This is a genomic window from Pseudomonas sp. LS1212, from assembly GCF_024741815.1.
Lineage (GTDB): Bacteria > Pseudomonadota > Gammaproteobacteria > Pseudomonadales > Pseudomonadaceae > Aquipseudomonas.
In genome coordinates, this window is the sequence record NZ_CP102951.1 from 4958911 (window position 1) to 5015375 (window position 56465).

At 62.0% G+C, this 56465-nt stretch carries 54 protein-coding genes and 1 pseudogene (2 of these 55 only partly in view); 25 read left to right on the forward strand and 30 right to left on the reverse strand.

Annotation, left to right across the window (positions count from 1 at the left end; all coding sequences use genetic code 11):
• Together NVV94_RS23105 and quiC are read right to left on the reverse strand one after the other, a co-directional pair.
• Window positions 1–21, reverse strand: the beginning of a protein-coding gene (locus NVV94_RS23105; RefSeq protein ID WP_258444647.1) for a TetR/AcrR family transcriptional regulator. 648 nt of this gene lie to the left of the window's left edge; only the first 21 of its 669 coding nucleotides appear in the window; it begins with the start codon at window positions 19–21; its stop codon lies off the left edge, out of view.
• A 108-nt stretch (window positions 22–129) separates the two neighbouring features.
• Window positions 130–2040 carry a 3-dehydroshikimate dehydratase QuiC gene (gene quiC, locus NVV94_RS23110; RefSeq protein ID WP_258444648.1) on the reverse strand — a complete coding sequence of 637 codons (1911 nt, stop codon included), beginning with the start codon at window positions 2038–2040 and terminating at the stop codon, window positions 130–132.
• Between the two features lie 623 nt (window positions 2041–2663).
• On the opposite strand from quiC, the gene NVV94_RS23115 reads away from it, so the two are divergent.
• Window positions 2664–4001 carry an MFS transporter gene (locus tag NVV94_RS23115; protein ID WP_258444649.1) on the forward strand — a complete coding sequence of 446 codons (1338 nt, stop codon included), beginning with the start codon at window positions 2664–2666 and terminating at the stop codon, window positions 3999–4001.
• Window positions 4002–4133: 132 nt separating this feature from the next.
• Here the strand turns inward: NVV94_RS23115 and NVV94_RS23120 are convergent, their stop codons facing one another.
• The 4 genes from NVV94_RS23120 to NVV94_RS23135 form a co-directional block, all read right to left on the reverse strand.
• Window positions 4134–5021: a DMT family transporter gene (locus tag NVV94_RS23120; protein ID WP_258444650.1), complete on the reverse strand. Its 888-nt coding sequence runs from the start codon at window positions 5019–5021 to the stop codon at window positions 4134–4136.
• A gap of 22 nt (window positions 5022–5043) precedes the next feature.
• Window positions 5044–5859, reverse strand: a complete 816-nt coding sequence (locus NVV94_RS23125; RefSeq protein ID WP_258444651.1) for a sugar phosphate isomerase/epimerase — start codon at window positions 5857–5859, stop codon at window positions 5044–5046.
• 42 nt (window positions 5860–5901) lie between these two features.
• Entirely contained in the window at window positions 5902–6951 is a 1050-nt protein-coding gene (locus NVV94_RS23130) for a Gfo/Idh/MocA family protein (RefSeq protein WP_258444652.1), read from the reverse strand.
• A gap of 263 nt (window positions 6952–7214) precedes the next feature.
• Window positions 7215–7991 (reverse strand): IclR family transcriptional regulator, encoded by a 777-nt coding sequence (locus NVV94_RS23135; protein ID WP_258444653.1) that lies wholly within the window; start codon window positions 7989–7991, stop codon window positions 7215–7217.
• A 181-nt stretch (window positions 7992–8172) separates the two neighbouring features.
• Between NVV94_RS23135 and NVV94_RS23140 the strand changes: the two genes are divergently transcribed.
• Window positions 8173–9903: an FAD-dependent oxidoreductase gene (locus tag NVV94_RS23140; RefSeq protein WP_258444654.1), complete on the forward strand. Its 1731-nt coding sequence runs from the start codon at window positions 8173–8175 to the stop codon at window positions 9901–9903.
• A gap of 96 nt (window positions 9904–9999) precedes the next feature.
• On the opposite strand, the gene pcaG is transcribed toward NVV94_RS23140, so the two are convergent.
• Entirely contained in the window at window positions 10000–10605 is a 606-nt protein-coding gene (gene pcaG, locus NVV94_RS23145) for a protocatechuate 3,4-dioxygenase subunit alpha (RefSeq protein WP_258444655.1), read from the reverse strand.
• 12 nt (window positions 10606–10617) lie between these two features.
• Window positions 10618–11337 (reverse strand): protocatechuate 3,4-dioxygenase subunit beta, encoded by a 720-nt coding sequence (gene pcaH, locus NVV94_RS23150; protein WP_258444656.1) that lies wholly within the window; start codon window positions 11335–11337, stop codon window positions 10618–10620.
• A gap of 234 nt (window positions 11338–11571) precedes the next feature.
• On the opposite strand from pcaH, the gene NVV94_RS23155 reads away from it, so the two are divergent.
• A complete protein-coding gene (locus NVV94_RS23155) occupies window positions 11572–12453 on the forward strand; it encodes a neutral zinc metallopeptidase (protein ID WP_258444657.1) in 882 nt (293 codons plus the stop codon).
• Here NVV94_RS23155 and NVV94_RS23160 read toward each other — a convergent pair.
• The 3 genes from NVV94_RS23160 to NVV94_RS23170 form a co-directional block, all read right to left on the reverse strand.
• A complete protein-coding gene (locus NVV94_RS23160; RefSeq protein ID WP_258444658.1) occupies window positions 12450–13046 on the reverse strand; it encodes an HAD family hydrolase in 597 nt (198 codons plus the stop codon). The two genes, NVV94_RS23155 and NVV94_RS23160, sit on opposite strands and share 4 nt — an antisense overlap.
• A complete protein-coding gene (gene tesB / locus NVV94_RS23165) occupies window positions 13043–13912 on the reverse strand; it encodes an acyl-CoA thioesterase II (protein WP_258444659.1) in 870 nt (289 codons plus the stop codon). The genes NVV94_RS23160 and tesB overlap by 4 nt, the downstream gene beginning before the upstream one ends.
• A 119-nt stretch (window positions 13913–14031) precedes the next feature.
• Window positions 14032–14601: a GNAT family N-acetyltransferase gene (locus NVV94_RS23170; protein ID WP_258444660.1), complete on the reverse strand. Its 570-nt coding sequence runs from the start codon at window positions 14599–14601 to the stop codon at window positions 14032–14034.
• 98 nt (window positions 14602–14699) lie between these two features.
• Here NVV94_RS23170 and NVV94_RS23175 point away from each other — a divergent pair, with 98 nt between their 5' ends.
• Together NVV94_RS23175 and NVV94_RS23180 are read left to right on the forward strand one after the other, a co-directional pair.
• Complete coding sequence (locus tag NVV94_RS23175; RefSeq protein ID WP_258444661.1) at window positions 14700–15611, forward strand: histone deacetylase; 912 nt, start codon at window positions 14700–14702, stop codon at window positions 15609–15611.
• Between the two features lie 163 nt (window positions 15612–15774).
• Window positions 15775–17010 (forward strand): TIGR03862 family flavoprotein, encoded by a 1236-nt coding sequence (locus NVV94_RS23180; RefSeq protein WP_258444662.1) that lies wholly within the window; start codon window positions 15775–15777, stop codon window positions 17008–17010.
• 133 nt (window positions 17011–17143) lie between these two features.
• On the opposite strand, the gene NVV94_RS23185 is transcribed toward NVV94_RS23180, so the two are convergent.
• The 5 genes and pseudogenes from NVV94_RS23185 to NVV94_RS23205 form a co-directional block, all read right to left on the reverse strand.
• Window positions 17144–18475, reverse strand: coding sequence for a DEAD/DEAH box helicase (locus tag NVV94_RS23185; protein WP_258444663.1), 1332 nt, complete (start codon window positions 18473–18475; stop codon window positions 17144–17146).
• A 54-nt stretch (window positions 18476–18529) separates the two neighbouring features.
• Window positions 18530–18757, reverse strand: a pseudogene (locus NVV94_RS23190) (EamA family transporter); the annotation flags it as partial.
• 135 nt (window positions 18758–18892) lie between these two features.
• Window positions 18893–19501: a PolC-type DNA polymerase III gene (locus tag NVV94_RS23195; protein ID WP_258444664.1), complete on the reverse strand. Its 609-nt coding sequence runs from the start codon at window positions 19499–19501 to the stop codon at window positions 18893–18895.
• A 24-nt stretch (window positions 19502–19525) separates the two neighbouring features.
• Entirely contained in the window at window positions 19526–20005 is a 480-nt protein-coding gene (locus NVV94_RS23200; RefSeq protein WP_258444665.1) for an NYN domain-containing protein, read from the reverse strand.
• A 136-nt stretch (window positions 20006–20141) separates the two neighbouring features.
• The gene (locus NVV94_RS23205; protein WP_258444666.1) at window positions 20142–20879 is read right to left on the reverse strand and encodes a DUF2076 domain-containing protein; all 738 of its coding nucleotides are present in this window, start codon (window positions 20877–20879) and stop codon (window positions 20142–20144) included.
• A gap of 195 nt (window positions 20880–21074) precedes the next feature.
• Between NVV94_RS23205 and NVV94_RS23210 the strand changes: the two genes are divergently transcribed.
• A complete protein-coding gene (locus NVV94_RS23210; RefSeq protein WP_258444667.1) occupies window positions 21075–21746 on the forward strand; it encodes a YciC family protein in 672 nt (223 codons plus the stop codon).
• A 61-nt stretch (window positions 21747–21807) separates the two neighbouring features.
• Complete coding sequence (locus tag NVV94_RS23215) at window positions 21808–22893, forward strand: endonuclease/exonuclease/phosphatase family protein (protein ID WP_258444668.1); 1086 nt, start codon at window positions 21808–21810, stop codon at window positions 22891–22893.
• A 3-nt stretch (window positions 22894–22896) separates the two neighbouring features.
• On the opposite strand, the gene hrpB is transcribed toward NVV94_RS23215, so the two are convergent.
• Window positions 22897–25422 carry an ATP-dependent helicase HrpB gene (gene hrpB / locus NVV94_RS23220; protein WP_258444669.1) on the reverse strand — a complete coding sequence of 842 codons (2526 nt, stop codon included), beginning with the start codon at window positions 25420–25422 and terminating at the stop codon, window positions 22897–22899.
• Between the two features lie 118 nt (window positions 25423–25540).
• On the opposite strand from hrpB, the gene NVV94_RS23225 reads away from it, so the two are divergent.
• Both NVV94_RS23225 and NVV94_RS23230 read left to right on the forward strand, forming a co-directional pair.
• Window positions 25541–25960, forward strand: coding sequence for a polyribonucleotide nucleotidyltransferase (locus NVV94_RS23225; RefSeq protein ID WP_258444670.1), 420 nt, complete (start codon window positions 25541–25543; stop codon window positions 25958–25960).
• Between the two features lie 24 nt (window positions 25961–25984).
• Window positions 25985–26866 (forward strand): cation diffusion facilitator family transporter, encoded by an 882-nt coding sequence (locus NVV94_RS23230; protein ID WP_258444671.1) that lies wholly within the window; start codon window positions 25985–25987, stop codon window positions 26864–26866.
• A 113-nt stretch (window positions 26867–26979) separates the two neighbouring features.
• Here NVV94_RS23230 and NVV94_RS23235 read toward each other — a convergent pair whose 3' ends face one another.
• Window positions 26980–27498, reverse strand: a complete 519-nt coding sequence (locus tag NVV94_RS23235) for a hypothetical protein (RefSeq protein ID WP_258444672.1) — start codon at window positions 27496–27498, stop codon at window positions 26980–26982.
• Between the two features lie 414 nt (window positions 27499–27912).
• Here NVV94_RS23235 and NVV94_RS23240 point away from each other — a divergent pair, with 414 nt between their 5' ends.
• Entirely contained in the window at window positions 27913–28392 is a 480-nt protein-coding gene (locus NVV94_RS23240; protein ID WP_258444673.1) for an Lrp/AsnC family transcriptional regulator, read from the forward strand.
• Between the two features lie 70 nt (window positions 28393–28462).
• Window positions 28463–28666, forward strand: coding sequence for a DUF2788 domain-containing protein (locus NVV94_RS23245; protein ID WP_258444674.1), 204 nt, complete (start codon window positions 28463–28465; stop codon window positions 28664–28666).
• On the opposite strand, the gene NVV94_RS23250 is transcribed toward NVV94_RS23245, so the two are convergent.
• From NVV94_RS23250 to NVV94_RS23265, 4 genes are all read right to left on the reverse strand, one after another.
• A complete protein-coding gene (locus tag NVV94_RS23250; RefSeq protein WP_258447796.1) occupies window positions 28663–29229 on the reverse strand; it encodes a pseudouridine synthase in 567 nt (188 codons plus the stop codon). The genes NVV94_RS23245 and NVV94_RS23250 overlap by 4 nt on opposite strands.
• 140 nt (window positions 29230–29369) lie before the next feature.
• A complete protein-coding gene (amn, locus tag NVV94_RS23255; RefSeq protein ID WP_258447797.1) occupies window positions 29370–30869 on the reverse strand; it encodes an AMP nucleosidase in 1500 nt (499 codons plus the stop codon).
• 52 nt (window positions 30870–30921) lie between these two features.
• Window positions 30922–32565 carry an acyl-CoA dehydrogenase family protein gene (locus tag NVV94_RS23260; RefSeq protein ID WP_258444675.1) on the reverse strand — a complete coding sequence of 548 codons (1644 nt, stop codon included), beginning with the start codon at window positions 32563–32565 and terminating at the stop codon, window positions 30922–30924.
• A gap of 91 nt (window positions 32566–32656) precedes the next feature.
• A complete protein-coding gene (locus NVV94_RS23265; RefSeq protein ID WP_258444676.1) occupies window positions 32657–35044 on the reverse strand; it encodes a hybrid sensor histidine kinase/response regulator in 2388 nt (795 codons plus the stop codon).
• Window positions 35045–35308: 264 nt separating this feature from the next.
• Here NVV94_RS23265 and NVV94_RS23270 point away from each other — a divergent pair, with 264 nt between their 5' ends.
• The 4 genes from NVV94_RS23270 to NVV94_RS23285 all read left to right on the forward strand — a co-directional run bounded on the left by NVV94_RS23270 (window position 35309) and on the right by NVV94_RS23285 (window position 38911).
• Entirely contained in the window at window positions 35309–36106 is a 798-nt protein-coding gene (locus NVV94_RS23270) for a hydroxymethylpyrimidine/phosphomethylpyrimidine kinase (protein WP_258444677.1), read from the forward strand.
• Window positions 36107–36135: 29 nt separating this feature from the next.
• A complete protein-coding gene (gene thiE / locus NVV94_RS23275; RefSeq protein ID WP_258447798.1) occupies window positions 36136–36768 on the forward strand; it encodes a thiamine phosphate synthase in 633 nt (210 codons plus the stop codon).
• A 17-nt stretch (window positions 36769–36785) separates the two neighbouring features.
• Window positions 36786–38069, forward strand: a complete 1284-nt coding sequence (gene hemL / locus NVV94_RS23280) for a glutamate-1-semialdehyde 2,1-aminomutase (protein WP_258444678.1) — start codon at window positions 36786–36788, stop codon at window positions 38067–38069.
• A 293-nt stretch (window positions 38070–38362) separates the two neighbouring features.
• A complete protein-coding gene (locus NVV94_RS23285) occupies window positions 38363–38911 on the forward strand; it encodes a tetratricopeptide repeat protein (RefSeq protein ID WP_258444679.1) in 549 nt (182 codons plus the stop codon).
• Between the two features lie 6 nt (window positions 38912–38917).
• On the opposite strand, the gene NVV94_RS23290 is transcribed toward NVV94_RS23285, so the two are convergent.
• Window positions 38918–39244 (reverse strand): DUF1820 family protein, encoded by a 327-nt coding sequence (locus NVV94_RS23290; protein ID WP_166570920.1) that lies wholly within the window; start codon window positions 39242–39244, stop codon window positions 38918–38920.
• A gap of 131 nt (window positions 39245–39375) precedes the next feature.
• Here NVV94_RS23290 and miaB point away from each other — a divergent pair, with 131 nt between their 5' ends.
• The 5 genes from miaB (at window position 39376) to lnt (ending at window position 44704) form a co-directional block, all read left to right on the forward strand.
• Entirely contained in the window at window positions 39376–40704 is a 1329-nt protein-coding gene (gene miaB, locus NVV94_RS23295) for a tRNA (N6-isopentenyl adenosine(37)-C2)-methylthiotransferase MiaB (protein WP_258444680.1), read from the forward strand.
• A gap of 125 nt (window positions 40705–40829) precedes the next feature.
• Window positions 40830–41834 carry a PhoH family protein gene (locus NVV94_RS23300; protein ID WP_258444681.1) on the forward strand — a complete coding sequence of 335 codons (1005 nt, stop codon included), beginning with the start codon at window positions 40830–40832 and terminating at the stop codon, window positions 41832–41834.
• Window positions 41827–42321, forward strand: coding sequence for an rRNA maturation RNase YbeY (ybeY, locus tag NVV94_RS23305; RefSeq protein ID WP_258444682.1), 495 nt, complete (start codon window positions 41827–41829; stop codon window positions 42319–42321). The genes NVV94_RS23300 and ybeY overlap by 8 nt, the downstream gene beginning before the upstream one ends.
• 5 nt (window positions 42322–42326) lie before the next feature.
• Window positions 42327–43166 (forward strand): HlyC/CorC family transporter, encoded by an 840-nt coding sequence (locus NVV94_RS23310; protein ID WP_258444683.1) that lies wholly within the window; start codon window positions 42327–42329, stop codon window positions 43164–43166.
• A 20-nt stretch (window positions 43167–43186) separates the two neighbouring features.
• Complete coding sequence (lnt, locus tag NVV94_RS23315) at window positions 43187–44704, forward strand: apolipoprotein N-acyltransferase (RefSeq protein WP_258444684.1); 1518 nt, start codon at window positions 43187–43189, stop codon at window positions 44702–44704.
• A gap of 2 nt (window positions 44705–44706) precedes the next feature.
• Here lnt and NVV94_RS23320 read toward each other — a convergent pair whose 3' ends face one another.
• Entirely contained in the window at window positions 44707–45471 is a 765-nt protein-coding gene (locus NVV94_RS23320; RefSeq protein WP_258444685.1) for a YdcF family protein, read from the reverse strand.
• 127 nt (window positions 45472–45598) lie between these two features.
• Window positions 45599–45916 carry a hypothetical protein gene (locus tag NVV94_RS23325; protein ID WP_258444686.1) on the reverse strand — a complete coding sequence of 106 codons (318 nt, stop codon included), beginning with the start codon at window positions 45914–45916 and terminating at the stop codon, window positions 45599–45601.
• A gap of 247 nt (window positions 45917–46163) precedes the next feature.
• Here NVV94_RS23325 and leuS point away from each other — a divergent pair, with 247 nt between their 5' ends.
• The 5 genes from leuS to NVV94_RS23350 all read left to right on the forward strand — a co-directional run bounded on the left by leuS (window position 46164) and on the right by NVV94_RS23350 (window position 52228).
• Entirely contained in the window at window positions 46164–48770 is a 2607-nt protein-coding gene (gene leuS / locus NVV94_RS23330) for a leucine--tRNA ligase (RefSeq protein WP_258444687.1), read from the forward strand.
• 75 nt (window positions 48771–48845) lie between these two features.
• Window positions 48846–49451 carry an LPS assembly lipoprotein LptE gene (gene lptE / locus NVV94_RS23335; protein WP_258444688.1) on the forward strand — a complete coding sequence of 202 codons (606 nt, stop codon included), beginning with the start codon at window positions 48846–48848 and terminating at the stop codon, window positions 49449–49451.
• A gap of 38 nt (window positions 49452–49489) precedes the next feature.
• Window positions 49490–50527, forward strand: coding sequence for a DNA polymerase III subunit delta (gene holA, locus NVV94_RS23340; protein WP_258444689.1), 1038 nt, complete (start codon window positions 49490–49492; stop codon window positions 50525–50527).
• A gap of 160 nt (window positions 50528–50687) precedes the next feature.
• On the forward strand, window positions 50688–50852 hold the full coding sequence (arfA, locus tag NVV94_RS23345; protein ID WP_258444690.1) for an alternative ribosome rescue factor ArfA: 165 nt from the start codon (window positions 50688–50690) through the stop codon (window positions 50850–50852).
• A 62-nt stretch (window positions 50853–50914) separates the two neighbouring features.
• The gene (locus NVV94_RS23350) at window positions 50915–52228 is read left to right on the forward strand and encodes a lytic murein transglycosylase (protein ID WP_258444691.1); all 1314 of its coding nucleotides are present in this window, start codon (window positions 50915–50917) and stop codon (window positions 52226–52228) included.
• 75 nt (window positions 52229–52303) lie between these two features.
• On the opposite strand, the gene lipA is transcribed toward NVV94_RS23350, so the two are convergent.
• The 5 genes from lipA to NVV94_RS23375 all read right to left on the reverse strand — a co-directional run.
• Window positions 52304–53338, reverse strand: a complete 1035-nt coding sequence (lipA, locus tag NVV94_RS23355; protein WP_258444693.1) for a lipoyl synthase — start codon at window positions 53336–53338, stop codon at window positions 52304–52306.
• 2 nt (window positions 53339–53340) lie between these two features.
• The gene (gene lipB, locus NVV94_RS23360) at window positions 53341–53985 is read right to left on the reverse strand and encodes a lipoyl(octanoyl) transferase LipB (protein ID WP_258444694.1); all 645 of its coding nucleotides are present in this window, start codon (window positions 53983–53985) and stop codon (window positions 53341–53343) included.
• Window positions 53985–54260 carry a DUF493 domain-containing protein gene (locus NVV94_RS23365; protein ID WP_258444695.1) on the reverse strand — a complete coding sequence of 92 codons (276 nt, stop codon included), beginning with the start codon at window positions 54258–54260 and terminating at the stop codon, window positions 53985–53987. Before NVV94_RS23365 ends, lipB begins: the two co-directional genes overlap by 1 nt.
• Before the next feature lie 76 nt (window positions 54261–54336).
• Window positions 54337–55497, reverse strand: coding sequence for a D-alanyl-D-alanine carboxypeptidase family protein (locus NVV94_RS23370; protein WP_258444696.1), 1161 nt, complete (start codon window positions 55495–55497; stop codon window positions 54337–54339).
• Between the two features lie 112 nt (window positions 55498–55609).
• Window positions 55610–56465 carry the 3' portion of a septal ring lytic transglycosylase RlpA family protein gene (locus tag NVV94_RS23375; protein ID WP_258444697.1) on the reverse strand. It continues 146 nt past the right edge of the window, so 856 of the gene's 1002 nt are visible here — the last part of the coding sequence; its start codon lies off the right edge, out of view; it ends in the stop codon at window positions 55610–55612.

Genomic DNA, 56465 nt, shown 5'->3' on the forward strand with positions numbered 1-56465 from the left:
GAGTGCTGGAGTTGTCGTCATACTGGACTCACGGCCATCGATAATCAGCGGCAATTATGGGCCCGATGGCGTAGCGAAGGAAGCCTGGAGCAAGATAAGCCCCAGGCGCCTCGATTTCCATGCAGATCCCTACAGTTTCGCGTGACGCAGGCCACCGCTACGGGCCTTGGCCATGGCCGCCAGGCGCACTGCAACGTTGGCCGCACCGTAGCCGGCATAGCCATTGCGCCGTTGCAGCACTTCAAAGAAGAAGCGCTCTTCGAAGGCCTCGGTATAGACGTGGAACAACTCGCCGCCCTGGGCATCACGGTCGTACAGCACATTGTAATAGGCCAGCTCGCTGAGAAACTCATCGTCGAAATCAAAGCGGGCCGCCAGATCGTCGTAATAGTTCAGCGGAATATCGAGCAAGGCCAGACCCGCCTCCTTGGCCTGCTTGACGGCAGTAAAGATGTCGTCGCAGTCGAAGGCGATGTGGTGCACCCCCGAACCGCGGTAACTGGACAAGGCATGGGAGATCGCCGTGTTGCGGTTCTCCGAGATGTTCAGCGGCAAGCGGATCGAGCTGCAGCGACTGCGCAGGGCGCGACTCTTGACCAGGCCATAAGGGTCCGGCAGCACCACTTCGTCGTCGGCCTTGAAATCCAGCAGGCTCTTGTAGAACAGCACCCAACTGTCGAGGCTGTCGGGAGGCAGCGCCATGGCCATGTGGTCGATACGCTTGAGGCCGACCGGGCTTGCCGGCAACTGTGCCAGGCTGAAGTCGGTGTCATAGATGGTCCGGCCTTCGGCATCCTGATCCACAAGGTAGATCAGGCTGCCATCGGGTGCGCGCACCGCCGCCAACTCACGCTCGTTGGGCCCGACCAGGCCACGGTACGGTTGGCCATGGTAAGCCACCGCCCGCTCCAGCGCCTGGGCACTGTCCTTGACCCGGATCGCCGTCGCACACAGCGACGGGCCGTGGGCTTCGAAGAAGTTGTGGGCAAAAGAATAGGGTTCGGAATTGAGGATCAGGTTGATATCGCCCTGGCGCAGCAGGCTGACGCTCTTGGAGCGGTGTTGCCCGGCCTTGACGAAACCCAGGCGCTCCAGCCAGGCGCCGAGCTTGGCACCCAACGATTCATCCACGGCGAACTCGAGGAACTCGACACCGTCGTAACTGCTGGCCGCAGGTGGCGCGAACAGGTTGCCCAGCAGCGTCGCAGGTTGGGCCCGCTGCTCGAGCAGTTGCCGGGTCTTTTCCTCCAGGTACAGCAAGGAGCGCAGGCCGTCAGCGGCATTGGCCCGTGGCGGCGCGGCGCGGAACCCGTCGTTGAAGATTTCCAGCGACAGCGGGCCGTTGTAACCGGTCTCGATGATCGGCGCGAGAAAGCCCGGCAGATCGAATTCGCCCTGGCCCGGGAAGCAGCGGAAATGCCGGCTCCACTCCAGCACATCCATGGCCAGGATCGGCGCGTCAGCCATCTGCACGAAGAAAATCTTGTCGCCGGGGATCTCGCGGATCGCGCTGGGGTCACCCTTGAGCGACAAGGTATGGAAGCTGTCCAGGATCATCCCGAGATGGGGATGGTCGGCTTGCCGGACGATGTCCCAGACCTGCTGATAGGTATTGACGTGCCGGCCCCAGGCCAGTGCTTCGTAACCGATCCGCAACCCACGAGCACCGGCGCGCTCGGCCAGCAGATGGAGATCGTCGACGAGGATCTGGCGCTCTCCCAGCGAGTCGGCGGCCACGTTGCTGCACACCAGCACCAGGTCGGTACCAAGCTCCTGCATCAGGTCGAATTTGCGTTCGGCGCGTTCCAGGTTGCGCGACAGACGGTCACGCGGGCAGCCCTCGAAATCACGAAACGGCTGGAACAGCGTGATTGCGATGCCGAGGTCGGCGCACATCTGGCGGATCTCGCGCGGGCTTCCATCGTAGTAGAGAAGGTCGTTTTCGAAGATCTCGACACCGTCGAAACCCGCGGCGGCAATGGCTTCGAGTTTTTCCGGCAGAGTACCGCTCAACGAGACGGTGGCAATCGAACGCTGCATGTCATGGCTCCAGTAGGCGTAGGCGCAGCCCAGGTAGGAGGATTATTGGTGGGGTGATTCTATACCTCAACTCAAAGCGTACGAACTAGTTAGTTTTGTGTGCGATTATCGACCAGAATACCATTCAGCGAATTGACGCTTTTTCGATCAATGCGCAACATCTTCACCCACAGGGCATTCGCTCAAAGGGCCACAAGCCCCGCGAAAAATGCCAGGACCGAAACTGCTGTAACCCAGCGTCACCAAACCCAGGCACCACCATAAACATAAAAATTCGGGTAAACGCTCATGCATACATTCAACGCTTCGCCTCCCTGCTCGCTCCCCTTGCGTGCGTCCGCCATGCGCACTTGCATCCCCCATCGACGCCTACTGGGCCAAATGGCATTGCACCGCTGAACACGTAGGGTTCACGTCGTCTTCCAGGCCTTGGCCGGAAACGACGATTCCCGGTCAGCGAACCAATCCCTGCCTCTTTCTGAATTGCCGTATCCGCCTGCACGATGCAGCGTGGTCAGTCAGTTCCTGCACCCGCAAATGTGCAGAAAGGGTTTGGCTCCAGACCAGTCGAAGTCCGATAGCTGGGTCGATTCCAGCGTCATGAAACGGATGGCCACAATAAAATGATCCATACTCAAAGCTCCTCCCAGGCGCCGAACATGGTTAACCCTCACGCCGGTATCGGAGACCAGATCCGTGGTGCCATGGCGGTCGGCAAGACCCGTTGGGCAATGCTCGCCCTGGTGTTCTTCGCCACGACCCTGAACTACATCGACCGCGCCGCCCTTGGCGTGATGCAGCCGATCCTCGCCAAGGAGTTGAGCTGGACGGCGATGGATTACGCCAACATCAACTTCTGGTTCCAGGTCGGCTACGCGATCGGCTTCGTACTGCAAGGCCGGCTGATCGACCGGGTCGGGGTCAAGCGCGTGTTCTTCTGCGCCGTACTGCTCTGGAGCCTGGCCACCGGTGCCCACGGCCTGGCAACTTCGGCGGTCGGCTTCATGGTTTGCCGGTTCATTCTGGGCCTGACCGAAGCGGCCAACTACCCGGCTTGCATCAAGACCACCCGGCTGTGGTTCCCCGCTGGCGAACGCGCTGTCGCAACCGGCATCTTCAACGCCGGGACCAACGTCGGTGCCATGCTCACGCCAATGCTGCTGCCGCTGATTCTTACTGTCTGGGGCTGGCAGGCCGCGTTTGTCGCCATGGGCTGCCTGGGCCTGATCTGGGTAACTTTTTGGGGCTTGAAGTACTTCAACCCCGAAGACCACCCGAGCGTGAACAAGGCCGAGCTGGACTACATCCAGAAAGAAGTCGAGCCAGAGCAAACCCGCGTACCTTTCTCGCGCATACTGCGCATGCGCGGCACCTGGGCCTTCGCCCTGGCCTACTCGATCACGGCGCCCGTGTTCTGGTTCTACCTGTACTGGCTGCCGCCGTTCCTGAACCAGCAATACAACCTGGGCATCAACGTGACCCAGATGGGTATCCCGCTGATCATCATCTACCTGAGCGCCGACTTCGGCAGCGTCGGCGGCGGCATCCTCTCCTCGTTCCTGATTGGCCGCGGCATGGCGCCGGTCAAGGCACGCCTGTTGTCGATGCTGTTGTTCGCTGCCACCATCGTCAGTGTCATCTTCGCCGCGGGCGCCAGCAGCCTGTGGGTCGCGGTACTGGCAATCTCCCTGGCCATCGCTGCGCACCAGGCCTGGACTGCAAACATCTGGAGCCTGGTGATGGACTACACGCCCAAGCACCTGATGAGCACGGTGTTCGGCTTCGGCGGCATGTGCGCCGCCATCGGCGGGATGTTCATGACCCAGGTGGTCGGCTACATCCTGACCACCACCAACAACAACTACACGCTGTTATTCACCATGATCCCGGCCATGTACTTCATTGCCCTGTTGTGGATGTACTTCATGGCGCCACGCAAGGTTCCGCGTATCGAGGATTGATCTCTGATTGCGAGCGCTACGCGCTCGAGCTGGTGCGCCATTGCGACAGCCTGCGGCAGCGGCTACACCGATCGAGTAAAGCCGATCTCATGTAGCCGCTGCCGCATGGCTGCGCTAAGGGCCGTAGGACCTTCATTCAATGCGGCTGCGTTGTAACCAGACTGCCGCCAGCCCACTGAGGCAGATCACCGCAATACCGATCTGCGTGGTGAGATCCGGGGCATGGGAAAAGAGCAAGAAGCCCAACAGCCCGGCGAAGACAATCTGGCAATAGCCGAACGGCGCCAACAAGGCCGGTGGTGCATGCCGGAAGGCCTGGGTCAGGAACAGGTGCGCCAGCATGCCGCAAGCGCCCAGCGCCAGCATCAACGCCCCATGGAACAAACTCGGCACCTGCCAGAAGAACGGCACCAGCGCACTCATCACCACGGTATTGAACAACCCGGCGAAAAAGTTACTGGTGGTCGGACTGTCGACCTCACTCAGCTTGCGGGTGAGGATCTGATAGAAACAAAAACACAGCGCGGAGCCGAACGGCAACAACACCGCAGGTGTGAATAATTCGCCGCCCGGATGCACGATCACCACCACTCCGACAAAACCCGTCAACACCGCCAGCCATTGCCCTCGCGTGACCTGTTCGCCCAACAGGGGCACCGACAACGCCGTCACCAGCAAGGGGGCAAGGAAGTTGACCGCCGTCGCTTCGGCCAGCGGGATGAACTGCAAGCCGCTGATGAACAACAGGCTGGTGCCGAGCAGGCACAGGGCGCGCAAGGCCTGCAGCAGAGGCTTTCGAGTGCGCAGAACACGCAGGCCCGATTGCGGCAGGAAGATCCCCATCATCAACAGGGTGTGCGCCACATAACGGGCCCAGACCACCATCATGACGGGATAGAAACCCGTGAGGTATTTCGACAGCGCATCGTGACTGGAGAACAGGAAGGTCGCGGCCACGACCAACACAATGCCCTTGAACGGTTGGCTGACACCGGCGAGCGATGTGCTGGAAGTGGTCATCGGTAACTCTGAGCAGAAGGGATTAGAGATGGGTCAACAGCGCCCAGGTCTTGTCGATGGCCAGTTGTGCACGCTCCAGGGCGCTGACACCCTGCTCGAGCAAGCCCAGGGTTGGGATTTCCAGGCTCAATGGCAAGTCGGCCGGCAGGTTGCGCAACAGCCCCAGCAAATCGCAATCGCCGTCACCGGGGAAGCGCCGCTCATTGCGGGCCTGGCGAAGGATTTCATCCATGTCATCCGGACGCGGGCCGGCCACGTCGCACAATTGCACGTAGTGCGTGCGTGACGCGGGCAATCGGCGCAAATCTTCCAGGCGCGATCCCGAACGATTGAAATGGAAGGCATCGACCAACACGCAGCCATTCTCTCGCCCGGCGTTTTCGACGATACGCATGGCCTGCACCAGGTCCCTGGCGTCAGTCCAGGGCATGAACTCCAGGTGCGGGTGCAAGCCGTACTGCGCAGACAGATCGCACAAGGCCGCGAAGTTTTCTGTCAGGCGTTGTTCATCAGGATCGTTTCCAGCCACCAGCAACTCGCTCGCGCCAAACTCGGCACCGACCGCCAGGATCGCTGCGAAATCGCTGACGCGCGTTTCCGGCTTCAGCCGCAGGATCTCGACGTCAAATACCTGGATGCCGGTGTCGCGCAAGCGGGCGACCGTCTGGCGTCGCAGGTCGGCATCGCTGACCAGCGGGAAATGCTTTTCCTGAGGAGTTGCCGGCTCCAGGCGCAACCCCACATGGCTATAGCCGGCGCGAGCGGCCACCTCGACCATTTCCGGGGGCGACAGCTCCAGCACGGTCAGGGCTGCCAGGGATATGATGCGTTGGCTCATGAATGTTCCTTCAGCGGCCTTGCGGCCGCTTGTCATGGGTTATCAGATGGTTTGCGGTGCACAGGCGCGACCGCTGGCGGCGGCATCGCGAATGGCCTCGATCAACGCCAGGGTGCGCGCCGCGTCGGCGGCACTGACCAGCGGCTCTGCCTGGCCGCGGGCGACCTCGATGAAGTGCAGCAACTGCAGGCGCAAGGCCTCATCGGCACTGAACGACTCCTGCACCTGCAGCAATGGGTCATGCCAGCCCGCCCCGGCTTCGGCATAGTGCCAACGCTTGAGCTGAGGAATGCTCAAGGCACCACCAGTGCCCGCCAACAGGTAGCAAGGCTGGTCGGCCTGGCGCGGATAGACCGGGTTTTCTCCAGACCCCAGCTCCCAGCTCCACGGCGCGGCCACAGCGTCGGAACCGGTCAGGCTGCCCAGCGCTCCGTTTTCGAATTGCAACAGCACGGCGACGCAGTCCTCATTGCCGAAGCCGCGCACGGCATTGCTGGTGATGGCCTGGACCTGACGCACTTCGCCACACAGGTGACGCAGCAAGTCCAGGTCATGGATCAGGTTGGTCAGCAGCATTCCAGCGCCCGCCTCGCGGCGCCAGGGAATGTCGAAATAGCTGTCGGGTTTGCGCAACTGCCATAGCGCAGTGACGTTGGTCAGCGTGCCCAGCGCCCCGCTGCTGACGATTTCGTGGGCGCGAGCGATCAACGGGTTGTGCCGCCGATGGTGCCCGACCAGCACCGGAACACCCGTAGCAGTTGAGGCCGCTACCAGCTCACGCACCTCATCCAGATGGACACCCACCGGCTTTTCCAGCAGCACCGGCACACCGGCTGCCAGGCAATCGAGCGCGGTAGTGACGTGCAGCGCGTTCGGATTGGCGACGATCACCGCTTGAGGCTCGACCTGTTCGAGCATCTGCCGATGATCGGCAAAAAACGGCACGCCGCATTCGGCCGCGAACGCCGCCGCCTGCGGGCCGGGGTCGGCCACGGCGCAAAGCTGCGCCTGGGCCAGGCCACGCAAATGCTGGTAATGCTGGCGCCCCATGACGCCAGCGCCGATCAGGGCAATCCGAAGGGGTACGTTCAAAGCGGTAGTCCTCTGGGTGTTGTTGTTTTCTCCGATTTATTTAGAACTCAGTTCCACTTTCTTGCAAGAAGAAATTTGCGGGCAAAAAAAATGGCAACGCTGTGCGTTGCCATTTTTTTGTGCGACCGCTTTACGGTCGATCGCGGGCAAGCCCGCTCCCACAGAAGCGCTACAGTGCACGCTTAATTTGTGGGAGCGGGCCGGGCGGCGCTCCGCTTGCCAGCGATGAGGCCTTACCAGGCGACATCAAAAACGGGCCGATCTCAACCAAACAATTCCGACGCAGGACTCGCCCCCGACAACTCCGCCGCCGCACTCAACAGCAACGGCGCCAGTTCATGCAAACGCTCCTCCGGCATCCGCGCAGTCGGCCCAGCCACGCTCAGCACCCCAACCACATGCCCCGCCAACGGATGACGCACCACCGCAGCCAGCGCGGACGTCCCTACCGCAGAGCTTTCCACGACCCAGGCATAGCCATGCTCGCGGGCGATACGCAGACGTTCGAGCAACTCGGCGTTGGACGCTGGCGCATTCGGACCAAAGTCTTCGCGGTTGGCAATGCCCTGGCGCTCGACCAGCACCAACGCTTGCGCATCACTCATGCTGGCCAGCCAGGCATGCCCGGAAGCGGTATAGAACAACGGCGCATCGCGGCCCATATCCGGGTCATAGCGCAGGCCGGAGCGTGCGCCCTGGGACTTGGCGATCCAGGTTTGGCGCTCGCCATCGATCAACCCCAGGCGCACCAGCTCGCCGGTTTCCTGGGCCAACCGATCAAGGATCGGCTGGACGATATCCGCCCCACTGCTGGCCAGATAGCGAAAGCCCATGGCGACCAGTTTGGTGCTCAGGTGATAGCGGCTGTTTTCCGGATTCTGGCGCACATAGCCCAGCCGGATCAACTCGCCAAGCATGCGGTGCGTGGCGCTTTTGGGGATGTCCAACTGCTCCGCCAGGGTCTGCATGGGCAACCCGCGGGGATCACTGGTAAGGCTTTCGAGAAGACTGAAAGCGCGTTCGATCTGACTGCCGGCCATGGTTTTGGGTCCTGAAAATTTTGCCGATTCTAAAGAGCGCCGTCGAAAGCGCAAACCACTGTCCGATCTTCGCCCGTTTTTGCAACTCACCCACTTGGCGAATGGCAAAAGCCAATCATAGAATGTGGAACCAAGTTCCATAATAATACAATTCGCCGACGTTCCCGGCGAGGAGACTTCAATGACTGCCCCTACCCCACGCTCTACCACAGTGGACTGCGATGTCCTGGTCATCGGCTCGGGAGCGGCAGGCCTGTCTGCAGCGGTGACGGCTGCCTGGCACGGGCAAAAGGTCATTGTGGTGGAAAAGGATAATGTCTTTGGCGGCGCCACGGCCTGGTCCGGCGGCTGGATGTGGGTACCCTGCAACCCGCTGGCCCGTCGCGCCGGTATCCTCGAGGATCGCTCGTTGCCGCGTACCTACCTCGAGCATGAGCTGGGCGAGCAGTTCAACCCGGCCATGATCGATGCCTTTCTCGAGGCCGCGCCAAACATGGTCGCGTTTTTCGAAAAGCATACGGCGCTGCAGTTTGCCGATGGCAACGGCATTGCCGACATTCATGGCCAGACACCCGGCGCCGGTACCGGTGGTCGCTCGGTGATCGCCGCCCCCTATAACGCACGCAAGCTTGGCAAGCTGCTCGGGCGCTTGCGCAAGACCATGCGTGAAACCTCCTTCTTGGGCATGCCGATCATGGCCGGCCAGGACCTGACGGCGTTCCTGACCCTGACTCGTTCGTGGCGCTCTTTCATCCATGTGACCAAGCGATTCACCAAGCACCTGTGCGACCTGACCCTCAAGGGCCGCGCCCTGCATCTGGTCAACGGCGTAGCACTGGTCGCACGCCTGGCCAAATCGGCTGAAGACCTGGGGGTATTACTCTGGGAATCGGCACCGGCCAAACGCCTGCTGCATGAAGGCGGTCGAGTTACTGGCGCCGAAATCGAAACTGCTCGCGGCCCGGTCACGATCAAGGCGCGCAAGGCCGTGGTACTGGCCGCCGGGGGCTTTGCCAACGATATCGAGCGGCGCAAGGCACTGTTCCCGCGTACGCCCACCGGCCATGAGCACCTGGCACTGCCGCCGCTGGGTGCCAGCGGCGATGGCCTGCGCCTGGGTGAAAGCGTCGGTGGCCAGGTCGCTGACGACCTGGTTTCCCCGGTCGCCTGGGCACCGGTGTCGAAGGTGCCTTACAAAGACGGCAGCCATGGCCATTTTCCGCACATCATCGAGCGTGGCAAACCCGGCATCATCGGCGTGCTGGCCAACGGCAAGCGCTTCGTCAATGAAGCCAACGGCTACTACGACTATGTCGCCGCCATGGTGGCTGCCGCACCGGGTGAGGAAGTCGCGTCCTGGCTGATCTGCAGCCACCGGTTCCAGCGTCGCTACGGTCTGGGTATCTCGCGCCCCTTCCCGTTGCCAGTCGCTCCCTTCATTCGCTCCGGTTACCTGAAAACCGGCGACACCATCGAGGCATTGGCCCGCGCCTGCGGCATCGACCCGGTCGCATTGAGCCAGACCGTCAGCGAGTACAACCGCCATGCCCGCCTGGGCGATGACCCGGAATTCGGTCGCGGTTCGACCCCCTACAACCGCAAACAGGGCGATGCGCTGCATATGCCCAACCCCTGCGTCGCACCGATCGAACAGGGGCCGTTCTATGCCGTCAAAGTCGAACCCGGCTGCTTTGGCACCTTCGCGGGGCTCAAGACCAACGAACACGCCCAGGTACTGGAGGGGCAGAGCCGGCCCATCGAGGGGCTGTATGCCGTCGGCACCGACATGGCCAGCATCATGGGCGGCCATTACCCGGCCGGCGGTATCAATCTCGGCCCGGCCGCGACTTTCGGCTATATCGCCGGTCGCCACATCGCTGGTGTCACGGCCTACGAACAACCGGCGGGCTAAGGTTTCTGACAATCTCGTGGGAGCGGCCCTGGCCGCGAATGAGCACGACTCCGGCCCCTTCGCGGCCAGGGCCGCTCCCACGATTTCAGCGTTTACTCAGAAGTCGAAGAACACCGTCTCGCCTTCGCCCTGAATACGAATATCAAACTGGTACGCCAGCTTGCCATTCACTTCACAGCGGCGCGCTACCAGCGTCTCGCGACGCTGTGGCTGTTCGATCAGGTTGAGCACCGGGCACTTGGCGTTGGCCTCGCTTTCATCATCGAAGTACAGCCGGGTCTGCAAGTGGATGTTGATGCCACGGGCGAACAGGGTCACGTTGATGTGCGGGGCCATCGGTACGCCAGCGGCGTTGTCGACGATACCCGGCTTGATGGTCTGCAGGGCCCATTCACCGGCATCGAAGGTTGTCGCGGTACGGCCGAAGCTGTTGAAGGGTTTTTCCAGGTTGTAGTCGGCGTCGTAACGGCCGGCATGGTCGGCTTGCCAGAACTCCAGGAAGGAGTCGCGCACCAGATGGCCGTTGCCGTCGTAAACATTGCCAAACACCAGAATGTGCTCGCCCGGCGCACCGGACTTGGCCATCTGGTTCCAGATTTCCTGGTCGCGGGTCGGGTTGCCGGCCGCTTCCAGCGCCAGGCCGATGTGAACGTAAGGGCCGGCCGTCTGCGAGGGGGTTTCAGGCAGCAATTGGATAGGCATTCGCGTGGCTCCTCAGCAGTTTTCGAAGTGGGTCTTGCGCTGGCCGCGCAGTACGATGTCGAAGCGATAGGCCAGGCAATCCATCGGATTGGCATTACCCATGTCGAGTTTGGCAATCAGGCTCTGCATCGCTTCGGGATTGGCGATCGACTTGACGATCGGGCACAGCGGGATCATCGGGTCGCCTTCGAAATACAGCTGGGTGATCAGGCGGGTTGCAATCGACGGGCCGCTGATCGAGACGTGAATGTGCGCCGGGCGCCAGTCGTTGGGGCCGTTGCGCCATGGATAAGGACCCGGCTTGATGGTGCGAAAACTGTAGTAGCCCTCGCTGTCGGTCAGGGTCCGGCCGACACCACCGAAGTTCGGGTCCAGCGGCGCCAGGTACCGATCATTCTTGTGACGGTAGCGACCGCCGGCGTTGGCTTGCCAGATTTCCACCAGCGTGTGTGGAACCGGCTTGCCGTACTGGTCGCAGACGCGACCGGCGAGGATGATGCGTTCGCCGATCGGCAAGCCGCCATTGTTGAAGTTCAACAACAGGTCGTTGTCGCGCTGGCCGAACTTCAGGTGCGAGAAGTCCGGGCCGGTGGTTTCGCTGGCAGATTGAGGAATGCTGACCAGGGCCTGGCTCGGGGAGCGAGCGATGGACGTTTTGTAGTCAGGGGTGAAGGCTTTGGGGTGCCAGTTGCGATCACGGATGATGAAGCGACTGTTGTCTGCAGCAGACATGTCGTGCTCCTGTTATTGGATTTTTGGAGGGCCCTTGAGGCAGGCATGTGCTCAGTGTCCGGCAAACAGCGCAGGTCGGAAACTGAAAAGAAATGCCCAATACATAACCATATGGTTATCTGACTCTTGAGAATTCTGGGCAACCCAGGCGCCCGGACACAATGAGGGTGACCATGAGCTACCCTTTACCTTCAGGTTATGGACACGCTGCGTGCGACCTCAAGAGGACTTCCCATGCTTTGGAAAAAAGGCAGACGCAGCGACAACGTGGTCGACGCGCGGGGTGAAGGCGGCGGTCGCGGCATGCACATAGGCGGCAAGGGCTTGAGCCTGACCGCGGTGGTGCTGATCGTCGGCATCGGCCTGCTGACCGGCCAGGACCCGATTCAGATTCTCGGCCAGTTGACGGGCGAGATGAGCCAGCAAACGGCCCCGGTCGATAGCGGTTCACGCCAGGCGCCCCCGGCCAATGATGAACAAGCCGAATTCGTACGCAGCATCCTCGGCGATACCGAAGACACCTGGCGGCAGATTTTCCAGCAAGCCGGCAAGCAATACCGGGACCCGACCCTGAAACTCTTCAGCGGCCAGATCAACTCCGCCTGCGGCTTCGCCTCCTCAGCCACCGGCCCCTTCTATTGCCCGTCCGATCAGATGGTCTATCTGGACATGGAATTCTTCCGGGAGATGGAACAGCGTTTTTCGGCGGCAGGTGATTTTGCCCAGGCGTACGTGATCGCCCATGAAGTCGGCCACCACGTGCAAACCCTGCTCGGCGTTTCAGCCAGGATTCAGTCTGCGCGCCAGCGCGGCGAGCGGATGGAAGGCGACAACGGTTTGCTGGTGCGCCAGGAACTGCAGGCCGACTGTCTGGCTGGCGTATGGGCTTACCAGGCGCAGAAACGCCTGAACTGGCTGGAACCTGGGGATATCGAGGAAGCCATGAATGCGGCCAACGCCATCGGCGATGACCGCTTGCAACAGCAAGGCCGGGGGCGTGTCGTACCCGACTCGTTCACCCACGGTACCTCGGCGCAGCGCATGCGCTGGTTCAAGACCGGTTTCGCCCAAGGCCAGATCACCCAGTGCGATACCTTTGGGGCCGGCAGTCTTTAGCCCGTGGTCAGCATGCGGGACAAGGCCTGGCAATCGGCCGCATGCCAATCCGTCAGCTCCGGCCAGGGGTTGTCCGGCAGGTTGACCAGGATCGTCCGAGCCCCGGCAGCGCGCCCGCAATCGAGGTCGAAGCGGTAATCGCCAACCATCACCATGGTACTGGGCGGAACATCCCAGGCCTGGGACAGCCTCAGCAGGCCACCGGGATGCGGTTTGGGCGGTGCCTCATCGCGACCCAGCACATCCTCGACCGCGAAACAGTCGGCTATTCCGATCGCTTCAAGGGTGACATGCGCCAACTCACGGGCATTGCGCGTAAGGATGCCCAGGCGATAGCCGCGCCCGGCCAATTTGCGCACCAGTTCCACCGCACCCACGGCCGGGCGCGAAGCCACCGCCAGGTCGCGTTCGTGCTCCAGCAACCAGGCATGTTTGGCCGCAGCCTCCGCTGGCGGCAATGCCGCCAGGTGGGTGAGGATGTCGTGCTCGGGGGGAATGCCCAGCGCCTCGCGAATCGCGACAAAATCATGTACGGCCACCGTCAGGGTGCCGTCCATGTCGAACACCCAGTGTCGAATTTCGGCCAGGCTCATGCCCAGTCCTTGCGATGGCGAATCAAGCCTTCCTGGGCCGAGGACGCGACCAGCTGGCCGGCGCGGTTGTAGATGCTGCCCCGGCAAAAGCCCCGGGAATTGCCGGCCCAGGGGCTGTCCATGGCATACAGCAACCAGTCATCGGCGCGCAGGTTGCTGTGGAACCACAGCGCGTGATCGAGGCTGGCGATCTGCATATCCTTGTGCCAGACGGACTTGCCATGGGGCATCAGCGAAGTGGTCAGCAGGCCGAAGTCCGAGGCATAGGCGAGGATGTATTTATGCAGGGCGGGCGAGTCCGCGAGCATGCCATCGGCGCGAAACCAGACGTACTTGATCGGATCGCCGGCAACAGGATTGTAGGGATCCTTTTCGGTCACGGGGCGCACTTCGATCGGCTTGGCGCACAGCAGTTTGTCGCGGATATGCTCCGGGATCTGGTCGGCCATGCCCTTGAACAACTCCACTTCCGACGGCAGGTTCTCCGGCCCGACCACCTGGGGCATCTGCGCCTGGTGCTCGAAGCCTTCTTCGTCGTACTGGAAGGACGCACTGCAGGTGAAGATCGGCTGGCCCTTCTGGATCGCCGTTACCCGGCGGGTGCTGAAACTGCCGCCGTCACGGACCCGGTCGACCTGGTAGACCACTGGCAGGCCGGCATCGCCCGGGCGCAGGAAATAGCCATGCAGCGAATGCACATGGCGTGCTTCTTCCACGGTCTGGATGGCAGCGGAAAGCGATTGCCCCAGCACCTGGCCACCGTACAGCTGGCGAAAGCCCAGGTCCTGGCTGCGCCCGCGAAACAGGTTCTCCTCGATAGGTTCCAGGCTGAGCAAATCGACCAGATCGTCCAACACATGGCTCATTCAAGCTTCTCCTAAGCATGGATTCGGTGATCGGCAGGGGCTGGCAAGCGTGAGCATCGAACTCAAGTACGATCCTCTTCCCACACGACCTTGGGTGAAATCATACAGCCTTTTGACCTTCAACCACGCAAGGTCTCCAGCCACTGCGCCCGGTCGATCCGGTACAGCACATGGGGTGTGAGTGGATGATCGGCCGGCAGGCGCGGATGGTCGAAATCTCCGCCCAGGTCGCGTTGCATGCCGATGGCCTGCATGACTTTCTGCGAAGGCAGATTGCTCTGGCTGGTAAATGACACCACTTCCTCGAGCCCCAACTGACCGAAGGCGCAGCGCAGGCAGGTCCAGGCCGCCTCGCTGGCAAAGCCCAGGCCCCAGTGGCGCCGGGCCAGGCGCCAGCCAATCTCGACAGCCGGCGTGAAGGGTGCATCGAAACCGACATGCAACAGGCCTGTCAGGCCGATGAAAGCGCCGGTATCCTTGCGCTCCAGCGCCCACAGGCCGAAGCCGTATTCAGCGAAATGGCCACGAATCCGCCCGATCAACGCCGCGGTTTCCAGGCGACTCAAGGGCGCGGGAAAATAGCGCATTACCTGCGGGTCGGCACACAGCGCCGCAAACTCGGGCAGATCATCGTCGTGCCACTGGCGCAGCAACAAGCGTGCGCTCTCGAGTTCAAGAATCGGGTTCATCCTCAGGCTCCTCTGTCGACCTCTGTTGAGTGTAAGCGCTGGCAACCGAGGGGCCGCAACTGGCAAGATCCAGATCCGGGTCCTGTCTTGAAATTTCCATGCCGCTGCCACTGATCTACCACGACGACTACAGCCCGGCGTTTCCTGCCGAGCATCGCTTCCCGATGGACAAGTTCCGCCTGTTGCACGATCACCTGATCGACAGCGGCCTGACCACCGAGCAAGCCCTGTTGCGTCCGGAAATCTGCCCCGGCGACATCCTTGCCCTGGCCCATGATCCGGCCTACATCGCTCGCTACATGTGCGGTGAATTATCTCGCGAAGACCAGCGTCGCCTCGGCCTGCCCTGGAGCGAAGCCCTGGCCCGGCGCACCGTGCGCGCCGTCGGCGGTTCGCTGCTGGCTGCCGAACAGGCGCTGGAGCACGGGCTGGCCTGCCACCTGGCCGGTGGCACCCATCATGCTCATTATGACCATCCGGCCGGCTTCTGCATTTTCAACGACCTGGCAGTGATCAGCCGCTACTTGCTGGAAAGCGGCCGGGTCGGCCGGGTGCTGATCTTCGATTGCGATGTTCACCAGGGTGATGGCACCGCGCGCATCCTGGCAGACACCCCGGACGCCATTACCGTGTCGCTGCACTGCGAGCAGAACTTCCCGGCGCGCAAGGCGCAAAGCGACTGGGATATCCCCTTGCACCGGGGCATGGGCGATAACGAATACCTCAAGGTGGTCGACGATGCCCTGAATTACTTGTTGCCGCTGTATAAGCCCGACCTGGTGTTGTATGACGCCGGCGTGGATGTACACAAGGACGATGCCCTGGGTTACCTGCAACTGACCGATGCAGGCGTTGCCGCGCGTGATGAGCGCGTGCTGCGCCATTGCCTGGGTCGAGATATTCCAGTAGTCGGGCTGATTGGCGGCGGCTACAGCAAGGACCGCCAAGCCCTGGCCCGTCGTCACGGCATCCTGCACCACAGTGCCCAGCGGGTATGGGAAACCTTGTAGTTACCCACAATGGCTGTGGAGCGGCCTGTGGATAACCTGAGCGAAAGGTCGTTCAGGCCCTGTAGCTTGTGCCCTGCAGCGTGCTGTACGTTTTTTGTTCACTGCCTCCCGGCGTTCGCCTCGGGTACAATGCCCGGCTTATTTCAGCGACCTGCAGCCCGTCATGACCAATACCACTCCCCTCCAATGCGCCCACGCCGTCATCATCGGCGGCGGCCCGGCCGGCCTGATGGCGGCCGAAGTGCTGAGCCTGGCAGGCGTGAAAGTCGACCTGTATGACGGCATGCCCTCGGTAGGACGCAAGTTCCTGTTGGCAGGGGTCGGCGGGATGAACATCACTCACTCCGAAGCCTATCCGGTATTTCTCTCCCGTTACGCCGAGCGCGCGGCCGACATTGCGCCGCTGCTTGAGGGGCTCGATGCCGCTGGCTTGCGGGAGTGGATTCATGACCTGGGCATCGACACCTTCGTCGGCAGTTCGGGACGGGTTTTCCCTACCGACATGAAGGCAGCACCCCTGCTTCGCGCCTGGCTCAAGCGCCTGCGCGATGCCGGCGTAGTTATCCACACCCGCCATCGCTGGTTGGGCTGGAATGATGACGGTTCGCTGCACATCGCTTATCCACAGGGCGAGTTGGCGATCAAGGCTGACGCCGTAGTGCTGGCCCTGGGCGGTGGCAGTTGGGCGCGACTGGGGTCCGATGCGGCGTGGTTGCCCTGGTTGCAAGCCAAGGGCGTCGCCCTGACGCCGTTGCAACCGGCCAACAGTGGCTTTGAAGTGCAGGCCTGGAGCCCGTTGCTGCGCGATAAGTTTGCCGGCGCGCCGCTGAAGAACATTGCCCTGAGTCTCAATGATCAGCCGCCGCGGCTGGGCGAATGCGTGCTGACGTCTGGCGGGTTGGAAGGCAGCCTGGTCTACGCCCTGTCGGCGCAGATCCGCGAGCAGATCAACCAGGCCGGCACCGCTACGCTGGCACTCGACCTGTTGCCGGGCAAGCCTGTGGACAAGATTGCGGCCGCCTTGAGCAAGCCACGAGGTTCACGTTCGATGGCCAAGCACCTGCACAGTCAACTGGGGCTCGATGGGGTCAAGGCGGCCCTGTTGCGCGAGTTGACGTCCAGGGAGACCTTTGACGATATGCAGCAACTGGCGCGGGCGATCAAGGCATTGCCGGTGACGCTGGTGCGCCCTCGCCCGCTGGATGAGGCGATCAGCACGGCCGGTGGCGTGGCGTTCGAGGGGCTGGACGAGCAGCTGATGCTGCGGCACTTGCCGGGCGTGTTCTGCGCCGGGGAGATGCTTGATTGGGAAGCGCCGACCGGGGGGTATTTGTTGACGGCGTGTTTTGCCAGTGGGCGCAAGGCGGGGTTGGGGGTGTTGGAGTGGTTGCGGCGTTGATCGTAATGCGGCCGCGTTGCGGCCGAGCGCAGCCTGGCGGCAGCGGCTACAAGAGTCCGACGCAACACGGTCGGCGTAGCCGCTGCCGCAGGCTGCGCTCGGGCGCAACGCGGCCGCAGGATCTCGAATTCGCTTAAGGCTTACGCTTACGCGGCCCGGTATTGAACGCCGGCACCTTGCGCACCGGCTTGACCGCCGGCGCTTCAACCACCGTGTCCCCACTGTCCATCCAGCGCCCCAGGCTTTTCTTGCCGCCCAACTCCTTGGGTTTCTTCGGCTTCTTCGGTTTCTTCAGCACCTGGCCGGTGGCATCGGTTGCCGGCACGCGATGTTCCGGCTCGAAATCCGGCTCTTCGTGGCGTGGCAGGGTCTTGCGGGTCAGCATTTCAATGGCCGACAGCAATTGCACTTCGTCAGCGCAAACGAGGGAGATCGCTTCGCCGGTCGAGCCGGCCCGGCCAGTACGGCCAATGCGGTGGATGTAATCCTCAGCCACGATCGGCAGATCGAAGTTGACCACCAACGGCAAGTCTTCGATATCCAGACCGCGCGCAGCCACGTCGGTAGCGACCAGGATCTGCGTTTCGCGAGCCTTGAAACTGTCCAGCGCGCGCTGGCGAGTGGCCTGCGGCTTGTCGCCATGGATACCGTCGGCATTCACGCCCTGGCCCTGCAGGCGCTCGACCAGTTGATCGACACCGTTGCGGGTCTTGGCGAACACCAGCACCTGCTTCCAGCGTTGCTTGCGCAGCAGATGGCTGAACAGCTCGGGCTTGCGCTTCTTGTCGACCGGCACGACCCACTGCTTGACGGTATTGGCCGCTTCGTTGCGCGGGCTGACTTCGACGCTCAGCGGATCGTCAAGCATCTGCCCGGCCAGCAGGCGGATGGGGTCGGAAAAGGTCGCGGAGAACAGCAAGGTCTGGCGGCGCTTGGGCAGCGCGGCATAGATGTCGCGCAACTCTTCGGAGAAGCCCAGGTCGAGCATGCGATCGGCCTCGTCGAGTACCAGTGCCTGCAACTGGGAAAACTTCACGGCGTTCTGCCGGTACAGATCGAGCAGACGACCCGGTGTCGCCACCAGCAGGTCGACGCCTTTGCGCAGCTTCATCATCTGCGGGTTGATACTGACCCCGCCATAGACCGCGTAAGTGCTCAATGGCAGGTGTTCGGCGTATTCCTGGATATTGGCATGCACCTGCTCGGCCAGCTCGCGGGTCGGCACCAGCACCAGCGCCCGTACCGAGTTGCTGGCGACCTTGGCCCCTTCCATCGTCAACCGCTGCAGCAATGGCAAGGCGAAGCCGGCGGTCTTGCCGGTGCCGGTCTGCGCCGCTGCCATCAGGTCGCGCCCGGCCAGCACGGCCGGGATCGCTTGCGCCTGTACCGGAGTTGGCGAGTTGTAGCCGAGGGTTTGCAGGGCGCGCAGCAAGGGTTCAATCAGGCCAAGTTTGGCGAATGTCATGGGAATACCGTCAGAGAGTTCAGCAATGCGCGCAGTTTACCTTGTCCGCTGCCCTTACTGCTTGCGCCATTGCGGCAGACCAATCAACACCACGGCACTGATGATCACCGCCATGGCCAGGCACTCTTCGACGCCGATCTGCTCGTTGGCAAAGACGATCCCCAGCAACACCGCCACGGCCGGGTTCACGTAGGCATAACTGGTCGCTGCCGCCGGGCGCACATGCTTCAACAAAAACATGTAGGCGCTGAACGCCAGGATCGAGCCGAAGAACACCAGATACAAGGCGAGGAACGCGCCAATCAATAGAACGGGACAACGACGAGAGGGAGGCATGCAGGTCTCGTAAACAAATGATCGGAGCGCCATCGTGAAACGCCTGCCGCTCGGCCATCTGGAGACCAACGGCAAGAAGAGCTAGCCGCGATGGCGCTTGAGCGCATCAGCGATTTTCGCCGCCGGCACCTTCTGCAAACTGCACAATAACTGGTGCGTGACTGCGCCCAGGCCATGGGTCTGACGCAGCTCGGTGGCCAGGTGCTGGGCCAGGTTGGCAGCCATCTCGGCGTCAGCCATGGCCCGGTGCGCCTTGCCGGTGTCGGGCAGGTTGGCCCAGCGGGTCAGGGTGCCGAGCTTGTGGTTGGGTGCGGCGGGCATCAGCCGTCGTGCCAGCAGCATCGAGCAGGCAAAGCTCTGGCTGCGGCTGCGGCGGATCTGCGCCAGCTCGAAATCCCAGAACTTCTGGTCGAAGGATGCGTTATGCGCCAGCAAGGGCGTGTCACCGACAAACTCGGCCACTTCATTCATGACCTGTGCCACGGGTGGCGCGCTGCGCAGCATGGCGGTGGTAATGCCGGTCAGGCTGGCGACAAAGCCGGGCACCGGCAAACCGGCATTCATCAGGCTCTGGTAGCGCTCGACAATGCGCCCCTGCTCAAGCATCACCACGGCGATTTCAGTGGCCCGGCAGTGCGGGCCCGGGGAGATTCCGGTGGTCTCGAAGTCAATGACTGCAATACGTTCCAAACGGCTCAAACCTCAAGAATTGTTTCAGTTTTTCAACAGCAAGGCGCCTTCGATCGGCACATAGCGGCTGGCGGCCCGAATCAGGGAGTTGGCGGTCAGGCCCGGTACGCCATAGGCCACCGCTTCGACGCCATGCTTGCTGATGATGCGCTCGAGCAAGAGGTCGAAGTCGCCATCGCCGGAGGCCAGCACCACCTCATCGACGTGATCGGCGGCGTCCATGATGTCGATGGTGATACCCACGTCCCAGTCACCCTTGGCCGAACCGTCGCTGCGCTGGATGTAGGGTTTGAGTTTGACCGTGAAGCCCAGGTTGCGCAGGATCTGCTGGAACTGCTGCTGCTTGCTGTCGCCGCGATCGATGGCGTAGGCGTAGGCCTCGACGATCTGCCCGCGCTGACTGATGTCCGCCCAGAGAGCGGCATAGTTGAAGTGGCAGCCATACGCCTGACGCACGGTGTAGTAGAGGTTTTGAACATCGGCGAACACCGCTATTTTCTTCACCGCACATCCTCTTGGCGCCGGGGCGCACTGGCTGGCCGCCGAAACTCAGGGCCGATTCGGCGCCCAGTATGCCAGTCTCAAGACAGATACTGTGAATATCGGGTGCAGGAACTGCACCCGAGCGTCGCCAGGCGTATCAGACGAAGGAGTCGTCGTCGGAGAAGAAACCACCGTCATCGCTGTAGTCGGTGTCTGCGAAGCCGCCCTGATCGTTGCCGTACGACTCATTGCTGGTCAGGCGCTGTTCATCATTGCCCCAACCGCTGTCGCTGGCCGGGCTCGGTTCTTCCTTGCTGACGTCGGCCACTTCCTGAGGCTGCGAGTCGTGATTGAACAGGCTGCTGATGCCCTGCGCCAGCATCACGCCGCCCGCCACACCTGCTGCCGTCTGCAAGGCACCGCTGAGGAAGCTGCTGCCCGCCCTGGCGGGTGCTGCGGCGACCGGAGGTGGCGCATAGCCCCGCTGTGGGGCAACGCCTGGCTGGCCACCGAAGGAAGAACGCGAGGGTTCGCGCCAGCCACCACCGGAGGTGCTTGTTGGTGCCGGCGCTTGTGTGGGCGCCGCCTGGGCTTCACGAGTGCCACTGCCAAAGATGCTCGAGAGAAAGCCGCCGCTGCCGGGTGCCGTGGCGGTAACCTGGGCCCTGGCCTGCTTCAGGTCGTTTTGTAACTGCTTGTTTTGTTCGTCGAGCTGCTTGAGCGCGGCTTCCTGTACCAGAATCGCCTGCGCCATGTAATACGCCGCGCTCGGTTGCTGGGCCAGGTGTTCCATGATCCGTGCCTGCGCCTGGGCGTCACGCGGGTCTGAATCCATTTCAGCCTGCTTGAGCCGGGCAAACAGTCCATCGATCAGGGTTTGTTCTTCGCTGTTCATGGCGACCTCGTAGATTGCCGGGAGAAACCGGGGCGGCTTTGCAACAAGCCAGACATGCACAGGTTAATGGGGTTGCCTGCTGCTCTTTCAATATGACCTGCATGAAACTTTTGTCATGCGGCCCACGGTCGCGGTTGGACCGCTGCGGTGCATCGGCTAAAGTGTCCGCCTGCTCTTTGCCTACGATATCGACCGATGAACCCGCTAAGCGTTTTGCGTGACTCCTTGTACTTCTTTCGCCGCAACCTGGTGAGCATCGTTCAACTGTGCCTGCCGTTGGTCGTGCTCGAATCGGTGTGCAAGCAATTGGTCGATCAGGCCACCGGCACCGAAGCCTCGCCGGCCTACGATGTGCTGGTCGGGCTGCTGTTCTACCCGTTGTATACCGCCGCGCTGATTCTCTTTCTCGATGCCCGCAGCCAGGGCCGCGAACCGCAAAAACGCGACCTGCTGGCCATGGCCCTGCGCTTGTGGCCAACCTTCGCGCTGCTGGCGGCGATGAGCACGCTGCTGATCATGCTCGGGATCTCGATGTTTGTCCTGCCGGGCATGTGGGTGATGATCAAACTGGTGTTCGCCGAATACCTGCTGGTATTGCGCGGGCTTACGCCGCTGGCAGCGATGCGCGAAAGTTTCGAGCTCAGCCAGGGGCATTTCTGGCGCATCCTGGCCTGCATCCTCGCCGTGCTGGCGCCATTGTGGCTGCTCGACGGCCTGAGCCTGATGGTTTACCCGCAACCTCAGAGCCCGGCACTGTCGCTGCTGCTCGACAGCATCAACAGCTTCCTGCAATTGTTCACCAGCGTCGTGCTGTTTCGTCTGTTCATGCTGGTTGCCGAACCCGTACCCGGCAATCCTGCACAATGACTTGGGCGCAAACGCTCTAGTCAGCTATGCTCGGGGCATTGTGCAACGCTAAGCCGAGCCGATGACCCGACTACTGCGCACCATCCTGCTGGCACTTCTGATCCTCGCCGTTCTGCTCTGGGTGCTGGCCTGGAACCTCACCTGGCACCCCGAGGAGCGTGAGCCGGTGCCGGTCGCCTGCACCCCGCAGGCACCTGTGCTGATCCCGGGCCAGGCGCTCAAGGTGATGACCTGGAACGTCCAGCACCTGGCGGGCAAACGCTATGTGTTCTGGTATGACCTGGAGGATGGCCGCGGCCAGGATGAACGCGCCACCAGCGAAGACCTCGCCTATAACCTCGATGAGGTGGCTCGGGTGATTCGCGCCGAACAACCGGATATCGTCCTGCTGCAGGAGCTCGATAGCGGCGCCAAGGCCAGCGACTATCAGGACCAACTGGCCCTGCTCCGCGAGCGTGTGGTCGATATTTATCCCTGCGTCGCCCAGGCATTCAACTGGAAGGCCGACTTCGTCCCCAACTCGCATATTTTCGGCAGCGTCGGCCGCACGCTGGTGACGCTCAGTCGCTACCAGATCAAACAGGCTGAACGCCTGCAATTGCCACAATCAAAAAGCAACCCGTTGAGCGAGTTGTTCCAGCCTCGGCGCGCCCTGCTGGCCAGTTATCTGCCGTTGCTTGGCGGCGGTCCCTTGGCCGTCATCAACACCCAGCTCGATGGTCATGCCCAGGGTAACGATATCCAGCTGCAGCAGATCCAGACCCTCTCGGACGTCCTGGATAAACTCGAAAGCCAGGGCACGCCCTGGCTGATCGGCGGAGACTTCAACCTGTTGCCGCTGGGCCAGTACCGCCGGCTCAAACCCGAGCAACGCGGTCGTTACGCGCCGGACAGCGAGCTACATGTGCTTTGGGACAAGTACCCGATGATCCCGAGCAACGCCGAAGCCAGCGGTGCCGACCGCGCTGACTGGTTCACCCACTTCCCCAACAACCCGGACTTGACGGCACCGGACCGGACCCTCGACTACCTGTTCCACAGCCCGCGCATCAAGCGCGTGGCCGCCGAGGTTCGCCAGGCAGACACCCTGCAGATCTCCGACCACTTGCCGCTGCTCGCGCGCTTCCTCCTGCCCGCTACGCCGTAGCCGCTATTTACGCGGCTTGGCGCGGGCCGTGGCTTCGGCTACCAGCGGGTCGTCGGGCCAATAGTGCTTGGGGTAGCGCCCCTTGAGGTCCTTCTTCACCTCGGCATAAGTAGTGCGCCAGAAGTTCGCCAGATCCTGGGTCACCTGCACTGGACGCCGGGCCGGCGACAGCAGGTGCAGCTTGACTTCCTGGCGCCCGGCGGCGATGCGCGGGGTCTGGGCCAGACCGAACAGCTCCTGCAAGCGAACCGCCAGAATCGGTGGCTGTTCGCTGTAATCGAGGCGGATCGATGAACCCGAAGGTACCAGCAGGTGCGACGGCGCCCATTCGTCGAGGCGCTGGGGCAGCGGCCAGGGCAGGTGATTGCGCAGGATCGAAGAAAGGTCCAGTTGGGCGAAATGGCTGAGCCGGGTCACCTTGCCCAGGTAGGGCAACAACCAGTCTTCCAGGCTCGCCAGCAAAGCGGCATCGCTGACGTCCGGCCATTCACTCTGCGACTGGGCGCTCAGATCGAGCTGGCGCAACAGCGATACCCGCGCCTGCCACTGGCGCAGCTCCGGCGTCCAGGGCAACAGCTCCAGGCCCTTGCGCCGCACCAGATTGAGCAACGCCCGGCCTCGGGCGGATTCATCCAGCCCGGTCAAGGGTTCGCTGCTCAACACCAGTTCGCCAACCTTGCGCTGGCGCTCGGCGCGCAGCACGCCTTCGCGTTCATCCCAGTCCAGCAAGTCGACACAGTTCACCTGCTCAGCCAGTACCCCGTCGAACAAGGCCGGATCGAATTCGGCGGCCAGATAAATGCGCTCCTCGCGCTGGCCCTGACGGCTCCCCAGATCGGCGACCACCAGCCAGGGCTCTTTCATCAGCGCGTCGACTTCACCGAACTGCGCCGCACGGCCATTGGCCAATCGGTACTGGGCGCCACCGGCGCCACGCTGCTGCGCCACCCGGTCGGGGTACGCCAGGGCCAACAAGGCACCCAGCCAGCGCGGGTGATCAGGATCAGCGACGGCAGCCGTCGCCTTGCCGCGCAAATAACCCCGGTATTGCCGCGCCAATTGCCGGGCACGCTGAACGCCTCCCTGCCCCCCTCTGGCTGCACGGCTTTCGCCACTGAGCAGGGCCAGCCGACTGTGCAGGTCAGCACCGGCACCGCGCAGGATATCGCGCTCGCCCAATAGCGCGGCGACGTCGCAGGCCATGCTGGCCAGGCCAAGGTCCTGCCCTCGCAACAATAGATGAGCGATTCGCGGGTGCGCCGGCAGCTCGGCCATGGCCTGGCCATGGGCAGTCAGGGTGCCCTGCGCGCCAGGTGCCAGTGCGCCCAATCGCGTCAACAGGTCCAATGCCTGGGCATAGGCCGCTGCAGGCGGGATATCGAGCCAGCGCAACTGGCCAGGCGTGACACCCCAGCGCGCCAGCTGCAAGGCCAGCCCGGCCAGATCGGCTTGCAGGATTTCTGCGCTGCCGTAGGCGGCCAGCTGTTCGTGCTGTGCTTCGGACCAGAGTCGATAGCACACCCCCGGCTCCAGGCGTCCTGCACGCCCGGCCCGCTGGGTCGCACTGGCGCGGGAGATGCGCTGGGTGTCCAGGCGCGTCATGCCGCTACCCGGATCGAAGCGCGGCACCCGCGCCAGCCCGGCATCGATTACTACGCGCACGCCATCGATGGTCAGGCTGGTCTCGGCGATATTGGTCGCCAGCACGACTTTGCGCATGCCCGGTGGAGCGGGTTCGATGGCCGCGCGCTGGGCGCTCAGGTCCAGCTCGCCATGCAATGGACAAAGCAAAATACCCGGTCTCCCCGCCAGTGCTTCGAGCAATTGTTGATGAACCCGACGGATTTCCGCCTGGCCGGGCAGGAACACCAGCAGGCTGCCGGGCTCGTCGTTCAGTGCTTGCAATACACTGTCGACGACGCGAGGCTCGATGTATTCACCGATCTGAAACGGCCGCCCCCAGCGCTGAGTCACCGGGTACATGCGCCCTTCGCTGCTGACCACCGGCGCATCGTCGAGCAGGGTCGACAGCTTCTCGCCTTCGAGGGTGGCCGACATCAGCAGGACCTTCAGCGGCTGCTCGTCGCGAAACAGTTCCCGACCATTCAAGGTCAGGGCCAGGGCCAGGTCGGCATCGAGGCTGCGCTCATGAAATTCATCGAATATGAGCAGGCCAACGCCTTCCAGCGCCGGGTCTTCCTGCAAGCGGCGGGTCAGAATCCCTTCGGTGACTACTTCGATGCGGGTCTTGGGGCCCACCCGGTTTTCCAGGCGAATGCGGTAGCCCACGGTTTCCCCGACCTTCTCCCCCAGCTCACTGGCCAGGCGCTCGGCGGCAGCCCGTGCCGCCAGCCGCCGGGGCTCGAGCATCAGGATCGATTGCCCGGCCAGCCATGGCTCGTCAAGCAGCGCCAACGGCACTCGCGTGGTCTTGCCGGCGCCGGGCGGCGCCTCGAGCACGACCTCATGGCGCGTCGCCAGGGCCTGGCGCAAATCGGGCACAACGGCATCAATCGGCAAAGAAATCATGGTAGTCCTCAAACAATCCGCCAAGTATAACGGCGAACCGAGCACCTATTATCATGGTCTTAGCTATATGGGCAGGCCCTTTGCCTGTATCGTTGCGACCTTCATCATGGAGATCTACATGCGCATTCCCTCCCGTGTAATCGGTGGCGTCCTGGTCGCTACCCTGCTGACCCAACTGACCGCATGCGGCACACTGTTCTTCCCCGATCGTCGTGGCCAGATCGAAGGCAAGATCGACCCCGTGGTTGCTGCGCTGGATGCGATAGGCATTCTGTTTTATGTGATTCCCGGCCTGATCGCCTTCGCGGTCGACTTCGCCACTGGCGCGATCTACCTGCCAGGCGGGAGCACCGCCCAGGTCGCACCGCAAAAGCTCCAGCAAGCCATCGGCGCAGACGGCAGGGTCGACAGCGGCAAGCTGCAGGCTATCCTGCAAAGTGAACTGGGCCAGCGCCTGCCGCTCAACGACCCGCGCCTGATCCAGCACAAGGGCAGCGTCGAACAACTGGCCATGTACGGCCTCGACCCGGCAGCCTGACCCGCACAAGGACGCCTCTGCGCCATGATCGACCGCGCCGAACACGAACGGCTGCTGCGCCTGGCGACCCGAGCCTCGTTGGCGGTCGCCAGTATCTTGATCACCGCCAAGGCCATCGCCTGGTGGCTGAGCGGTTCGGTCAGCCTGCTCGCCGGGCTGACCGATTCGATACTCGACGGCGTCGCCTCGTTTCTCAACCTGCTCGCGGTGCACTACGCCCTGCGTCCGGCCGATGACGATCACCGCTTCGGCCATGGCAAGGCCGAAGCATTGGCAGGCATGGCCCAGGCGCTGTTCATTGCCGTGAGTGCGGTGCTGATCGGCGTTCAGGCCGTCAAGCGCCTGCAAAACCCGCAACCGCTGGGGGATGCCGAGCTCGGTATCGCCGTGATGCTGTTTTCGCTGGCGCTGACCGTCGCCCTGCTATTGCTGCAGCGCAAAGTCATCCGCCTCACCGGCTCGACCGCCGTTCGCGCCGATTCCCTGCACTACCGCTCGGACCTGCTGCTCAACGCCAGTATCCTGGTGGCCTTGCTGTTGGCGCATTTCGGCTGGCCGCAACTCGATGCCTGGTTCGGCCTGGGGATCGCTCTGTATATTCTCTGGAGTGCCGTGCAAATCGCCCGCGAAAGTACGGCGACCCTGATGGATAAGGAACTGCCGACCGACGTCAGCGAGCAGATGCTCCAACTCGCTTGCAGCGTGCCCGGCGTGCTGGGCGCCCACGATTTGCGCACGCGTGTATCGGGCAATTACTGGTTCGTGCAGTTGCACCTGGAATTGCCGGGGCACCTGACGTTGTCCGTTGCTCACGATCTCTGCGAACAGGTCGCTGCCGCGATCACCCGGCAATATCCGCGTGCCGAGGTGTTGGTGCATGCTGATCCGAAAGAGGTTGTCAGATAGTGGTTGCCTTCGAGGGCCTCATCGCTGGCAAGCCAGCTCCCACAGATTCTGCGGCGTACTTGTGGGAGCTGGCTTGCCAGCGATGAAGCCCTGACAGGCACACCCCCACACGATCAATAAACGCTATATCCCCGCCCACTCAAGCACCCACCCAGCGCCCGACGATAATTGTCGGCCACATAAGCCGGTGGCGCATAAGTCGCCGCTGCCGGGTCGAAGCCGGTTTGACCGAACGCCCAGCGATGACATTCATAGCGATCCTGGTCGGTCTGATGCGGTGACTGCTCATAGGCCGGATAGGCAATCACGTCATAGCTGCCGATGGGCGGTGCCACCACGACATAGCGCGCGCCGTGTGGGCGGTACCAGTAGCCTCCGGAGTAGACGTAGTCATTGCCGCGCCCATCCGGACGGTCCGGCCAGCGCCTATCGTCATGCCGCGCCCCCTGCCCGCCGGCCTGCCAGTGCCGGGGAATGTCCTGGTAATAACCACGGCGGGGCGTCTGGGTCTGGCGCACCTCGTCAGGTTTGCTCTGGAGTGGCGATGAGCCAGGCTCCTCGGCCAACGATTGCGCGCTCACGCTGAGACCGAGCAAACCAAAACCTGCCAAACGCCAGATGCACGACTTCATGCTTTTCCTCGTGGGATAAGGCCGTATGAATAAGACTGCAGTGTCGCTATCAGTCCGTCTGAATCAGATATCGGCCAGCGAGGGAAAAATTGCAGGCAATAAAAAAGGGAGATCTGGAAGACCCCCCTTTGAGAATTTCGTCCGTGCTCGACGCTTTTGACGCCGGCTCACCTCACGCCGTCTTCTGGACAGTGTGTAGCCCGGGGGCCGACACAACCCTGTTGGGTTGCTGGCCGCAGCTGGCCTGATTCGGCTAGCTGCACTGGACTCATGTCCGGGCAGTGATTCTGGTGATAATAATAGGGCGACGGCACCGACAGAGGATTGCGAAGATTGCTCAATTAAACACAGCTTGCGCAATTTTTAACTTAAGATAGATAATTTACCGCAATAGAAACGACAAAGGCCTGTTCCATGAGCAAACTGGACCGTTACGACCTCAGCATTCTTGCCGAATTGCAGCGCGATGCACGCATCTCCAACCAGGAACTGGCCGAACGCATCGGCCTGTCGCCCTCGCCCTGCTCACGTCGGGTCAAGCAGCTGGAAGACGATGGCTACATTTCCCGGCAGGTGGCCCTGCTCGACCGCAAGATGCTGGGCTTGAGCCTGACTGCCTATGTAATGATCGGCATGGACCGGCACACGCCCGAGCGCTTCGAGAATTTCGAAGCAAAGATTCGCAGCCTGCCCCAGGTGCTCGAATGCAACCTGGTAACCGGCATGGAAGCGGACTATCAGCTCAAGGTGGTGGTGCCGGACATGGACCACTATCAGCAGTTGCTGCTGGGCCATCTGACCCGCATCGAGGGCGTCACCAGCGTGCGCTCGAGCTTTGTCCTCAATCAGGTGCTGTCCAGCACCGAACTACCCTTGACCCATCTGCGCACGTGACGACAGGTCATGCACGGCCGGACAACGCTCGCGTATAATCGCGCCCGCATTGCCTGTCTGGAGAGAATCGATGGATCCTGCGGTATTCGAAGAGTGGATGATGACCATCCTGGTCACCATTCTGATTGGTTTCATGGGCTTTATCGTCTGGGATTTGGCGAAAAAATCCAAAGCCGGCCGGTTCGGCACCTTCATCCTGTTTTTCGTGCTGGGCCTGGGCATCCTCGCCTTCGTCATCAAAAGCGTGGTTATCGGCTACGTCGAAAGCGCCTAGAGGCGGGCGGGCACTTCCCGCCACTGTCCCTGTTCAAGGCCATCGAGACTCCACTGGCCGATCCGCACCCGCACCAGGCGTAGCGTCGGCAAGCCGACGGCCGCGGTCATGCGCCGCACCTGGCGATTGCGACCTTCCTTGATCACCAGTTCAAGCCAGTGAGTCGGCACGCTTTTGCGAAAGCGTACCGGTGGATTGCGCGGCCACAAAGTGGGCTCTTCGAGCAAGCGCGCTTCTGCGGGCAAGGTCATACCGTCATTGAGCTCGACGCCCTTGCGCAATTGCTGCAGGTGCTCCTCGGTCGGCTCACCTTCCACTTGTACCCAATAGGTCTTGGCCAGCTTGTGTTTCGGATCGGCGATGCGCGCCTGCAATTGGCCGTCATTGGTCAGCAGCAACAAACCTTCGCTGTCACGGTCCAGACGCCCCGCCGGGTAGATGCCCGGCACGTCAATGAAGTCTTTCAGCGTCGCTCGCCCTGCTTCGTCGCTGAACTGGGTCAGCACATCGAATGGCTTGTTGAACAGGATCAAGCGAGGTTCTGCTGGCGGCGCCTTGGCCACACGGCGTTTGGCCAGGGGTTTGCCACCGGGCTTGGCCGAAGGTCGACGGGGGGCGGAACGCGGAGGCAAGGACATGAGAAGGAACACTTCAAACCGACAGGGCCGCCAATCCTAGAGGCACCTGCCGGTTTGAGCAAACCTCAACGGAACGGCGGCTCGTCGAAGCTGCGCAGTTTGCGCGAGTGCAGCGAGTTCAATTCCGTGCGCAGCAGGTCGAGGGCGGCGATGCCGATCTTCAAATGCTGGCTGACAGCGCGGTTGTAGAAGGCGTTGGCAGCGCCTGGCAGCTTGATCTCGCTGTGCAGCGGTTTATCCGATACACACAGCAAGGTGCCGTAAGGTACCCGCAGCCGATAGCCCTGGGCGGCGATGGTGCCGCTCTCCATGTCCACCGCCACGGCCCGGGACAAGTTGATCAGCGGTCGTTCCTGGGCCCAGCGCAGCTCCCAGTTGCGATCGTCGTAAGTCAACACGGTGCCGGTACGCAGACGCTTCTTCAGTTCATCGCCACGCTCACCGGTAACTTGCGCCGCTGCTTCTTGCAGGGCCATCTGCACCTCGGCCAGGGCCGGGATCGGAATATTCGGCGGCACCACGCGGTCGAGAATCCCGTCGCGGCGCATATAAGCGTGGGCCAGCACATAGTCACCGATGGTCTGCGACTGCCGCAGACCGCCACAATGACCGATCATCAGCCAGCAATGCGGGCGCAGCACGGCCAAGTGGTCGGTAATGTTCTTGGCGTTGGACGGGCCAACCCCGATGTTGACCAGGGTCACACCGTCGCCATCGGCGGCGATCAGGTGATAGGCCGGCATCTGGTAGCGATGCCAGACCACGCCGGCGACCAGCGCCTGGGCTTCACCGTTGTCCATGCTCTTGTCGATGATCACGTTACCCGGCAGCACCATCCGCACGAAACGCGGGTCGTCACGCAGTTGCTCCAGGCCGTGGATGATGAACTGGTCGACATAACGGTGATAGTTGGTCAGCAGGATCCACGGCTGCACATGCCGCCAGTCGCTGCCGGTGTAATGCACCAGGCGGCGCAGCGAAAAATCCACGCGCGCCGCATCGAACAGCGCCAGCGGCAACGGGTCGGCATTGCCCCAGTCGTACAAGCCATCGGCGATGCCGTCTGTTGCGGCCGACAGGTCCGTGCTGGGGAAGACGCGCGCCAGGGTAGCGGCGGTAATGCCGGTGCCGGCCAGCTCGTCGCCTTGCTCGACCACATAGGGGTAGGGAATATCCTGCTCGCTGACGCCGACTTCCACCGTCACCGTGAAGTCGCTCATCAATGGCCGCAATTGCTCCAGCAGATAAGCACGGAACGCCGCCGGATGGGTCACGGTGACGCTGTAGGTACCCGGTAACTGAACCTTGGCGTAAGCCCGGGTGGTGGTTGGCACTTCGCCCTGGCAGCGGTAGATCAGGCGAATTTCGGGATAGCGGAACTGGGCGCGTTCGTCCGCGTCGGGTTCGGTCCGATCCTTGAGGTAGCGCTTGAGCGCCTGGCTCAAGGCATCGGTAGCCTGTTGATGCAAGGCCGCCAGAAGATCGACGGCTTGCTCGGCGGTATCAACGACAACAAAAGCTTCAGCGGTTCGGTTCACGATGAAACATCCTGTCTGATCTTGCAGAACTCCATCTTGCCTGTAACAGCGGGTAAAGGCACGCCCGCCATCAAGCCGTTCAGCGCGGCGTGCTGCGCTGCACCAGCGCTTCGACCTCCAGCCCACGCGGCAAGGTCCCGAAGACGCGCCCGCCGGTGCCCAGGCGACTGGCGATAAAGGCATCGCTGACCGCAGAGTTTCCGGCCTCGAGCAACAACTTGGCCTGCAGGCCCAAGGCAATGTCTTCGATCAATTGCCGGGCGCGGTACTGAATGTCGCCGGTGTCCTGGGACGCCAATTTCAGTATTTCGATATGGGTAGCCAGGCGTTTGTCGCCATGGCCATCGCCCAGCTCGGCGAACAGTGCATCGAGCACGCCTGGCTCCTTGGACAAGGCCCGCAGCACATCCAGGCATTGCACATTGCCAGAGCCTTCCCATGTCGAGTTGACCGGGGCTTCGCGGTACAGGCGCGGCAGGATACTGTCCTCGACGTAGCCGGCGCCGCCCATGCATTCGGCAGCCTCGTTGATCATGGCCGGCGCGCGCTTGCAGATCCAATACTTGCCCACGGCCGTGACCAGCCGGGCGAAAAGCACCTGCTGCTGGTCATTGGGTTGATCCAGGGCTTTGCCCATGCGCAGGCTCAAGGCCAATGCCGCTTCACTTTCCAGCGCCAGGTCGGCGAGCACGTTCTGCATCAACGGCTGCTCGCTGAGCAGGCGCCCGCCGACACGACGGTGTGCGCAATGGTGGGCCGCCTGGGTCAAGGCCTGGCGCATCAGTGCGCTGGAACCGACCATGCAATCAAAGCGGGTCATGGCAACCATCTCGATAATGGTCGGCACGCCTCGCCCTTCTTCACCGACCATCCAGGCCAGCGCCCCGCGGAACTCCACCTCGCTTGAAGCATTGGAGCAGTTGCCGAGCTTGTTCTTCAGACGCTGGATGTAGAACTCATTGCGTGTGTCGTCCGGGCGATGGCGCGGCAGCAGGAAGCAGGTCAGGCCCTTGTCGGTCTGGGCCAGCGTCAGGAAGGCATCACACATCGGCGCCGAGCAGAACCATTTGTGCCCGACCAGCTCATAAGCCTGGCCCGGGCCGCCAGCACCAACCGGATAGGCCCGCGTGGTGTTGGCGCGCACATCGGTGCCACCCTGCTTCTCGGTCATGGCCATACCGATAGTCACGCCGGCCTTGTGTGCCATCGACACATTGCGCGGGTCGTATTCGGTAGCGAGGACTTTGGGCAGCCATTGCTCGGCCAGGTCCGGCTGCAGCTTCAGCGCCGGCACGCTGGCGAAGGTCATGGTCAAGGGGCAGCCGCTGCCGGCTTCGGCCTGGCTATGCAGGTAGGTCATTGCAGCCCGGGCCACGTGCGCACCATCACGCGGGTCGGCCCAGGGCAGAGACGGCAGGCCATGCTCGATGGCCGTGCGCATCAACTCATGATAAGCCGGGTGGAACTCCACCAGGTCAATGCGATGGCCGAAACGATCGTGACTGCTGAAGACCGGCTTGTTCTGATTGGCCAGAAACCCTGCCGCCATCAATGGCCCGCCGGCCAGCGCGCCATAGGTGTCGATACGCTGTTCGGCCCAGCCCGCCCCGTATCGGCGTGCCCATTCCTGCAGGGGCAGGTCAATACGATAAAGGTTGGCCCCATCCAACGAAGGCGGCTGATTAGTGACTTCATGGGTTTCAGCGAATTGATGCAGATTCATTGAGGGGCTCCTTGGATAAAGGCCGATTCAGTTCAGTGAATCACGGCGCAGCCCTCACTCAAAGTGTCATATCAGCCGAAACATCGGCGCTTTAGCCATCAGCCGAGGACAGCAACCAGCCGTGCAACATCCCCTGCAACTCCTCGAAACGGACTGGTTTGGCCAGACAATCGCTCACCCCTGCCTCCAGGCAAAGCTCACGCTCCCCCTGCTGCAACCTGGCCGTCAACGCCAGCACCGGCAGATGGGCACAGCCTGGGATCTCGCGCAGTTTGCGGCAAATGCCAAAGCCCTCCTGCGAAGGGATCCGGCAGTCCAGCAGCACGGCATCGAAGCGTTCGCGGCGCAGAAGCTCGAGCGCGCTCGAGAGATCTTCGGCCGTACGGACCCGGTAACCCAGCTTGAGGAGCATGCCGCGGACCACCAGCTGGTTAATGCTACTGTCATCGATCAACAGCACCGTGCATTCGTAGGCCGCCCGCTGCGGCTCCCGCGCCATGAAGGGTGCGGGTGCTGCGGCCGGCGCCGGCGGCAGCTCACATTGCCCCATCCGTACCGTCAGCTCGAAGCTGCTGCCTTGCCCGGGCGTGGAACGATGGGTCAAGCTTCCGTCCATCAGCTCGGCCAACTGCCGGCATATCGCCAGACCGATCCCGAGCCCGCCGTGCTCGCGGGTCATGGAACCGTCGAGCTGATAAAAACGCTGGTACAGCGTCGCCTCGTCCAGGTGGCCGAAACCGATACCGCTGTCGCTGACCTTGAACATCAGCTCGAGGGTTTCGTCAGCCGTGCTCCGGCCACTTACCTGCAGGCTAACTATGCCCTGGCGGGTGAACTTGATCCCGTTGTCGAGCAGGCAGGCCAGGCACAGGCTCAGCTTCTTGGCGTCGCCCACCACTTGCTCCGGCACCTGCGATGCAACCTCGATGGTAAACATCAGGCCCTTGCGCTGGGCCTGCCCGGAAAATTGCAGGCGCAGGCTTTCAAGCACGCCACGCAGGCTGAAGGCCTCGCGTTGGGGGTAGAGTTTCCCCGCCTGCAGTTCGGTGAGGATCAGGATGTCATCGACCATCCGCATCATGTCGCGCGCGGACCCGGCGGCCGTCTGTTGGTACTGGGCAAGCTCGGGGCCCAAGGGCACGGTCTGCATCAACTCCAGCGAACCGATCACCCCATTCATCGGCGTACGCAGCTCGTGGGTGACGGTGGCCAGGAACTCATCCTTGAGCCGATTACTGTTGGCCAGTTGCTGGTTGAGCACCTCGAGTTTTTGCCCGGCATCGAGCAAGGTCTGCGCCTGCTGCTCGCGCATGCTGTTGATCCGGTCGGCCAGAGCCAGCGATAGCAGCCCGACTTCCAGGGCCGAACCGATCTGGCTGGCGTACATGGTGATGAAGATGTTGGGCAGATACCCCAGAACCATCAACGTATTGATCACCCCGCCAAGCAGGAAGGCCGACCAGGCGATGATGAAATACCGCGCCACGCGCAGGCCCCGCCACCAGGCGACAATGCCCGCGGTGAAAATGGCCACGGTGAACAACAGCGCCAGCAGCGTTGCCAGGCGCAGCGCAATTCCGTAGCTCATGGTCAACGCCATCAACACCACGATTGCGCCGCAGGCCATCAGCGCCAGCAACAAGCGGTCGAGCACGCGACTGTGCACCGCCGTTTGCAGGAAACTGCGGGCGAACTGGCAGCCAAAGAAGCCGGCCGCACCGATGAAAAAGGGCGTTGCCGCGTTGGCCCACCAAGGGTTGTTCGGCCAGAAAAATTCCACGCCCGCGCCATTGACCGATACCTGATACAGGCCAAACGAAGCGATATAGAGGATGTAATAGAGATAACTGGTGTCGCGCACACTGAGGTAAATGAACAGGTTGTAGACCAGCATCCCCAACAACACGCCGTAAATCAGCCCAAGCACATAGATGCGTGCAGGCTGCTCCTCCATATAGGCATGGCTGGACCAAAGGGTCAGCGGGGCCTGGACGGAGCCTTGGCTTTTCAGGCGCAGATACACCGTTCTGGATTGCCCCGGATTGAACGGCACCCCGAACAGGTAGTTATTCTGCTTGATCTGTCGACTGACGAACGGCAAGGCATCGCCGGTGCTCCGGACCAATTGATAAGCCCCGGCCGCATCGGCCAGATACAGTTCCAGGCTATCGAGCGGCGGATAGGCCAACTCGAGCAACCAGTTGCGTGGGGCTGAAGAAGCGGTCGTGTCGTAGCGTAGATCGATGCGCAGCCAGAACGCCGAGGTCGAGTACCCGGCATTGAGCACGTCGCCGAGGTGCGGACGAAACTGATCACCCAGTGCCGCAGAACTGACTTGCTCAATCGTGGCATTGCCTTCGCGGTCTTCGAAAACCTGCATCACTCGCCCCAGGGGGAGGCTGCGAGTGGTGTCATCGAAATCGACCGCACAGGCCAGCATTGGCAGCCAACCCACCAGTAGAATCAGCAAATAGTGCATACAGCCCCAGCATAGCCTGTCCGAGTGCGTCGCGAAGCCTCCCCAGTCCTTTTGAGGCGACGTATTGCGGCAGTGCCTGTTATCAATATCGAAGCACTCTAGCATAGCTTCCGAGGGCCTGTTCACGCCAAACAAAAATACCAAATAAAGGCTCTAAATCAGTACTTTCAGAGAAAATCAGAAAAAAACGCTGACGCCTCGATCAAAAAATCAATGACAAGCAGGCAGACCTGTAAAAAGCGTTTGGTGGTAAGCTCGCGCACCATGAATATCTATAGCTCCCGCCCTGTTGTCCTCTGTCTCTCCGGCCACGACCCAAGTGGCGGCGCCGGCTTGCAGGCAGATATAGAAGCCCTTATCGCTCAAGGTTGCCATGCAGCGCCCGCTGTCACCGCCCTGACCGTGCAGGACACCGTCAATGTCAGCGACTTCCGCGTCCTGGACCGGGAGTGGGTGTTGGCCCAGGCCAACGCCGTGCTCAACGACTTGACCGTAGCCGCCGTCAAGCTGGGCATGCTCGGCTCGCTGGAAATGGTCGACACCGTCGTCGAACTGCTCCAGGCCCACCCGCACCTGCCGCTGGTGTGCGACCCGGTGCTGCGCGCCGGCGGTGGCGGACGCCTGGGCAAGGACGAAGTCGGTTACGCCATGCGTGAACGGCTGCTGCCGCTCGCGACCATTGCCACCCCCAACCTCCCCGAAGCGCGCATCCTCGCCGAATTGCCCGAAGGCACGGCAGACGAGTGCGCAGAAAAACTCTTGCCGTTTTGCAAGCATCTGCTGATCACCGGTGGCCACGGTGACGAACACGAAGTGCACAACCGTTTGTACAGCCGCGATGGCACTCGCCAGACATTTACCTGCCAGCGCCTGCCGGGCAGCTACCATGGCTCCGGCTGCACCCTGGCGAGCACCCTGGCCGGGCGCCTGGCCCTGGGCGAGCAACTGCAAAGCGCCGTAAAAACAGCACTCGACTACACATGGCGAACCCTGCGTGACGCAGAGCAGCTCGGCAAGGGCCAGTTCGTGCCACGCCGACTGCCGCTGGATTTCTGCTCCTGACGACCGGCCTTGAGGCGCACCCGATGCTCATGTTACGAGAATTACGTGGCTTGTATGCCATCACCGACAGCCAATTGCTGGCCGGCAAGTTTCTTCCCTACGTCGAGGCGGCACTCGATGGCGGCGTCACGCTGCTGCAATACCGTGACAAGAGCAGCGATCAAGCGCGTCGCTTGCGCGAGGCCGAAGCGCTGCGCACGCTGTGCGAACGCTACAAGACCCAGCTGATCATCAACGATGATGCAGAGCTTGCCGCACGCCTGGGCGTGGGTGTCCATCTGGGGCAAACCGATGGCCCGCTGACACCGGCGCGAACCCTGCTCGGTCGCCAGGCGATCATCGGCGCTACCTGCCACAGCCAGCTCGAGCTCGCCGAGCAGGCAGCCCGCGAAGGCGCCAACTACGTCGCCTTTGGCCGCTTCTTCAATTCCAACACCAAGCCCGGTGCTCCGGCGGCCAACCTTGAACTGCTCGACCAGGCCCGCACACGGCTGAAACTGCCGATTGCCGTGATTGGCGGCATCACCCTGGAAAATGCCAGGCCGCTCATCGCCCACGGCGCCGACCTGCTGGCGGTGATCCACGCCCTGTTCAGCGCCGACAGCACGCAGGAAGTCACCCGCCGCGCTCGCGCTTTCAATGCCTTGTTCGAATCTGTCTGATTTAAAGAGAACCCATCATGTCTCGTTCCGAAATCCTCTTTGCCAATGCCCAAAAACATATTCCCGGCGGTGTGAATTCTCCGGTTCGCGCCTTCAAGAGTGTTGGCGGCACGCCGCTGTTCTTCAAACATGCGGCCGGTGCCTATGTCACTGACGAAGATGACAAGCGCTACGTTGACTACGTTGGCTCCTGGGGCCCGATGATTCTCGGCCACAGCCACCCGGACGTGCTCGAAGCCGTACGCAGGCAACTGGAGCATGGGTTGTCCTACGGCGCACCGACTGCCATGGAAACCGAGATGGCCGACCTGGTCTGCTCGATCGTGCCATCGATGGAGATGGTCCGCATGGTCAGCTCGGGCACTGAAGCCACCATGAGCGCCATCCGCCTGGCGCGTGGCTTTACCGGCCGCGACAGCATCATCAAATTCGAAGGCTGCTACCACGGGCACTCCGACAGCCTTCTGGTCAAGGCCGGCTCCGGCGCCCTGACCCAAGGCGTTCCAAGCTCTGCGGGCGTACCCGCGGCATTCGCCAAACACACCTTGACCCTGCCGTTCAACGACATCGATGCCGTCGAGAAAATGCTCGCCGACGCAGGCCAGGAAGTGGCTTGCATCATCGTCGAGCCCGTGGCCGGCAACATGAACTGCGTGCCACCGGCACCTGGCTTTCTCGAAGGCCTGCGCACCCTCTGCGACAAGCATGGCGTGGTGTTGATTTTCGACGAAGTGATGACCGGTTTCCGTGTCGCCCTGGGTGGCGCCCAGGCGCACTATGGCGTGACGCCGGACCTGAGCACCTTCGGCAAGATCATCGGTGGCGGCATGCCGGTCGGCTGCTTCGGCGGCAAACGTGAAATCATGTCGCACATTGCCCCGCTGGGCCCGGTTTACCAGGCGGGCACCTTGTCCGGCAACCCGCTGGCGATGGCCGCTGGCCTGACCACGCTGAACCTCATCAGCCGCCCGGGCTTCCACGCCGAACTGAGCGACTACACCAGCCGCCTGCTCGACGGCCTGCAACAGCGCGCCGATGCCGCCAGCATTCCTTTCGTGACCACCCAGGCCGGTGGCATGTTCGGCCTGTACTTCAGCGGTGCCGACGACATTGTCACCTTCGATGATGTAATGGCCAGCGACGCCGACCGCTTCAAGCGCTTCTTCCACTTGATGCTCGAGGGTGGCGTGTACCTGGCGCCAAGCGCCTTCGAGGCTGGCTTCACCTCTATCGCCCATGGCGACGCCGAACTGAAGATCACCCTTGATGCCGCCGAGCGCGCGTTCGCTGCACTCAAGTAATCGCTCTGCGCGCTCGGCCTGCGACCGCTTTGCGGTCGAGCGTCGCAGCGGCGCACCGAGCCTGTGGCAGCGGCTACATCGACCGTGCCAGGCCGAACTCTGTAGCCGCTGCCGAATGGCTGCGCTCGAGCGCGCAGCGGTCGCAGAAATGCCAGGTTCGACGCCATGACTTCCCACGCGGCAGAAAAACGAGTAAAGACTTTGTAAGGTTGGCCCTGCTTATTTCATAATGTGCCACCAGTACATTCCCTGGCCGGGTCCGCCCGCACCTATGCAGAGGTAAGTCGATCCCCATGAACCGCACCGGCCGCGCCCTTGCCCTGGGCTGCCTGTTGCTTCTTCACCCCCTGCTGGCCTTGGCAGGCGGTAATTCGTTGTTGATCCCAGCGATGGGCCGCTGCACCCTCAATACTCAGCCCGAAGACTTGCCGCAAGCGCTTGCCGCGTGCCAGCAGGCCGCAAAATCGGGGGATATCCAGGCGCAGTACGAACTGGGTGAGTTTTATTACGACGGCAAGAATGCCCCGCGCGACCTCAATAAAGCCCTGAATTATTTCGAGCAGGCCTCACTGCAGGGCCACGCCCAGGCGCAATACAATCTGGGCGTCATGTTCTTTCGTGGCGAAGGTGTGCCGGCCAACAACGTTCAGGCTTACATCCTGCTGAAGATGGCGGCGGTCAATGGCTTCGAAGAGGCGCTGGACGTCGCCGACCAGGTCTCCGGGCAAATGCGGCGCGAGGAACTGGAAGTCGCGACTCAGGTGCTGGGGCAAATTTTCCGCAAATACCTGCTGGAGCTGCAGACGGCCGACGGCCGTACGCCCTTCGCGCCGCTGCCTTGAAGCCGGTTACTTGTCCGGCATCGGCATGGGGAATGGCATCACGTTGCTCACCCCACGCGCTTCGCTGATCTTCGGAGTTCCCAGGCGCTCGACTTCATCGATGCGGATGATCGAGTGCATCGGTACAAAGCTGCGCACAACACCTTCAAATTGCGCCTTGAGCTTTTCTTCGCTCGGATCGACGACAACCTGGGTACGCTCACCAAAGACGAACTCTTCCACCTCGAGAAAACCCCACAGGTCACTTTGATAGATCTGCTTGGCGTACATCTCGAACACCTGGCCCTGGTTAAGGAAAATCACTTTGTAGATTGGCGCTTCGCGTTTGGTCATCTTGGGCGGGTAACAGTCGGGAAGAGTGAGGAGGGCGAAAACTATAGCATAGCGGCCAGACAGGCAACGCTAGGAACCGATGGCCGCGACCACTATAATATGCGGTTCTTTGAATCACCTGATGATCGCGCATGAGCAAGAAGCTTTATATCGAAACCCACGGCTGCCAGATGAACGAGTACGACAGCTCGCGCATGGTCGACCTGCTGGGTGAACATCAAGCACTGGAAGTCACTGCCCGCGCAGAAGACGCCGACGTCATCTTGCTCAACACTTGCTCGATCCGCGAACGCGCCCAGGACCGGGTGTATTCCCAGTTGGGTCGCTGGCGCGAACTCAAGCTCAATAAGCCGGAGATGGTCATCGCCGTCGGCGGCTGTGTCGCCAGCCAGGAAGGTGAGGCGATTCGCGATCGCGCGCCCTACGTCGATGTCGTCTTCGGCCCGCAGACCCTGCACCGCCTGCCGGAAATGATCGACGCCGCGCGCACGACCAAGCTGCCGCAGGTCGACGTTTCCTTCCCGGAAATCGAAAAGTTCGATCACCTGCCCGAACCGCGCATCGACGGGCCGACGGCCTATGTCTCGGTGATGGAAGGCTGCAGCAAGTACTGCACGTTCTGCGTAGTGCCCTACACCCGTGGCGAAGAAGTCAGCCGTCCTTTCGACGACGTACTGGCCGAGATCATCCACCTGGCCGAGAACGGCGTACGCGAAGTGACCCTGCTGGGTCAGAACGTCAACGGCTATCGCGGCCTGACTCACGACGGCCGCCTGGCCGACCTGGCAGAACTGATCCGCGTGGTCGCGGCGGTCGAAGGTATCGAGCGCATTCGCTACACCACGTCGCACCCGCTGGAATTCTCCGACAGCCTGATCCAGGCCCACGCCGAGGTCCCGGAACTGGTCAAGCACCTGCACTTGCCCGTGCAGTCGGGCTCGGACCGGGTTCTGGCCGCCATGAAGCGCAATCACACCGTGCTCGAGTACAAGTCCAAGCTGCGCAAGCTCAGGGCCGCCGTACCAGACATCTGCATCAGCTCGGACTTCATCGTCGGCTTCCCTGGCGAGACCGAAAAAGATTTCGAGCAGACCATGAAGCTGGTCGCCGACGTCGGCTTCGACTTTTCCTACTCCTTCGTCTACAGCCAACGCCCGGGCACGCCCGCTGCCGACCTGCCGGACGAAACCCCCGAAGCGCTGAAAAAAGAGCGGCTCGCCGTACTGCAACATCGTCTCAACCAGCAAGGTTTCGAGATCAGCCGACAAATGGTCGGCAGCGTCCAGCGCATCCTGGTCACCGATTATTCGCGCAAGGATCCCGGCCAGTTGCAGGGCCGCACCGAGAATAACCGTATTGTCAACTTCAGCTGCGACAATCCCAAGCTGATCGGCCAGTTCGTCGACGTGCACATCGATGCGGCACAACCGCACTCGCTGCGCGGCTCGCTGGTGCAATGACCGACCTTGAACCGGGCCTGCAGTCGGGCCCGGTCACCCCTCATCGCTTAAGAGCTTTCGCGCTCAGGCAGGTGGGGTTATCCTTGAGTTCATATCCATTGCCGTCGGGCGGCTAAAAAACAACCTTGAACGCACCCATAGAACCCCATCGCTTCATTCTCGAGCCCTTTGAGGCTCGCCGCTTCGCCAATCTTTGCGGGCAGTTCGACGAGCACCTGCGCCTGATCGAACAGCGCCTGGCCATCGAGATCCGCAACCGCGGCAATCAGTTCGAGCTGATTGGCGAACCCCAGCACACCACCTCCGCCGAGCACCTGCTCCGACGCCTGTACCGCGAGACCAAGGCCACCGAACTGTCCCCGGACATGGTGCACCTGTTCCTGCAGGAGTCCGCCGTCGAAGAACTGGAAAACCCGGCTGCCGCAGAAGTCGGCGTAGCCCTGCGTACCCGCAAGGGCATGATTCGCCCGCGCGGGCTGAACCAGCAGCGTTACGTCAAAGAGATTCTCGGCAACGACATCAACTTCGGCATCGGCCCGGCCGGTACCGGCAAGACCTACCTGGCAGTGGCCTGCGCGGTGGACGCATTGGAGCGCGAGCAAGTACGCCGCATCATGCTGGTCCGCCCCGCCGTCGAAGCCGGGGAAAAACTTGGTTTCCTGCCTGGCGACCTGGCCCAGAAGATCGACCCGTACCTGCGCCCGCTCTACGACGCCCTGTATGAAATGCTGGGCTTCGAGCACGTGGCCAAGCTGATCGAGCGCCAGGTCATCGAAATCGCCCCGCTGGCCTACATGCGCGGCCGCACGCTCAACAACAGCTTCATCATTCTCGACGAAAGCCAGAACACCACCGTCGAACAGATGAAAATGTTCCTGACCCGGATCGGCTTCGGCTCCACCGCCGTGATCACCGGTGACATCACCCAGGTCGACCTGCCCAAGGGCACACGATCGGGCCTGAATCATGTCATCGACGTGCTGAAGGATGTTCCGGGCATCAGCTTCACCCACTTCAAACCCAAGGACGTGGTTCGCCACCCATTGGTGCAGCGAATCGTGGAAGCCTACGAGCGCTTCGACGCCCGCACCACCTCAGCCGAGGACGGGGATAGACGCCGCGATGCTTGAGCTTGATCTGCAACGGGCCAGCACCACGCCTGGCCCCAGCGACGGCGACTTTCGCCGCTGGTGCGAGCTGGCCCTGCGCCAGCGCAGTGCCGACTCGGAGATGACCATTCGCCTGGTCGATGAAGCCGAAGGTCGCGAACTCAACCACACCTACCGCCACAAGGACTACGCCACAAACGTGTTGTCCTTCCCGGCGGATGTGCCAGACGACATGCTGGATATCCCCCTGCTGGGCGATCTGGTGATTTGCGTCCAGGTGGTAGAGCGCGAGGCCGCTGAACAAGGCAAGGCGCTGGACGCCCATTGGGCGCACCTGGTCATCCATGGCTGCCTGCACCTGCTGGGCTACGACCACATCGAAGACGATGAGGCCGAAGAAATGGAAGCACTGGAACGAACGTTGCTTGCCGAACTGGGTCACCCGGACCCTTACGCCGACGACGAAACCGACACTCCGATTAATAACAATTTCAAGGATCACGAGTAAGCGCCATGAGCGAAGACCGATCGAGCAACGGGCAGAAGTCCTGGCTGGGAAAAATCACCCAGGCTTTTGCCCATGAGCCGAAAAACCGCCAGGAGCTTCTCGAGCTGCTGCGCGAAGCCCACCAGAACAAATTGCTCGACAGCGAAGCACTGACCATTGTCGAAGGCGCCATTCAGGTTGCAGACCTGCAGGTTCGCGACATCATGGTCCCGCGTTCACAGATGATGAGCATCAAGTCGACGCAAACACCCCGCGAGTTCCTGCCGGCGGTGATCGACGCCGCGCATTCGCGCTATCCGGTGATCGGCGAAAGCCACGACGATGTTCTGGGCGTGCTGCTGGCCAAGGATTTGCTGCCGCTGATCCTCAAGGAGAACGGCGACAACTTCAACCTCAAGGATTTGCTGCGCCCGGCAACCTTCGTGCCCGAATCCAAGCGCCTCAACGTGCTGCTGCGTGAATTTCGCGCCAACCATAACCACATGGCCATCGTCATCGACGAATATGGCGGCGTGGCAGGCCTGGTCACCATCGAGGACGTACTGGAGCAGATCGTCGGCGACATCGAGGATGAGCATGACGTCGAGGAAGACAGCTACATCAAGCCGTTGCCCAGCGGCGACTTCCTGATCAAGGCACTGACCCCGATCCAGAACTTCAACGAGTTCTTCGACTGCGAGTTTTCCGACGACGAGTTCGACACCGTCGGCGGGCTGGTCATGAGCGCATTCGGGCATTTGCCCAAACGCAACGAGACCACTGAAATCGGCGCTTACCGATTCCGGATTCTCAACGCCGATAGCCGCCGGATACACTTGCTGCGCCTGACACCTATTTCTCGTTAAGATTTGCGTTAAGGATAACCATGCGTTGGATCACCCGCCCCGGCTGGCCCGGTAACCTGCTGGCCGTGGCGGCCGGCGCAATCACCACCCTGGCACTGGCGCCATTCGATATCTGGCCACTGGCCTTGCTCTCGCTGGCTATTTTCTACCTGGGGCTACGCGACCTGACGCCACGCCAGGCTCTGGGCCGAGGCTGGTGTTACGGGTTCGGCACCTTTTCTGCCGGCACCAGCTGGATCTACGTCAGCATTCACACCTATGGCGGCGCCTCTGCCCTGCTTGCGGGCTTCCTGATGCTGGCATTCATTGCTGCCATCGCCTTTTTCTTCGCCCTGCCCGCCTGGCTCTGGGCTCGCTGGGTTCGCCGCAACGAAGCACCGCTTGCCGACGCCCTGGCCTTCGCTGCCTTGTGGCTGGCGCAAGAAGCCTTTCGCGGCTGGTTCCTGACCGGTTTCCCGTGGCTCTATGCCGGTTACAGCCAGCTCGATGGCCCGCTGGCCGGGCTTGCGCCGCTCGGTGGCATGTGGCTGATCTCCTTCAGCCTGGCATTGACCGCGGCCCTGCTGTGCAACCTGCATCGACTGACCGCGCGCAAGAGCTTTCTTGCCGCAGGCATGGTCCTTCTTCTGGCGCCATGGGCCATCGGCTTGAGCCTCAAGGGGCATGCCTGGACCAGCCCGTCGGGCGCCCCCCTGAAAGTCGCGGCAATCCAGGGCAACGTCGAGCAGAGTCTGAAATGGGACCCGGAGCACCTGAATGCGCAACTGGCCCTGTACCGGGACATGACCTTGACTTCGAAACAGGCCGACTTGATCGTCTGGCCGGAAACCGCCGTTCCGTACCTGAAAGAATCCGCCCAGGGCTACCTGGACATGATGGGCAACTTCGCCAGTGACCGCCGGGCAGCATTGATTACCGGCGTCCCGGTGCGAGAAGTGGTTCACGACCAGAAGCGCTACTACAACGGCATTACGGTAACGGGCGAAGGTGACGGCACGTACCTCAAGCAAAAGCTGGTGCCTTTTGGCGAATACGTTCCGCTGCAGGATCTGCTGCGCGGCCTGATCGCCTTCTTCGACCTGCCGATGTCGGATTTCGCGCGCGGCCCGGCGGACCAGCCCATGCTCCAGGCCAAGGGTTATCAAATCGCACCCTACATCTGCTACGAAGTGGTTTACCCGGAGTTCGCCGCCAGCCTTGCCGCGCGCAGCGACCTGCTGCTGACCATCAGCAACGACACCTGGTTCGGCACCTCGATCGGCCCGCTGCAACATCTGCAGATGGCCCAGATGCGCGCCCTGGAGGCCGGCCGCTGGATGATTCGCGCCACCAACAATGGCGTGACCGGCCTGATCGATCCTTTCGGCAAAATCACGGTGCAAATTCCGCAGTTCGAACGCGGCATTCTCTACGGCGAAGTCGTGCCCATGCACGACCTCACACCGTATCTGCAATGGCGCTCCTGGCCGCTGATCATTCTCAGCACACTGCTGCTGGGCTGGGCCCTGCTGGCCAGCCGCATCGCCAAGACGGTCTGACGTCAGCGATAGAACAGCCGGTAACCGAGCAGGCCAACCGCTTCATTGAGCAGTTGGCCGCTCTGCCACATGGCCTGACTCTCTGGCATCCAGCCACCGAACGGCCGCGCCTTGTCGACCCCGAGAAAACCCACGGGGGCGGGAACCACGGCAAAGCCCGCCTGCTCGAAACTCCAGCGTGAACGCTGCATATGCCAGGCCTGGGTCACCACGACCACGCGCTTGATACCCTGCGGCAGCAACAGCGCTGCACTCAGCTGGGCGTTTTCCCAGGTGGTGCGGCTCTGCTCTTCTTTCCAGCGCACATTCACCCCGAAATCGTTGTGCAAGGACACCGCCATGACCTCGGCCTCACTGGGCGGCAGCCCGAAGTGCAAACCGCCCGTCGTGAGCACCGGCAAGCCGGAAGCCTTGGCCAGACGCGCGGCATAGCGCATCCGCTCCATGGCAATGACCGACGGCTGGTCAACACCGCCCCAGGCCGGGTCGGCGCGTTCGCGCCCAGCTCCCAGTACGACAATGGCATCGGCCTGTTGCGCAAGGGCCGCCCACTGGCTCTCTGCCAACGCAGGCTCGGTCTCCAGACGCTTGGCCGCCGTCTCCACGGTAATCGGCAGGCTCATGAGCCATAGCCCGCCAAGACCGAGTACAAAGCACAGGGCGGACAGCCGCGGCCAGGAGCGCCGCAACCACCAGGCAACGAGCAGCAGCAGGAATAAACCGCCTGGTGGCAGGAGCAATTGTTTTAAAAAGTAACGAACAGGCATCGGGCATCTCCATGAATGCCCGAAGCCTAAGGGGATTGACGCTCGGCAACAATATCCGCAGGCCGCTCGTTTGATAGCGCATGATGGAATCAATGCGCTGGGGCCTGCACCTGACTCATTTCAAAGGTTATTTGAATTGCAGCGCTTTGGATTTCGCCGTGGTTTTTTTTGAAGTCTTGTCTTTCAGCCAGACAATCCTGGCCGAATGATGCGACTCTGTTTGCTCCTGAGCACCGGAGCTTCCATGCCCTCCTACCGGATTGGAAACCAGATAGGCGTTGATCAATTCGAATTCAGCGCGGCTCAGGCCACGTAACTCCAATTCAGCAGGCATTTCATCTCGTAATCGAACCGCTGTTCTGGCGACATCCAAGGCTAACCCCAGACGGTCGATCAGCCGTTCGAACAACTCCGGCTTCATTGCTTTCAGCTGCGACTCTGCCATCCGCTCACCTCATCGAAGATAAAACATACTCCCCACACATGAGCTTAGCGCTGCCCGCAAAACCAGCTGGATGCCGCGACCAACGGATGCGCCGGGCCTTGCGAGGCCAACCTGACGCAATCAGGGTTTCCCTCGATAGAGGGGGGTCATGTATGCTACTGCGTTGATTGTTTGTCACCCTATTGCCGTGCGCAGCGGATTTCACGCTGCCTGGATAAGGTCACCCATTTCTCAGCGCAAAGTAGCCATGCACGAACTCTATCAGCCCCGCGAAATCGAAGCCGCCGCCCAGTCGTTCTGGGACGAGCAAAAGTCCTTTGAAGTAAGTGAACAGCCTGGCAAGGACACCTACTACTGCCTGTCTATGTTCCCCTACCCCAGCGGCAAGCTACACATGGGGCACGTGCGCAACTACACCATTGGCGACGTGATTGCCCGCTACCAGCGCATGCACGGCAAGAATGTCCTGCAGCCCATGGGCTGGGACGCCTTCGGCATGCCGGCCGAGAACGCCGCGATGAAAAACAACGTCGCACCGGCCAAGTGGACCTACGAAAACATCGCCTACATGAAGAACCAGCTCAAAAGCCTGGGCCTGGGCGTGGACTGGTCGCGCGAAGTCACCACCTGCAAGCCCGATTACTACCGCTGGGAACAATGGCTGTTCACTCGCCTGTTCGAAAAAGGCGTGATCTACCGCAAGAACGGCACCGTGAACTGGGACCCGGTCGACCAGACCGTACTGGCCAACGAGCAGGTCATCGATGGCCGTGGCTGGCGCTCGGGCGCGCTGATCGAAAAGCGCGAAATCCCGATGTACTACTTCAAGATCACCGCTTACGCGGATGAACTGCTGACCAGCCTCGACGATTTGCCGGGCTGGCCCGAGCAGGTCAAGACCATGCAACGCAACTGGATCGGCAAATCCCGTGGCATGGAAGTGCAATTCCCCTACGACCAGGCCTCCATCGGCGAAGCCGGCGTATTGAAAGTCTTCACCACCCGTCCGGACACCCTGATGGGCGCGACCTACGTCGCCGTTGCCGCCGAACACCATCTGGCAACGCTGGCAGCGCAGGACAATCCTGAGCTGCAAGCGTTCATCCATGAGTGCAAGAGCGGCAGCGTGGCAGAAGCCGACGTCGCCACCCAGGAGAAAAAAGGCCTGCCGACGTCGCTGTTCGTCGAGCACCCGTTGACCGGTGAGAAGCTGCCGGTGTGGGTCGCCAACTACGTCCTGATGCATTACGGCGATGGCGCCGTGATGGCTGTTCCGGCTCACGACGAACGCGATTACGAGTTCGCCCACAAGTACAACCTGCCGATCAAGAACGTGATTCGCACCAGCGCGGGCGACGAAACCCCTGCTCCGTGGCAGGACGCCTACGGCGAATACGGCCAGCTGATCAATTCCGGTGAGTACGACGGCCTGGACTTTGCCGGTGCGTTCGATGCCATCGAAGTCGCCCTGCTGAAAAAAAACCTCGGCGCATCGCGCACCCAGTTCCGCCTGCGCGACTGGGGCATCAGCCGCCAACGCTATTGGGGCTGCCCGATCCCGATCATCCACTGCGACACCTGCGGCGATGTACCGGTACCGGAAGACCAACTGCCCGTGGTTCTGCCCGAAGACGTGGTACCGGACGGCGCCGGCTCGCCGCTGGCGCGCATGCCCGAGTTCTACGAGTGCAGCTGCCCGAAATGCGGCGCGCCTGCCAAGCGTGAAACCGACACCATGGACACCTTCGTCGAGTCCTCGTGGTACTACGCCCGTTACGCCTCGCCGCGCTACGAAGGCGGCCTGGTCGACCCGGCTGCAGCCAACCACTGGCTGCCGGTCGACCAGTACATCGGCGGTATCGAACACGCGATCCTGCACCTGCTTTACGCGCGCTTCTTCCACAAGCTGATGCGCGACGAAGGCCTGGTCAACTCCGACGAGCCGTTCAAGAACCTGCTGACCCAAGGCATGGTCATCGCCGAGACTTACTACCGTCTCGAAGCCAACGGCGGCAAGACCTGGTTCAACCCGGCGGATGTGGAGCTGGTGCGTGACAGCAAAGCCAAGATCATCAGCGCCAAATTGATCAGCGACGGCCTGCCCGTCGAGATCGGTGGCACCGAGAAAATGGCCAAGTCGAAAAACAACGGCGTCGACCCGCAATCGATGATCGATCAGTACGGTGCCGACACCTGCCGTCTGTTCATGATGTTCGCCTCGCCGCCTGACATGAGCCTGGAATGGTCCGACTCCGGTGTCGAAGGCTCCCATCGCTTCCTCAAGCGCGTCTGGCGCCTGGCGCACGCCCATGTTGGCCAGGGCTTGCCTGGCACGCTGGACATCGCCGCACTCGACGACGATCAGAAAGCCATTCGTCGCGCCATCCACCTGGCCATCAAGCAGGCCAGCCAGGATGTCGGCCAGCACCACAAGTTCAACACCGCCATCGCCCAGGTAATGACCTTGATGAACGTGCTGGAAAAGGCGCCTCAGGCCAATACCCAGGACCGCGCATTGCTGCAGGAAGGCCTGGAAACCGTGGCCCTGTTGCTGGCACCGATCACCCCGCACATCAGCCATGAATTGTGGAAGCAGCTGGGTCACCCTGGCGCCGTGATCGACGCAGGCTGGCCGACACTGGACGAAACCGCACTGGTGCAGGACAGCATCCAGCTGGTGATCCAGGTCAACGGCAAGCTGCGTGGCCAGATCGACATGCCGGCCAGCGCCAGCCGCGAGGACGTCGAAGCGGCCGCTCGGACCAACGAGAACGTGCTGCGCTTCACCGAAGGCCTGACGATCCGCAAGGTCATCGTCGTGCCCGGCAAGCTGGTCAATATTGTCGCCAACTGATCACAGCGAGCGCCCGGACATCCTCCGGGCGCTGCGCAATCAGTCGGCCCACAAGGTTTCAAGGGAGCATCAAACATGATCAAACGCAATCTGCTGGTAATGGGCCTTGCCGTATTACTCAGCGCCTGCGGTTTCCACCTGCGCGGCACCGGCACCACTGAACTTGCGATCAAGGAGCTGGACCTGAGCGCTCGCAACGCTTATGGCGAAACCGTGACCCAGCTTCGTCAAGTGCTCGAAAGCAGCGGTGTGAATGTCCATCCGGGCGCGCCGTACAAGCTGGTCCTGGTCAACGAGAGCGAAACCCAGCGCGCTGCCAGCTACGCCGGTTCCTCAGGCTCGGTCGAGTATCAGCTGAACAACGTTCTGAGCTATGAAATCCTTGGGCATAACAACGTGTCGTTGCTGAACGACAAACTGGAAGTCCAGAAGATCTACGTCCACGACAGCAACAACCTGGCCGGCTCCGACGAGGAAGCTTCGGAAATTCGCCGGGAAATGCGTCGTGAAACCGTGCAGCAGATGGTTCTGCGCCTGCAGTTGCTGAGCCCTGCACAGCTCGACCAGTTGCAGCAGGATGCCGACAATCGCGCCAAGGCCCGAGCCGACGCGATCGAAGCCGCTCGCCGCGCCCAGGAAGATCAGCCGCAGCAATCGCCATTGCAGCTGCCTATCAATTGAATCGGCCGGGGCGCTGAGCGCCCCGCCAGCCAACGACCATGAAGCTCACACCAGCCCAACTCAACAAGCACCTGCAAGGCAGCCTCGCGCCGATCTATGTGGTCAGCGGCGATGATCCCCTGCTGTGCCAGGAAGCCGCGGACGCCATTCGGGCCGCCGCTCGCCAGCAAGGCTTTGACGAGCGGCAGGTCTTCAGTGCCGATGCCAGCTTCGATTGGGGAACCCTTCTGCAAGCCGGCGCCAGCCTTTCGCTGTTCGCGCAAAGACGCCTGCTGGAGCTGCGCCTGCCGTCGGGCAAGCCCGGTGACAAGGGCGCTGCGGCCTTGATCGAGTACTGTTCGCGCCCCGCCGAAGACACCTTGCTGCTGATCAGCCTGCCGAAGCTCGATGGCAGCGCGCAAAAAACCAAGTGGGGCAAGGCCCTGGTCGAAGGGGTACAGACCCAGTTCATCCAGATCTGGCCGGTCGACGCTGGCCAATTGCCCCAGTGGATTCGTCAGCGACTCTCCCAGGCCGGACTTGCCGCGCAACAGGATGCCGTCGAGCTGATCGCAGCGCGGGTCGAAGGCAACCTGTTGGCAGCCGCCCAGGAAATCGAAAAGCTCAAACTGCTGGCAGAAGACAATCAAATCACGGTTGAAACTGTTCAGGCCGCAGTGGCCGACAGTGCTCGATTCGATGTGTTTGGCCTGGTCGATGCGATTCTCAACGGCGAAGCTGCCCATGCCTTGCGCATGCTCGAAGGCCTGCGCGGCGAAGGCGTCGAACCGCCGGTGATCCTCTGGGCCCTGGCCCGCGAGCTGCGCGTGCTGGCCAGCCTGTCCCGGCAGTACAGCCAGGGCGTACCGCTGGATAAGGCCTTCAGCCAGGCCCGACCGCCGGTCTGGGACAAGCGCAAACCGCTGATGAGCAAAGCCCTGCAACGGCATTCGGCGTTGCGTTGGGGCCAATTGCTGCAGGATGCACAACGGATAGACGCCCAGATCAAGGGCCAGGCGGCGGGTTCGCCCTGGACCAGCCTGGCGCGGCTTTCGCTGTTGATGGCGGGGCAGCGGGTGGTGTTGCCTGCCGAGTAAGCTTTGTATTGCCTGATCCGGCCTCATCGCGGGCAAGCCCGCTCCCACAAGGACCGAGATTGAGCCCGAATCCTGTGGGAGCTGGCTTGCCAGCGATGAAGACAGCACGGACTCTCTGGTATGCTACCGCGCGATCAAAAACACCCCGGAGCATCAGATCATGAGCAAAAAGCCATCCCCGCATGGCCCCAACAAGGCCAAATCCATCATCGCCCAGCCCCTGTTCCGCAGCCGCCAGGAACAACCGAAAAAGGGTAAAGGCAGCTACCGCCGCGAAGCCTTCCAGTCGAAAAACTGGGAGGCTTCTTACTTTTTGGCGGCATGAAGCCTTGAACCAAGGCAGGCATGGTATGGTCACTACCTGACCTGTAATACCTGGACCTGTGCATGCCCTTAAGTCTTTCTCATCGCTGGCAATTACGCCAACTGATCGCTGCCTCCAGCCTCATCCTCCTCGTCGCCTGCGCTGAAAAGCCCACGGCCGCCGACGCCCTGCCGCTGGTACCTGCCACGCCTGCTCCGGTGGTGCCCAGCACTGCACCCATCGATGCAGCCATCGAAATCCAACCGACCCAGTCGTTCAGTGAATGGCAGGCCGGCTTTCGTCAGCAAGCCTTGCAGGCCGGCATTACCGCAAACACCTTCGACCGCGCCTTCGCCGGTGTCACACCGGACATCAGCGTAATCAAGGCCGACCGCAGCCAACCCGAGTTCGCCCGCCCAGTGTGGGAATACCTCGATGGCGCACTGTCGCCTGTACGCGTGCGCAAGGGCGAGGCGCTGCTCACCCAGTACGCGGACATCCTGCAAAGCATCGAACAGCGCTATGGCGTCGACCGCAGGGCCCTGGTGGCGGTTTGGGGAATGGAGAGCAACTTTGGCCAGTTCCAGGGCGACAAGTCGGTGATCCGCTCGCTGGCAACCCTGGCCTACGAAGGTCGCCGCCCGGCCTTCGCCCAAAGCCAACTGCTCGCTGCCCTGCAGATCCTGCAGAACGGCGACATCCAGCCCGAGAGCATGCTCGGTTCCTGGGCTGGCGCCATGGGCCAGACCCAATTCATCCCGACGACCTATAACACCCATGCGGTGGATTTCGACGGCGACGGTCGCCGCGACATCTGGAACAGCGCGGCCGATGCCCTGGCTTCGACCGCCCACTACCTGCAAAGCTCTGGCTGGCAGACTGGCCAACCCTGGGGGGTGGAAGCCCAGCTGGCGCCGAACTTCGATTACGCGCTGGCCGATGGCAGTATCCGTAAAAGCGTGGCCGAATGGCTGCAGCTGGGCGTGAAACTACCAGCTGGCACCAGCCTGCCAGCAGGTGCCGAGCAGCTGTCCGCCGCCCTGCTGCTGCCCGCAGGCCACCGCGGCCCGGCATTCCTGCTGTTTGACAACTTCCAGGCGATCTTGAAGTACAACAACTCATCGTCCTACGCGCTGGCCGTCAACCTGCTATCGGAGCGCCTCACGGGTTCGGGATACATTCGCGGCGAGTGGCCGAAGGATGATATGCCGCTGAGCCGTACGGAGCGCATCGAACTGCAGACCCTGCTCAGCGCCAACAATTATGACGCCGGCAACCCCGATGGCATCATCGGCGCCAGTACGCGCAAGGCGATCCGTGCCGCCCAGCAAAGCCTGGGCTGGCCGGCCGATGGCTACCCAACCCACAAACTGCTCGAAAGCCTGCGCAACCGCTGACAGGCCCGCCGCAGAAACAAAACGACCGGCTCGCACCGCCAGAGGCAGTGGGCCGGTCGCTTCACAACGCCAGGATCAGAGCTTGATCCTGGCCTCGTGCGCCTGCTGGTCGGCATGGTACGAAGAACGTACCAGAGGACCGGAGGCGACGTTCTTGAAGCCCATCTTGTAGCCTTCCTCGGCAAACCAGGCAAAGGTATCCGGGTGCACGAAGCGCTGCACCGGCAGGTGGCTGCGCGAAGGCTGCAGGTACTGGCCCAGGGTCAGCATGTCGATGTTGTGCTCGCGCATGCGCTGCATCACCTCGATGACTTCCTCGTCCGTTTCGCCCAGGCCCAGCATCAAGCCGGACTTGGTCGGCACGTGAGGCACCAGCTCCTTGAATTTCTGCAACAGGGTCAGCGACCACTGGTAGTCCGAACCCGGGCGCGCAGCCTTGTACAGGCGCGGCACGGTTTCCAGGTTGTGGTTGAAGACATCCGGCGGCTCTTGCGCGGTGATGGCCAGCGCAACGTCCATGCGGCCACGGTAGTCCGGGACCAGTGTCTCGAGCTGAACGCCAGGCGACAACAGGCGAATCTCGCGCAGGCAGTCGGCAAAGTGCTGGGCACCGCCGTCACGCAGGTCGTCGCGGTCCACCGAGGTGATGACCACGTACTTCAGGCGCAGGTCGGCAATGGCCACGGCGAGGTTCTTCGGCTCATCGACGTCCAGGGGTTTTGGACGGCCATGGCCAACGTCGCAGAACGGGCAGCGACGGGTGCAGATGTCACCCATGATCATGAAGGTCGCGGTACCGCCCGAGAAGCACTCGCCCAGGTTCGGGCAGGAGGCTTCTTCGCAAACGCTGTGCAGCTTGTGCTTGCGCAGCAGTTGCTTGATACGGTCGACTTCCGGCGAAACCGGGATGCGCACGCGAATCCAGTCGGGCTTCTTGGGCAGCTCTTCGGTCGGGATGATCTTGACCGGGATGCGAGCGACCTTTTCGGCGCCGCGCAGTTTCACGCCAGCTTCTACCTTCGGACGGGCCTCGCCAGGTCGGGCCGCGCGCTCAGGCGTCGGGATCACGGTTTGCACGGCGTCTTGCACCGCTTCATGCGCAGTAGTCATATTCAGTCGATTCCGCCCGTAAGGGTCGTCTGCTCAGCATAGTCGAGGTGTTTGACGAGCTGCGCACGCAGCCGGGCACTTACCTCGGCAAATTCAATCGGCCCTGCATGGTCGCGCAGCTGGGTCATCGCCAGCCCCGCATAACCGCAGGGATTAATCCGCTGGAATGGCGCCAGGTCCATATCCACGTTCAAGGCCAACCCATGGAAGGAGCAGCCGTTACGAATCCGCAAGCCGAGGGAAGCGATTTTCGCTCCGTCGACGTAGACCCCGGGGGCGTCCGCCTTGGCGGCCGCCTCGACGCCGTAACTGGCCAGCAGGTCGATCAGGCTGCGCTCGATCCGGCTGACCAGATCGCGCACGCCAAAACCAAGCCGGCGAACATCCAGCAACAGGTAGGCAACCAACTGGCCGGGGCCATGATAAGTCACCTGCCCGCCACGATCGACCTGAACCACCGGAATATCGCCCGGCAGCAGCAGGTGTTCAGCCTTGCCGGCCTGCCCCTGGGTGAACACCGCCGGATGCTGGACCAGCCAGATCTCGTCGGCGGTCTGCGGGCCCCGCTCGTCGGTAAACCGACGCATGGCCTGCCAGACTGGCTCATAGGCCATCAGGCCAAGTTCGCGAAAGCCCAGGCCCGGCATTACAGCACCATGTGCACGATACCGGTAGCGCGCAGGGCACTATTGATATTGCGCAATTGGTCTTCGTCGGTGGCAATGATATGCAGCTGTACCGTGGTGTACTTGCCGTTGCTGCTTTGCCGCTCGGCCAGGGACTTGATGTCCAGCTTTGCGTACTTGGCAAGAATTTCGATCACAGTGTCCTTGAAGCCGACAACGGTGTCGCCGATCACCTTGATCGGGTAGTCATCGACGGGAAATTCGATCTTGTGCGACTTAACGTCAGAGTCTGTCATGGCAGTAACCGCCTCATGAGCCATGGCGACGGGCATGCCCTGCGTCCGGTCCGGCGCGGGGCATGCAGGTCGACAATCAGTTGAACAAGCCGTAGAAGAATAGACGAATGCTATCCCACACGCGGCGCAAGAAACCACCTTCCTCGACAGCGTCGAGGGCAATCAGGTCGGCGCTGTGCACAACCTTGTCATCGAGTTTGACCTCAACTTTACCGATAACATCACCCTTGGCGATCGGCGCGATCAGTTGCGGGCTCATGGTCATGCTGGCGGCCAGCTTTTTCAATTGGCCTTTAGGCAACGTCATGCTCAGGTCTTCGGCCAGGCCGGCCTTGATCTGACGTGCATCGCCCTTCCAGACTGGCGCCTGGGCCAGCTCGGTACCCTTCTGATAGAAGGTCTGGGTTTCGAAGAAGCGGAAACCGTAGGTCAGCAGCTTCTGGGTTTCGGCGGCACGAGCCTGTTCGCTGTTGGTGCCGAACACCACGGCGATCAGACGCATGCCGTCACGCACGGCCGAGGAGACCATGCAAAAGCCGGCTTCGTCGGTGTGGCCGGTTTTCAGGCCATCGACGGTCTTGTCGCGCCACAGCAGCAGATTGCGGTTAGGCTGCTTGATGCCGTTCCATAAGAACTCCTTTTGCGAGTAGATCGCGTAATGTACCGGATCTTCATGGATGATCGCCCGCGCCAGCACCGACATGTCGTGCGCCGAGGAGTAGTGCTCCGGGTTAGGCAGGCCGGTGGCGTTCATGAAGTGGCTGTTGGACATGCCGATTTTTTCGGCCGTCTTGTTCATCATGTCGGCAAAACCGTCTTCGCTGCCGGCGATGTGCTCGGCGATCGCGACGCTGGCATCGTTGCCGGACTGGATGATGATGCCGTGCAGCAAATCGCTGACACTCACTTGCGTGCCGACCTTGATGAACATGCGCGAACCACCGGTGCGCCAGGCGTGCTCGCTGACCGTTACCGGGTCGTTTTCGCCGATCTGGCCGCGACGGATTTCCAGGGTCGCGATGTAGGCCGTCATCAGCTTGGTCAGGCTGGCTGGCGGCAGACGCTGGTCGCCGTTGTTTTCAACCAGGATATTGCCGCTCGAGGCTTCCATGAGCACATAAGACTTGGCAGCGAGTTGCGGCGCAGCCGGCATCATTTGCTCTGCCGCCCAGGCGGCAGGGGTGATCATCAGCGGAACAAGCAGGCTCAGGCGTTTGGCAAAGGTGGTGATGTTCATCCGTCTCTCGAAATTGCTAATGGGCACATGCCCTCGCGGGCAAAACGTGTTTCCAGGCCCTGGGGCCTGGCGGGCAAAACAGCCATTGTACAGGCTGTTTTGCAATTGGGTGTCAGTCTGCCGTCACTACGCTCGGCTGGCCGAGGTTGGCCAGGCGTACGCTGTTCTGCACTTGCTGGGCTTCGCCCTGGCTGTCGATCGGCCCCAGCCGGACCCGATGCAGCGTCTGCTGGTTGCGCACGATCGAGCTGATGAAGACCGGTGCACTGACCATCGTGCTCAACTTCGACCGCAACAGCTCGGCAGCGTCGGGGTTGGCGAACGCGCCCACCTGCAGATACAGACCAGCGGCCTGGGCCGACGCGTTGCTGTTCGCCTTGACCTGTACCGGCAGTACGGCCGCGGCATGCTGCTGCGGCGGTGGCGTCCACTGCTCGACGGTACCGGTGGAGGCCGTCAGCGCCGGTTTGGCCTGGGCAACCTGCGGTTGGTTGAGCATCAGCGGTGCCGGACGGCCCTTCTGTGCCCACCACTGCTGCGGGTCGATGCCTTCGACCTTGACCCGGGCCGTACCGGTCTCGGCGTAACCGAGTTTCTTGGCCGCGGCATAGGACAAATCGATAATGCGATCGGAATAGAACGGCCCCCGGTCATTGACCCGCAGAATCACGCTCTTGTTGTTGTCCAGGTTGGTCACCCGTACGTAGCTGGGCAAAGGCAGCGTCTTGTGCGCGGCACTCATCCCATAGAGATCATAGACCTCGCCATTGGCAGTGTTCTGCCCGTGAAACTTGGTGCCGTACCAGGACGCGGTACCCGAAGCGACATAGTTTCGGGAATCGGGAATCGGAAAGTAGGTCTTGCCCAATACCGTATAGGGGTTGGCCTTGTAGGGGCCGGTGTGCTGGGTTGGCACGGCGTCGGGAATGCGCGAGACATCCACGTCCCACCACGGCGCACCGTCTTTA

Bases quoted from the DNA above. Each gene is read 5' to 3' on its own strand.
- NVV94_RS23230 (WP_258444671.1), top strand. From the start codon at position 25,985: ATGATCGACCGCGCCGAACACGAACGGCTGCTGCGCCTGGCGACCCGA.
- lipA (WP_258444693.1), bottom strand. From the start codon at position 53,338: ATGACTACTGCGCATGAAGCGGTGCAAGACGCCGTGCAAACCGTGATC.
- NVV94_RS23350 (WP_258444691.1), top strand. From the start codon at position 50,915: ATGCCCTTAAGTCTTTCTCATCGCTGGCAATTACGCCAACTGATCGCT.
- NVV94_RS23290 (WP_166570920.1), bottom strand. From the start codon at position 39,244: ATGACCAAACGCGAAGCGCCAATCTACAAAGTGATTTTCCTTAACCAG.
- quiC (WP_258444648.1), bottom strand. From the start codon at position 2,040: ATGCAGCGTTCGATTGCCACCGTCTCGTTGAGCGGTACTCTGCCGGAA.
- NVV94_RS23325 (WP_258444686.1), bottom strand. From the start codon at position 45,916: ATGGCAGAGTCGCAGCTGAAAGCAATGAAGCCGGAGTTGTTCGAACGG.
- NVV94_RS23120 (WP_258444650.1), bottom strand. From the start codon at position 5,021: ATGACCACTTCCAGCACATCGCTCGCCGGTGTCAGCCAACCGTTCAAG.
- NVV94_RS23160 (WP_258444658.1), bottom strand. From the start codon at position 13,046: ATGAGCCTGGCCGAAATTCGACACTGGGTGTTCGACATGGACGGCACC.
- NVV94_RS23370 (WP_258444696.1), bottom strand. From the start codon at position 55,497: ATGAACATCACCACCTTTGCCAAACGCCTGAGCCTGCTTGTTCCGCTG.
- NVV94_RS23245 (WP_258444674.1), top strand. From the start codon at position 28,463: ATGGATCCTGCGGTATTCGAAGAGTGGATGATGACCATCCTGGTCACC.
- arfA (WP_258444690.1), top strand. From the start codon at position 50,688: ATGAGCAAAAAGCCATCCCCGCATGGCCCCAACAAGGCCAAATCCATC.
- NVV94_RS23225 (WP_258444670.1), top strand. From the start codon at position 25,541: ATGCGCATTCCCTCCCGTGTAATCGGTGGCGTCCTGGTCGCTACCCTG.
- NVV94_RS23125 (WP_258444651.1), bottom strand. From the start codon at position 5,859: ATGAGCCAACGCATCATATCCCTGGCAGCCCTGACCGTGCTGGAGCTG.
- tesB (WP_258444659.1), bottom strand. From the start codon at position 13,912: ATGAGCCATGTGTTGGACGATCTGGTCGATTTGCTCAGCCTGGAACCT.
- NVV94_RS23365 (WP_258444695.1), bottom strand. From the start codon at position 54,260: ATGACAGACTCTGACGTTAAGTCGCACAAGATCGAATTTCCCGTCGAT.
- leuS (WP_258444687.1), top strand. From the start codon at position 46,164: ATGCACGAACTCTATCAGCCCCGCGAAATCGAAGCCGCCGCCCAGTCG.
- lptE (WP_258444688.1), top strand. From the start codon at position 48,846: ATGATCAAACGCAATCTGCTGGTAATGGGCCTTGCCGTATTACTCAGC.
- hrpB (WP_258444669.1), bottom strand. From the start codon at position 25,422: ATGATTTCTTTGCCGATTGATGCCGTTGTGCCCGATTTGCGCCAGGCC.
- NVV94_RS23205 (WP_258444666.1), bottom strand. From the start codon at position 20,879: ATGAACAGCGAAGAACAAACCCTGATCGATGGACTGTTTGCCCGGCTC.
- NVV94_RS23265 (WP_258444676.1), bottom strand. From the start codon at position 35,044: ATGCACTATTTGCTGATTCTACTGGTGGGTTGGCTGCCAATGCTGGCC.
- NVV94_RS23135 (WP_258444653.1), bottom strand. From the start codon at position 7,991: ATGGCCGGCAGTCAGATCGAACGCGCTTTCAGTCTTCTCGAAAGCCTT.
- NVV94_RS23320 (WP_258444685.1), bottom strand. From the start codon at position 45,471: ATGCCTGTTCGTTACTTTTTAAAACAATTGCTCCTGCCACCAGGCGGT.
- NVV94_RS23260 (WP_258444675.1), bottom strand. From the start codon at position 32,565: ATGAATCTGCATCAATTCGCTGAAACCCATGAAGTCACTAATCAGCCG.
- NVV94_RS23115 (WP_258444649.1), top strand. From the start codon at position 2,664: ATGATCCATACTCAAAGCTCCTCCCAGGCGCCGAACATGGTTAACCCT.
- NVV94_RS23210 (WP_258444667.1), top strand. From the start codon at position 21,075: ATGAACCCGCTAAGCGTTTTGCGTGACTCCTTGTACTTCTTTCGCCGC.
- lipB (WP_258444694.1), bottom strand. From the start codon at position 53,985: ATGCCGGGCCTGGGCTTTCGCGAACTTGGCCTGATGGCCTATGAGCCA.
- hemL (WP_258444678.1), top strand. From the start codon at position 36,786: ATGTCTCGTTCCGAAATCCTCTTTGCCAATGCCCAAAAACATATTCCC.
- holA (WP_258444689.1), top strand. From the start codon at position 49,490: ATGAAGCTCACACCAGCCCAACTCAACAAGCACCTGCAAGGCAGCCTC.
- NVV94_RS23310 (WP_258444683.1), top strand. From the start codon at position 42,327: ATGAGCGAAGACCGATCGAGCAACGGGCAGAAGTCCTGGCTGGGAAAA.
- pcaG (WP_258444655.1), bottom strand. From the start codon at position 10,605: ATGCCTATCCAATTGCTGCCTGAAACCCCCTCGCAGACGGCCGGCCCT.
- NVV94_RS23215 (WP_258444668.1), top strand. From the start codon at position 21,808: ATGACCCGACTACTGCGCACCATCCTGCTGGCACTTCTGATCCTCGCC.
- lnt (WP_258444684.1), top strand. From the start codon at position 43,187: ATGCGTTGGATCACCCGCCCCGGCTGGCCCGGTAACCTGCTGGCCGTG.
- ybeY (WP_258444682.1), top strand. From the start codon at position 41,827: ATGCTTGAGCTTGATCTGCAACGGGCCAGCACCACGCCTGGCCCCAGC.
- NVV94_RS23170 (WP_258444660.1), bottom strand. From the start codon at position 14,601: ATGAACCCGATTCTTGAACTCGAGAGCGCACGCTTGTTGCTGCGCCAG.
- NVV94_RS23285 (WP_258444679.1), top strand. From the start codon at position 38,363: ATGAACCGCACCGGCCGCGCCCTTGCCCTGGGCTGCCTGTTGCTTCTT.
- thiE (WP_258447798.1), top strand. From the start codon at position 36,136: ATGTTACGAGAATTACGTGGCTTGTATGCCATCACCGACAGCCAATTG.
- NVV94_RS23270 (WP_258444677.1), top strand. From the start codon at position 35,309: ATGAATATCTATAGCTCCCGCCCTGTTGTCCTCTGTCTCTCCGGCCAC.
- NVV94_RS23140 (WP_258444654.1), top strand. From the start codon at position 8,173: ATGACTGCCCCTACCCCACGCTCTACCACAGTGGACTGCGATGTCCTG.
- NVV94_RS23235 (WP_258444672.1), bottom strand. From the start codon at position 27,498: ATGAAGTCGTGCATCTGGCGTTTGGCAGGTTTTGGTTTGCTCGGTCTC.
- NVV94_RS23240 (WP_258444673.1), top strand. From the start codon at position 27,913: ATGAGCAAACTGGACCGTTACGACCTCAGCATTCTTGCCGAATTGCAG.
- NVV94_RS23185 (WP_258444663.1), bottom strand. From the start codon at position 18,475: ATGACATTCGCCAAACTTGGCCTGATTGAACCCTTGCTGCGCGCCCTG.
- pcaH (WP_258444656.1), bottom strand. From the start codon at position 11,337: ATGTCTGCTGCAGACAACAGTCGCTTCATCATCCGTGATCGCAACTGG.
- NVV94_RS23155 (WP_258444657.1), top strand. From the start codon at position 11,572: ATGCTTTGGAAAAAAGGCAGACGCAGCGACAACGTGGTCGACGCGCGG.
- NVV94_RS23180 (WP_258444662.1), top strand. From the start codon at position 15,775: ATGACCAATACCACTCCCCTCCAATGCGCCCACGCCGTCATCATCGGC.
- miaB (WP_258444680.1), top strand. From the start codon at position 39,376: ATGAGCAAGAAGCTTTATATCGAAACCCACGGCTGCCAGATGAACGAG.
- NVV94_RS23175 (WP_258444661.1), top strand. From the start codon at position 14,700: ATGCCGCTGCCACTGATCTACCACGACGACTACAGCCCGGCGTTTCCT.